Genomic DNA, 57671 nt, shown 5'->3' with positions numbered 1-57671 from the left:
GTGGAGCGCCGGGTGGTCGAGAGACCGAGGGCCTTCAGGTCCGGCATGGTGCCCTCCTGCGCCGCCCGGACCGCTCCGATGATGGAGCCCTGGCCTCCGCTCGCCCGGGCCAGTCCGTCCTTCATGAGCTTGCCGGTCGCCGTCATCCGGGGCCCCCAGATCCAGCCCGGACGGATCTTGTGGGCCTCCTGCTCGAAGAGGCTGTAGATGTCCTGGCCGCCGTAGTAGGCGCGGTCGAACGCCTGGCGGCCCACCTCGACGAGTCCGGGGGCAGCGGGGTACTGGCTGCTGGCCCCGCTGGAGAGCCGGGCGCGGAGGGCGTCGGGGTGCGAGACCTGCCATTCGATGAACTCCATCGCGGCCTCGGGGTGGGCGCTGTCCTTGGTGACGGCGAACGTCGAGCCGCCGTGCGTCCCCACGCCGGGGTCGCCCGGGTCCCACTGGGGGATCGGCGCGAGGGCCCACCTGCCCTTCTGGCCGGGGCGGGCCTTCATCTGGGCACCCGCGTCCCACGCGCCGCTGAGCCTGCTGAGCACCAGGCCGTTGCCGATCTGGACGTCGCTGTGCCGGCTCTCCACCGCGTTCATGAAGACCAGGTCCTGATCGGTGAGCCGTTGCCAGAACGCGGAGACCCGGCGGGTCGGCGCGTCGGCCAGCGAGACGTTCCAGGCCCCGCCGGCCGTGTCGAACCACTGCGCGCCGGCCTGCCACGCGAACGCCGCGAGATGGGTGTCGCCGTCCGTGGGGAAGAGGGCCATCCGGCGCTCACCGCTCCTGCGGCGTACGGTCCTTGCCGCGTCCTCGAAGTCCTCCCAGGTGCCCGGGACGGTCAGTCCGTACCGCTCGAAGAGGTCGGTGCGGTAGTGCAGCACCATCGGTTCTATGTCGAGCGGGACGCTGAACACACGCTTCTCGAAGGTCGTCAGCTCCAGCGCCTGCGGCAGCAGTCTCGCGCGCAGCCGGTCGCTGACGAGGCCGGTGACGTCGCGGCAGACCCCGTCGATGGCGAAGCCGGGCACCTGGGGGTATTCGATGGTGGCGACGTCCGGGGCGTTGCCGGCCCGGGCCGCGTTGCTGAGCTTGGCGTAGCCGCCCTGCGCCCCCGAGGGGATCTGCTGGAAGTCGACCTGGATGCCGGCGTGTCCGCGGTTGAACGCGTCGACGACCTCCTGACTGCCCCGCAGCGCGGACCAGAAGGTGATCCGTGTCTTCCCGCCGTTCCTGCCGTTCCTGCTGTTCACGGTCCTGCCGGTACTGCTCGTACCGCCCGATCGTGTGTCCCCGCCACCGCTCCCGCAGGCGCTGAGCGCGCCCGCGAGAGGGAGTGCGGCGATCGTGGCGAGCACGGATCGACGGCTCTGTCGACCGGGCATGTGCGCCTCCCGCGGCTCTGGTTCGAGACACGGGGAATACTGATCGGCTGATCGATAGTGGTCAATAGATCGATCAAAAGAAGATTGAAGTGTTCAAACGATCAGTTCTCCGGAGCCGTCAACCTCCTGGTCGATCCCCGCACTTCGAGGCGGGGCAGCAGTTCGATCCTGCGCACCGGACCCGTCGTGCCGGCCGGATGCCCCAGCCGGTGCAGCATCAGCTCCGCGGCCGCCCGCCCGATGTCCGCCCGGGGCGGGGCGACAGCGCTCAACGAGGTGGTGCCCAGGGCCGCGACCACGTCGTCGTACGCCACCACGGAGCAGTCCCTCGGCACCCGTATCCCGCTCTCCGCCAGCCGCTGGACCAGCATGAGGGCGTCCTCGTCGCCGTGCAGGACGGCGCCGGTGATCCCGCGCTCCCGCACGAGCGCCGCGAGGTCGGGTGCGGCCTCCTGGGGGCCGTCCCCCGGGCCCGCCGTCGGGGAACTGAGGACCACCGACCAGTCCTCCACCTCGGGACGGGCCGCCGCGATGTCGGCGAAGGCCGTCCGAATCGCACGCGCCGTGGGGCTGTCGTTCCGGGCGGCGAGCACCAGGCGCCGGTGGCCGAGCGACACCAGGTGGTCCACGGCCAGATGGATTCCGTACCAGTGGTCGGAACACACCGAGTCCAGGGCGTGGAGTGCGCTGCCGGGCCGGGCGCGCCGCTCCATCAGGACGGTCGGCACCCCGATCGCCGAGAGCCAGCCGTAATCCGCCTCCTCGACGGCCGCGCTGCGCCACCGCGGAGCGATCAGCAGTCCGCGCACCCCCGCAACCAGGGCCCTTTCCACCTGAGGCCGTTCGGCTCCGGCCGCCTGCGGGGCGATACGCAGGGTGATCCGGATCCCGGCCTCCTCCAGGGCGGTCCTGGCGCCGTGCAGGGTCTCGTAGAGGTACGAATGCCGCTCCGGGACGACCAGGGCCACGGCGCCGCCGTCCCCGCCGGACCCCTCACCCCGGGCGGCGGGCACCGTCTCCGTCCGCTCCGCGTCCTCCATGGGGCGCACCACCCCGTGCCCGCGCCTCAGCATCCCCGCCAGGGCGAGTTCCTCGACGTCCCGCCGCAGCGTGACCGCCGAGACGGCGAGCTCGGTGGCGAGCGAACTCACCTTGACCGAGCCCCGCGCGTGCACCACCGCGAGTATGCGTTTGCGCCTCAGCTCGACCGGCTCCCGCATGCTGGCCCCCTTGCCTACCGCTGTGCCGTGTTCGTTTGAACGTTTCCGTGAGCGGTCGCAGCATAGCGAGGGGGCGGGTCGCGGTGAGCTCGGAAGACGGAACGATGATCCGTACAGAGGAATATGTGTCTACCATCTGACCCGCAATGGACACCATCACACTCTGGCAACTGGCCGCGCTCGCGGCGGCATCCACGCTCGTCGGCTTCTCCAAGACCGCCGTCAGCGGTGCCAACACGATCAGCCTCGCCGTCTTCGCCGCCGTGCTCCCGGCACGCGAATCGACCGGTGTGCTGCTCCCGATCCTGATCGCGGGCGACACGCTCGCCGTGCTCGTCTACCGCCGTCACGCCCATTGGCCGACCCTGCTGCGGCTCTTTCCCGCCGTCGCCGTGGGCGTCGTGGCGGGCACCGTCTTCATGATGTGGGCCGACGACGCCGCAGTACGCACCTCGATCGGTGCGATCCTGCTCTTCATGGCCGGGGTCACCGTGTGGCGACGGCGGGCGCGCCCCGAGGTGGCCACCAAGGAGGACGCTTCCGGCCCCACGCGCGTCGGGCGCCTCAAAGCCCGCTCGTACGGGGTGCTCGGGGGGTTCACCACCATGGTCGCCAACGCGGGCGGCCCCGTGATGTCCCTCTACCTGCTGTCCGCCGGCTTCCGGAAGCTGGGCTTCCTCGGGACGTCCGCGTGGTTCTTCCTCATCGTCAACACGTCCAAGGTCCCCTTCAGTGTCGGACTCGGCCTCATCGACGCGCAGTCGCTCCTGCTCGACGCCGCCCTCGTGCTGTTCGTCATCCCGGGCGCGTACCTCGGCCGGGCCTGCGTCGGCCGGATCGATCAGCAGCTCTTCGACCGGATCGTGATCGGAGCCACCGTCCTGGGCGGCCTCCAGCTGCTGCTCGTCTGAAGGCCGCCCAGGGGTGTGATCAGACGATGCCCTCGGCGATCTCGGCCTGCTCACGGGCGTTCCCGTAGGCGACCGGGGTGCTGTAGGTACGGCGTGCGACGAACCACCAGACCGTGGCCAGTACCAGGACCGCGACCAGTGCGACGGACGCGTAGTTCATCGAGTCGATGGTCACCGGCGAGGACTGCGGCAGCAGGAACAGCACGGTCACGACCGCCACCCATGCCACGGCGATCCAGCCGATCGGCTTCGACCAGCGGCCGGCCGGCGTCTACACCACCGGCGAACTCCAGCAGGCGGTCCATCTCTACGGGCAGCGCATCGGCACCCGCGCCGTCGTCGTCGGCGACGACCCGGTCGGGTACGCGGCGGCCGGCACGCTGCGCGTCGCCGGCGTCCAGGTCGTCGCCGTCGTCACCGACCGGCGGGAGCCGCGGCTCCGCCCGCGCGGGCGCGTCCCGCTGCTCACCGGCGCGACCGTCACCGGTCTGCGCGGCAGGAGCCGGCTGTCCGGGGTGGAACTGCGCCACCAGGACGGCCGTACCACCACCCTGAGCTGCGACACCGTGGTCCTGACCGGCGACTTCGTCCCCGACCACGAACTGGCCCGCCGGGGCGGCCTGGTACTGGACCCCGGCACCCGCGGACCCGCCTACGACGCCGCGTTCCGCACCTCGCGGCCGGGTGTCTTCGCGGCCGGGAACCTGCTCCACGCCGTCGAGCGCGCCGGGTTCGCCGCCGAGGAGGGCCGGGCCGTCGCCGTTCCCGTGCTCCACCGTCTGCTCGGCACCGAGGAACCCGGCGGACAGGGGCCGTCGCTCGTCGTGGACGCACCGCTGCGGTGGATCGCGCCGAACATGGCCGGGACGGTGGGGGTACGCCCGCCCCGGGAGCGGTTCCTGCTCCGTGCCGCCCGGCCGTTGGCCCGGCCGGTGCTCGTCGTGACCCAGGACGGACGCGAACTCCACCGGCAGCGGAAGCTGTCGGCCACCGGGCCCGGCCGGTCCCTGCACCTGGCGGCGGGCTGGCTCGACCGGGTCGATCCGCACGGTTCGGCTGTGCGGATCACGGCGCTGTGAGGAGGCGGGCCGTCCTGGCGAGGCTTCGGCCGGGGCCGCCCGTCCGCTCGTCAGGGAATGACCAGCCAGTCCGCGCCGACCGCGGCCACCAGCCCGATCGCGAGGAGCCAGCTGCCGAGACGGGTACGGCCGTTCCTGCTGAGCTCGATGACCACACCGCAGAGGATGAGGGCGAGGCCGTACACCCCCACGACCAGGACGGAGGAACGGCTGGCGATGCGCAGTGCGAGGACGGCGGCCATCACCGCCATGCCCACCGAGGAGAGGACGATCCGCAGCCGCCGTGCCTGACGCGGCGTGAGTCTGTGCTCCCGCTCGGCGGGCTCGGGTATCACCGCGGTGGTCACGTCCGGGGCCTGGTCCTGCTCCGGGGCGGCCTGGTCCTGTTCCTGGTCAGAAGTGCTCATGAGGCCGGATCGTAATGGCTGCGCACCGGGTTGTTCGCCGGACGGCCGGATCGCCGGGCACGATCAGGCGATCGACGCCGACACGATGGCGGACACCGCCAGGTTGCAGGCCGCGGTGACCCACACCGCAGGGTGCGGTTCCCGCTCCACCAGCGTGGCACCCAGTTTCCCGGGCGTCACGAGGTCGACGACGAGGAAGGCGACGGCCATCATGACGAGCCCGAGCAACCCGAAGGCGGCGGTCGAGACGAGCCCCTTGCCGAAGTCCTCGTAGGTCGTCCAGATCGACGTGAACACGATGCCGCCGATTCCCACGAGCGCCGAACTCAGGAGTACCGCGGCGTTGCGGTTGCGCTCCTCCCATATCTGGCGCCCGAGCTTGCCCGGGGTGAGGGCGTCGATCAGAAAGATTCCGAGAACGAGCAGTACGACGCCGAGGGCCCCGTATGCGGTGGCACGGCCGAGGCCGTTGATGATGTCAGTCATCGGGGCGTCCGTCTCCTGAGCGAGTGGTCGAAGAATGGAACCTAAGAGTGACAGGCGTGATCAACATGCCGTCAGGAAAGCCCAAAACCTATCGCACTCCGATGCTCACTTCCCGGGCCGGTCTCCCCGTCGCAACCAGGGAGCTTCCGCCGCCGCGTCCACGACCTGTACGCCCCCGTCCCCCGGCACCCCGGACCCACCCGTCCCCGGGTCCACCCGTCCCGCCAGTTCCAGTGCCCAGCGGATCAGCCCGCCCACCCCGATCCCGTGCGGTTCGGCCTCCCGGAACGCCTCGACAGCCCCCGCCCCGCGCCTCAACAGCCGCGCCCCGCCTGCCGCGTTGCCCCGAGCGGAATGTGTGAGGCCCACCGCCATCTGCGCGAGGCCCCGCCACAGCTCGCGCTCGGCGTCCGGCCCCGACTTCCAGGCGTCCTCGAAGACCTCGTGGGCGTGGAAGGGCATCCCCGAGTCCAGCAGCCGCTGCGCCTCCCGCACCGTCTCGGCGGGGGAGCGGACCACGCCTTCGGGCTGCCGCTCCACACCCTCGGTGCCGTAGGGGAGGGGGCGCCCCAGTCCGTCCCGGGGGCGCGCGTTGCGCGCCCGTCCTTCCTCGTCACGGTCCCTGCGCGATTCTTCCACCGTCCGATTGTGCCCCGTACCTGCGGGGAACCGGCTGAACCCTGTCCGTAGGCACCCGCGCGCGACTAGGCTCGGAGACCTCCGCAATCACCCTGGGAAGGGGAGGCATGAAGCCGTCCCGGCCGTTGTACGAGCGCGAACCGGAACTCGCCGCAGCCGCACAGGCGGTGGACGCCCTCTGCGGGGGCCAAGCGGCAGGCGGGCTACTGGTGTTCAGTGGCGAAGCCGGCATCGGCAAGACCGCGCTGCTCACCGAGATCCAGACCATGGCCGGCGACCGCTGCACCATCTGGTCGGCGCGCGGCGGCGAGACGGTGACATCCGTGCCGTTCCACGTCGTGCGCCAGCTCCTGCAGCCCGCCCTGGACCGCTTTCCCGCCGACGAGACCCGCGCCCTCTTCGGCGACTGGTTCGAGATCACCGCACCGGCACTCGGCCTGACCGAGCCGAGTGGCCCGCAGCCCGACCCGCAGGGCGTCAGGGACGGCCTCGACTACGTGGTGTCCAGGCTCGCGTCCCGCCTCAGCCACCGGCCGTTACTCCTCATAGTGGACGACGCGCACTGGGCGGACGGCGAATCCCTCGCCTGGCTCGCCGGCTTCACCGCGCGGCTCTCCGAACTGCCCGTACTGGTCATCCAGGCGCACCGGCCCCAGGAGCTCGCGGACCGCAACGCCGACTGGGCCATCGACCGGACCCCGGAGAACGGCGGGGTCTCCGGCCACCCCACGATGATCAGGGTGGCCCTCCGCGCCCTCACCCCCGACGCCACCGCCGAACTGGTGCGGGCCGGACTGGGTGACCACGCCGACGACCCCTTCTGCCGCGAGGTCTGGGCCGTCACCGGGGGCAACCCCTACGAAGCGGTCGAACTCGTCGCCAAGGCGCAGGACCGTGAGCTCCCGCCGGTCGAGGAATCCGCCGGCATGCTGCGCGAACTCGGCGCGTCCGCACGGGGCAGCGGCCTCGTCGCCCGGCTCGAACGCCTGGGCACCAACGCCAACCGCTTCGCCTGGGCGGCGGCCGTGCTAGGCACCGAGATCTCCCAGGAACTCGCCGCAACCCTGGCCGGGATGAGCTCGGCGGAGGCCGCCGACTGCACGGCCCGGCTGCGCGACGCCCGCATCGTCAGCGGATTCGACCCGCTGGAATTCGTCCACCCGCTCATCGCCAGCGCCGTGTACCGCTCCATCCCGCCCGCGACGCGCACCGCCATGCACGGACGTGCCGCCTGGGCGATCACCCAGGCGGGACTCGGTGCCGCGGCGGCCTCCCGCCATCTGCTCGAAGTCCACCCGGACGACGACCAGGAACTCGTCTCCCAACTCCGCGAGGCGGCGCGCCAGCACCTCGCGGTGGGTGCCCCCGAAGCGGCCAGGCGCTGCCTCGAGCGGGCGCTGGAGGAACCACCGCGCCCCCACGACCGGGCGGCGCTGCTCTACGAACTGGGCTGTGCCACGCTGCTGTCCTCGCCCGCCACCACGGTCCAGTACCTGCGTGCCGCACTCGACACGCCGGGACTCGACGGGACGCTCCGGATCGACGCCACGTTCCGGCTCGCCTCGGCGCTCTCCCACAACAACCAGCTCAAGGAAGCGGCTCTGTCACTGGCCGCGGAAGCCTCCCGCACGGCTCCCGGCCCCGGCCTGATGCGTCTGCAGGCCGCGCACTTCCTCTGGGAGGGCATGCAGGCCACCGAGGACGACGGCCCCGCGCGCTCGGCCCGGCTGGCCCGCAACGCCGACCACCTCAAGGGTCGCGACAACGCCGAACGGGCCCTGCTCACCCTGCGGGCCTTCGACTCCATGCTCCGCGGCGAGAACGCGCAAGTCGTCGTCGACTTCTGCGAACGCGCACTGGTCGACGGCCGCCCCGCCCGCGGGCTCGGCTGGACCGACTCCGAATGGGGCTTCGAACTCCCCGCGATGGTCGGCATCACCTACGCGTTCACCGACCAGCTCGACCGCGCCGAGGAACTCTTCGCCGAGGCGGTCCGCGCCTTCGAGATCTCCGGCTGGAGCGGCGCCCATCTCGCCTTCGCCCACACCCTCCTCGGCCTCGTGCACCGCCGCCGCGGACGGCTCGCGGAGGCGGAGGGCTTCCTGCGCGAGGGCCTGCGGCTCGCCGACCGTGCGGGCAGCGGACTGCCCGTCCACTGGGACGCCGCCTGCCTGCTCGTCGACACCCTGGTCGCCCGCGGCCGGACGGCGGAGGCGCGGCTGGTGGCCGACCGCTACGACTTCGGCCCGCCCTACCCCAGCGCCATGGTCCTGCCGGACGCACCCTGCGTACGAGGCCGCCTGCTGCTCGCCGAGGGCCGGACCAAGGAGGCCGTGGCGGAGCTGGAGGCGGCGGGAGCGGCACTGGAACCCCGGGGCCGGTTCAACGGTGTGTGGGCCCCCTGGGCCGGTGACCTCGCCCGTGCGCTCGCCGACACGGACCCGGTCCGCGCGGCCCAGCTGGCGACCCGCGCCCGCGTACACGCGGAGCGCTTCGGCACGGACACGGCGATGGGCGAGGCCCTGCGCTGTGTGGCCCTGTTCGCGCCGCCGGAGGAGGCCACCGCGCTGCTGGCCGATTCGGTGCGCCACCTCGAGGCGTCCTCATCGGCGTACGAGCACGCCATGGCCCGTTTCGAGTACGGCGTCGCCATCCGTTCCCAGCGGGAGGTCGCCCGTGCCCAGAAGCTCGCGGTGGCGTGCGGCGCGGAGGGGCTGGCGACCCGTGCCCAGCAGGTGCGGACGTCGATGCGGTCCTCGGAGTGAGGTAGTCTTTGTCCTGCGCGGCCACCCGGGAAAAACGGGCGGAATCGCATCGGGACGTGGCGCAGCTTGGTAGCGCACTTGACTGGGGGTCAAGGGGTCGCAGGTTCAAATCCTGTCGTCCCGACTGGTGACAGTCGTAGATCAGGGCCGGTTTCGGAGAGATCCGAAACCGGCCCTTGGTCATTCCCTGAGAACCGGGCGGGGACCCGTGTTCGCCGCACACCTCGCGTGCTGCGCCGCGCCAGGGCCGTCACAGCCGGCGGCTGTCAGGCGGATCAGGCCGCATTCTGGCAGCACCGCGCGGGTCGCTCAGGCCCCACCCTGCCGCGGGCTCTGGCTCGATTGGCCCCGTGCCGGCGCTCTCGCCGGGCGGTGCCGCCCGGCCGAAGTCTTGTTGTCGCGGGCCGTTGAGCCGGTGCATGAGCCCGGCGTCCTATCGCGCAGCCGCGCATCCCACGAGATGCGCGGCAGGAGCGAGTAGGCAAGGCTCCAAGAGCCGTCCCGTGACCCCTGGCGGGCGCACGACGACAGTCACGGCGCCTCGCCGCGTTGTTGGAACGCCCGCATTCATCCAGTACGCGTGCGACCTTCCGCCTTGCGATGCACCGCATCTGACGCCCCGCGCCGATCCACCAGGCACTACGGGACAGCCCTTGGTCCGGGTAATCGAGAAGGGGAACCGAGATGATCGTCAAGAAGCTGCACGAGGCCGGCCTGAAGAGCGAGCACGCATACGTGGCTGCTTTCGGCTCGATCGGGCTGTCGTTGGTTTCGTGGCTCGCGTCCAACAAGCAGGAGAACATCGAGCGTGCGGACCGCTGGGGCATCTTCGTAGGTGAATGGGCTCCCACGTTCTTCGCACTCGGACTCGCACTTGCCAACTACGAGAAGGAGGCCCTCCCGTTCGTGGCGGGCCACAAACACGGATAGCCCTCGCCCTGCATCGCTGACGGCTCGGCCGGCGGTTCGGTCGATGCAGGTCCAGAAGGACGGCGTGGAGTCAGGCGTCGCAGTCCGGCACATGACGGTCCGCGACGCCCGCCCGGCCATGCGGAAGCGTAGGAGAGCGGCCGTGAAGTCCACTCTGCCGACCGGGTGACGCGACCCTTACTCTCCACCGCTTCGGTGCTGCTTCGCCCCTGCTCTCAACGCCAGAATTCTGCGCCAGAACGGGGACGGACGCAGAACAACACCCACGCACGACAGGGCCCTCTCCCCTCGCTTGGGAAGACGATGGCATGAGCAGCCTTACTTCACTGCTCAACCTTGCCGGCGCCGTTGCATCGGCCTGCCTTCTCGGCCGCCCGACAAGGCTCCTTGAGCGGCTATGGAAGATCTGTGTGACGCTGGAGGACGTGTGCGCGGGATCGCGTATCGGCAGCGACGCCGGACGGGCTCGCGCGCCGGCCGAATTCCGGCTCCGTCGAGGCACAGACCTCCCGGACGAGGAGACATCCCATGAACGTCACCCGGATCCACCGCTCCGTCTTCGCCGCGTCAGCGGCAGTGGTCTTCTCCGCAGTGATGGGAATCGCTGCGCCCCCGGCATCTGCCGACAACGGCACGCAGCCCTTCGGCTCCGGCTGTTCGTCCCTACCCGCAGACGGCCAGGGCAGCCTTGCCGGCATGGCCAACGACCCGGTGGCCACCGCAGCATCCAACAACCCCGAACTGTCGACGCTGGCCGCGGCGGTGAAAGCGGCCGACCTGGGCGACACCCTGAACAACTCGAAGGACATCACGGTCTTCGCTCCGACCAACGCGGCGTTCGAGAAGATCCCGAAGGCGGACCTCGACGCTCTGCTGGCCGACAAGAGCCAGCTGACCAAGGTCCTCAAGTATCACGTCGTGGGCGAGAAGATCACCAAGAGTGACCTCGCGAAGGGCGACTTCAAGACCCTCGAGGGCAGCAACCTCACCACCTCAGGGTCGGGTGACTCCTTCACGGTGAACGACTCCGCGAAGATCGTCTGCGGTGGCATTCCCACCGCCAATGCCACGGTGGAGCTCATCGACACGGTCCTGATGCCCGAGTAGTGGACAGGTAGCAGGAACACCAGCACCCTGCCTTCGCACGGAGACGGCAGGGTGCTGCCGGCCTTCGGAGTGGTTGGTGTCGGTGCGTATCGGACCGCGCCCCCGACCATCCTGACCCAGGCCGAGCACCGCACTCGTACGGGCACGGCCCAGGGATGCCCAACACCCTGACCGACGCCGGCCACGCAGCCGCGGCGCTCAGCCGGCGTCCGGCAGGGCCTTCAGGAACCTCGCGGCCACCGGGCCCGCGTCGGCGCCGCCCGAACCGCCGTCCTCCAGCATCACGCACCAGGCCAGGTCGCTGCCGCCCTGGTAGCCGATCATCCAGGCGTGGGTGCGCGGCGGCTTCTCCTCGCCGAACTCGGCCGTGCCCGTCTTGGCGTGCGGCTCGCCGGGGATGCCTGTCAGCGCACTGCCCGCCCCGTACGTCACCGTCGCCCGCATCATGTCGCGCAGGGCGTCCGTCACCGACGGGTCCAGCCTTGCCGCCGCCTCGTGCTTCTTCCTGACCGCGTCGGGCACCAGCACCGGCTGCTTGAAGGTCCCCTCCTTGACCGTCGCAGCGATCGAGGCCATGACCAGCGGCGAGGCCTGCACCCGGGCCTGGCCGATGGTCGACGCCGCGAGGTCGTTGTCCGACGTACTCACCGGCACCGAGCCGTCGTACGTCGTGTCACCGACGTCCCAGACGCCGCCGATCCCGAAGGCCGCAGCCGCGTCGTGCAGCGCGGAGCCGCCCACCTTCGCACGGTGCCCGACGAACATGGTGTTGCAGGACTTCGCGAACGAGTCCTTGAAGGTCGAGCCGGCGGGCAGGGTGAACTGGTTCTGGTTCTCGAACCTCTGTCCGTCGACGTGGGCGAACTTGGGGCACTCCACCACGTCCGACGGCTTCATCCCCGCCTTCAGCATCGCCGCCGCCGTGACCACCTTGAACGTCGACCCGGGAGGGTACTGCCCGGCCAGCGCGCGGTTCAGCCCGCCCGCAGGGCGATTCGAGACGGCGAGGATGTTCCCCGTCGAGGGCTCCACGGCGATCAGCGCCGCGTTCACCTTCAGCCCCTCCATGGCGGCGGCCGCCGCTCCCTGGACCTTCGGATCGATCGTCGTCCTCACCGGCTTGCCCGGCTCGGCCGAGCTCTTGGTCAGGGAGGCCTCCGCCCGGCCCGACTGCCGGTCGGCGATCACGACCTCACTGGTGGCCGCGCCCCCGCCGCCACGCAGCTGCTTGTCGTAGCGCGCCTCGAGCCCGAACACACCCTTCCCCTGCTCGTCCACCGAGCCGCGTAAGGAGGCCGCCTGCAGGTCGTCGCCGTTGGTGTCGAGCACAGCGGCCCGTTCGGCCACCGTCTTCAGGGCGAGCGTCTGGCCGGGCTTCAGCCGCGGGTGGATCATCGGGGAGGTGAACTCCACGGTCCACTGCCCGGCTTTCTCGACGACCGACGCCTCGGATTCGTAGGCGAACCTGCCGACGGCCGGAATGCTGAACCGCGCGGTGAACGGGACCGTCACCTCGCCCTTGTCGTTCTTGTCGCCGTCCCCCGCCGCCAGCTCCGACTTCGTCGGTTTCAGGTTGTTCATCACCGAGGTCAGCAGGGACTCCGCGTTCTCCGGGGAGTCGGACAGCGCCCCTGCCTTCGCCGCCTCCCCGGCCCCCCACGCGTCCAGGAACGACTGCAGCCGTTCGGTGGCGGCGGTCACCTCGGGGTCCTGACCCGCCCCGTTCCCGGACCACGCCCGGTACCCCCACCAGCCCGCGCCCGCCGCCAGGACGACGGCCACCGCGACGCCCAGTACCGGTGCTCTGCGTGGCCGGCGTCGACTCGCGCGGTCGTGACGTGCCATCTGCTGCAAGGTGGGGTCCGACACTTGGCGTTCTCTCCTCGTCTGCTGCGGATACCTCTCCCGCGACCGGACCGCTCCCGATCACCTGTCCGACACGCTAACCGCTGCCCCCGGGCGCCGGGCCACCCCGGAGAGCGGCGGGAGAGTGAGCCGAGAGCGGCCCGGGAGCGGGCAGCACGACGGGCGGGCCGGCGGCGCTCCGCACGGTCGCGGAGTGCCGCCGGCCCGCCGGGCCGTGCATGTCCGGTCAGGCGCGAGGGGTGAAGGCGACGACGTCGCCCGCGTGCTCACCCCCGGAGAGCTGCCCGAAGCGGTCGGTGCGGATGTAGACGCGGTGCAGCCACCGGTCCGCCCCGTCCCAGCGTGGTGTGAACGGTGTACGGGCGTGCGTCGTACGGAAGTTGTCGACGATCAGGACGTCACCGGGGACCAGGTGGACGGCTTCGGTGACCTCGTCCAGCGCCTTCGAGAGTGACTCGACGGCCTCGACGTCCCGGGGGTCCTCGGGGGCCAGCAGCTCCCGGTCGTAACCCAGCAGCGGGTCGGAAGCGTCGCCGTACAGCGCCTTCACCTGGGCTATCGCGCCCGGGTCCTCGACGCCGCCGCGGAACGCGACGTCCACGCGGCAGGGCACTCTGCGGTCGAAGAGGTGGTTGCGGAAGCCCTCCGGCACCAGAGGCAGTGCCTTGCGGACCGAACCCACCAGGGTCGCGGCCCTGCGCTCGTGGTCGGCGCGGGAGCAGGCCAGCATCACGTAGTTGGGCTGGAGCTGGTGGTACGCCATCTCCGTGTGGAACTCCAGCAGGGTCTCGGAGGTCTCCGAGGACAGGTGGTGAGCGCCGGGGGAGGGATACACGTCGTGGTAGACGGTGCCGCTGCGCAGTTCCTGGTAACCCGTGTGCAGGCCGAGCCGGCGGCCGACGATGCCGAGCATCGCCTCCATCGTGAGGAGAGGGCGCTCCGCCGGCGCGGGGGTGGACTCGGGGGTGCGGGGCAGCTGGTCCTCGGGCTCCACGGGGAGACCGCGCAGCAGGAGGTAGCCGTCCTCGTTGCCGGAGACGTTGAAGGCGTCGAGGGCTTCGGCGAGGCGGGCCGGGAGGTCGGTGGACGCCGCCTTGGCGGCCTCCAGGAAGGCGGGGAGGTCCGCGCGCGGCACCGTCGGCAGGCGCGAGGCCAGTTCCAGGAGTTCGTCGCGGAGTTCGGAGCAGTCGATGACGGTCACGCGTCGTTCCTTTCTTTGATGTGAGCACGGGCGTACTGGTAGAGCAGCTCCGCGCCTATCTCGGTCGCCAGGACGGAGGTGATCCCGGCGTGGTCGTAGAGCGGCGAGACCTCCATGACGTCGAAGCCGACCGGCCGCAGCTCGCCCACGCACCGCAGCAGGGCCAGGACCTCGCGGGAGGAGAGCCCACCGGGTGCCGGGGTACCGGTACCGGGGGCGAAGGCCGGGTCGGCGACGTCGACGTCGACGGACACGTAGACGGGGCGGTCGCCGATGAGCTCCTTGATGAGCGCATGGGTACCGGCGACACCGGTCTCCACGAACTCGTCGGTGGTGACCACCCGCACCCCCTTGCCGCGGGCGTAGTCCAGCGAGTCGGGGCGGGGGTTGTGGCCCCGGATGCCGATCTGCACCGTGCGCGCGGGGTCGATGACGCCCTCGTCGATGCCGTGCCGGAACGGGGTCCCGTGGTGGAACTCGCCCCCGTAGAAAGCGGGGTTGGTGTCCGAGTGCGCGTCCAGGTGGACCACGGCGACGGGACCGTGCTGCTCGGCCACGGCGCGCAGGGCCGCGAGCGTGAGCGAGTGGTCGCCGCCGAGCATCAGGAAGGCGGCGTTGTCCTGGAGGAGGCCGCGCAGATGGCGGTGGGCCGTCTCCATCGCGATGTGCATGTTGAACGGGGTCAGGTCGATGTCCCCGCCGTCCACACAGTCGATGAGCTCGAAGGTGCCGGGCCCCCGGTCGATCCCGACGCCGTGGATCAGGCCCGACTCGTTGCGGATGGCACGCGGGCCGAAGCGGGCCCCCGGCCGGTAGCTGGTGCCCCCGTCGTAGGGCGCCCCGATCACGACGACGTCGCGGCCGGTGGGCTGGGGGTCGTGCGGCAGGCGCATGAAGGTGGGGATCTGCGCGTAGCGGGGCGAGATCGCGGTGTCGACACGTTCCACGACGTCATCCCTCCTGTCGGATGGGCCGCGGGCGGCCGGTACGGAGTAGGGGGCGGGTCACTCGGTCTCCTTCAGCCGTGCGGCCACCTGGTGCACGGCGTCGGCGGTGCTCACCTCGGCGGGCGGCAGCCCCTCGACCACCACCCGGTCGAAGATCTCCCGCACCACCAGTGACTTGGCCCGGTGGACGTCCGCGTCGGGCACCCCGGCGTCCAGCAGCAGGAGGCTGAAGGAGGACGTCGTCCCTGAGCCCTCGTGCACGCCGAGCTTCGGCCGGGTGACCGTCTCGTGCGGGAGCAGGGGGCTCATCGCCTCGCGCAGGACCCATTTGTCGCGGCCGTGGCGTCGTTTGAGCCCGGCCTCCAGCGACACGAGCAGGTCCAGGACGTCGCGGTCCCAGTAGGGGTGGGTCGACCAGTGGCCCTGGATGCCGGAGAGCACCGGCGTCATCTCGTTGAGGCCGTCGAAGGTGGCCATGTCGAACGCCACCGCCGTGTCCAGTTGCGGCAGCCTGTCCTCGCGGTGCATGCCGGCGAGCGGGATGTCCGCGCCGTATCCGGTGAGGATGCGGCGGGCGGGCCCGTCGAGCGCCCGGTACAGGGCGGTGAGCGGCAGCAGGTATTCGATGATGTCGGGGTCGACGGACTCGGACGCCCATATCGCGTGGGGGAGCTGGCCGAGCAGGTCGGCCGTGGGCACGGTGATCTCCCGGTGCGCGGAGCCGAGGTGGGTGGCGACCACGCGTGCCTCGGCGAACTCGTCCGAGGTGTCGGTGCCCATGGAGAGGGTGTCCAGGGGGCCCTCGGTGTGGGCGGCGGCCAGTGCGGCCACGCCCGAAGAATCGATTCCGCCGGAGAGCACCACCAGCGGAGTGGTGCCGCCGGTGCGGGCCCGGACGGCTCGCCCCAGGGTCTCGCGCACGGCAGCGGTCGCGTCGGCCTCGGGGAGGATCCGCCGGGACACCGGCGGGGTCCAGGTCCGCGAGGGCGCTGCGGTGCCGGTGCGGACGTCGAGGTCCAGGACCGTCCCGGCCGGGATCTGGTGAACCCCGGGTACGCGGCGGATCCGGCGCGCGTCGGCGACGGGCCGGCCGGACAGCGGGGCCTGGGCCGCCGCCGGGACGAGTGCCTTGATCTCGGTGGCGGCCAGGACACGGCCGGGCGCCGGGAGGGCGTAGAGCGGGACGGAGCCCGCATGGTCGGTGGCCAGGAGCAACCGGTCGCCCAGGGCCGCGGCCGCCGCGAACCGGCCGTTGAGCAGCCGGAAGGCGTGCAGGTCGTAGATGCCCAGCAGGGCGAGCACCAGGGCCGCGTCCGTTCGGGCGTCGGCGCCGGACGGGAGGAGGGTGAGCAGTTCCTCCCGGTTGTAGAGCTCGCCGGCCAGGACGAGGGCCGTGTCGCCGGAGCGGGCCACGGCGTCCCCGGCCGAACCCGAGTGCACGAGTACGGCGTTCAGGGTCTGGGCGCGGAGGGCCTCGGCCACGGTCTCGTGGGCGCCCCGGGTGGCGAAGACGGGCCGGGGGGCCCGGTCCCCGCCCTGATGGGCGGAGACCAGGAACCCCGTGGCGGCGGGGAATGTGTGCGCCATGATCAGATGCTCAGGGCACCGAAGCCGCCGGAGGTGAAGTCGTAGTTCACCGGGACCTCGATCAGGAACGGGCGGCCGAGCCCCGCCCCCTTGCGCAGAGCGGCGAGCAGGTCCTCGCGGGAGTTTGCCCTGACGGCCTCCACGCCGTTGGCGCGGGCGAGTTCGGTGAAGTCGACGCCGGTGAACTTCACGGCCGGGTCGTGGGAGCGCTGGTGGCCGAGGTTCTGGTAGAGCTCGATCAGCCCGTTGGTGTCGTTGTTGACGACGACCGTCACGATGGGCAGGTTGAGCCGGGCGATCGTCTCCAGGTCGGCGCTGTTGGAGTGGAAGCCGCCGTCGCCCGCGATGAGGAAGGTCGGCTGGCCGGGCCGGGCCATCTGGGCGCCGATGGCCGCGGGGATGCCGTAGCCGAAGCTGGAGCAGCCGGCCGAGGTGAGGAAGCCGAAGGGCTGGTCGGCGCGGGCGAAGAGCACCCCGTAGTGCCGGAAGAAGCCGATGTCGGACACGATCGTGCCCTCACCGGCGGCGGCGGTCTCCTCCATCACCGTGTTCATGGAGTCCATCACCTGGTGGACCCGCATGCCGTCCTCGTACTCGGTGGGGTCGGCCAGGAACTCCGCGATGCGCTCGCGCAGCGGGGTGATGTCGTGCGGGGTCTTCTTCGCGAGGTCGGCGGTCGCGGCGTCCAGGTGCTCGACGAAGGCCAGCACGTCGGTGACGACGTCGACGTCCGGACGGTAGACGCGGGGGATCGGGTTGACGGTCGGGGAGACGCGCACGGTCTTCTTCTCGCCGCCGCGTGCCCACATCGAGGGGCGCAGGTCCTCGGCGTAGTCGTAACCGAGGGTCACGACGACGTCCGCCGGGCCGAAGAGGGTCTCCAGGGCGGGGAAGGACAGGATGCCGTCCATGTAGCCGGTGACAGCCCCGTAGTTGAGGTGGTGACCGTGCGGAAGGACGCCCTTGGCGATGTACGTCGTGATGACCGGGACGTCCAGACGCTCGGCCAGGGCGCGGATCGCGGGCACCGCGCCGGAGCGGATGGCAGCCGCGCCGACGACGAAGACCGGGTGCTCCGCGCCGGAGAGCAGCGCGGCCGCCTCGTCGGCTGTGGCCTCCCAGCCGGCCTGCACGGCGCCGGTGGGCTTGGCCGGGGTGTGGGCGGCGGGGTGGACGACGGAGGCGTCGATGTCGGCGCCGAGCAGGTCGACGGGCACCGAGATGAAGCTGGGTCCCACGGGCTCCGTCATCGCCGCGGCGACGGCCGAGTCCACCAGGTCGGTGATCTCGTCGGGGCGCTGGAGCTCGACGGCGTACTTCGTCATGGGGCGCATGACGGAGACCGAGTCGAGGCACTGGTGCGTGTCGTTCGGGAAGATGTCGTGCGACTCGGACTGGGCGGCCAGCGCGATGACGGGCGAGCGGTCGAGGATCGAGGTGGCCACGCCGGTGGCGAGGTTCGTCATGCCGGGGCCGAGCGTGGCCCAGCAGGCCTGCGGCCGGCCGGTGATGCGGGCCAGGACGTCGGCGGCGACGCCGGCGGTGAACTCGTGCCGGGTGAGGACGAAGTCGATACCCGGCGCCTCGTCGAAGAGGATGGAGGCGGCCTCACGGCCGACGACACCGAACACCGTCTCCACACCGTGCTCGTGGAGACGCTTGAGCAGCGCGTGTGCGGCCGTCGGGTTGTTGCTGGGCTTGGTCGATACACGGGACATGCGGCGTCGTCTCCAGGATGTCGACGGGATGCGGAATGCCGTCACCGTGCCGGTGGCCTCTCTCCACCGCCTCTCCAGCGCCTATCCGACCGTGCTGTAGTGCGCTTCGAGGCGGCCCGCGGCCGGTTCCGGCCCGGTGCACCCGTCTCCTGTGATAGATGAATAGACATACAGTCGAGCGCATAATGCAGGCACTGAGGGAAGAAGGCGATCATGACCGGTACGACGACCCGGGACCCCGCGGGGTTCGTGGTGCACACCGCTCCGGTGGGGCTCACGGGTGACGGGCGGGACGACTTCACCGTGCTGGCGTCGACCGTTCCGGCGCAGGTCAGCGCGGTTTTCACCAAGTCACGCTTCTCCGGCCCGAGCGTGGTGCTCAGCCGCGCCGCAGCGGCCGACGGACAGGCGCGCGGAGTGGTCGTCATCGCCCGCAACGCCAACGTCGCCACCGGACCGCAGGGGGACAGCAACGCCCGCGAGGTGCGCGACTCCGTGGCCGCCGCCGCCGGGCTCCCGGAGGACGAACTGCTGATCGCCTCCACCGGCGTCATCGGCCTCCAGTACCCGATGGAGCAGATCCGCGATCACATCAAGACGCTCTCCTGGCCCTTTCCGGAGGGCGGGTTCGACCGGGCGGCCCGGGCGATCATGACGACCGACACCCGGCCCAAGGAGGTCAGGGTGCGGTGCGGCGACGCGACGCTGGTCGGCATCGCCAAGGGCGTGGGGATGCTGGAGCCGGACATGGCGACCCTCCTGACCTTCTTCGCCACCGACGCCCGGCTGCCCCGGGACGTCCAGGACCGGGTCTTCCGCAGCGTCATGGACCGCACGTTCAACGCCGTCTCGATCGACACCGACACCTCGACCAGTGACACAGCGGTGCTGTTCGCCAACGGGCTGGCCGGTGACGTGGATCCGGTGGAATTCGAGGAGGCCCTGCACGAGGTGGCGCTCGCCCTGGTGAAGAACATCGCCTCGGACGGCGAGGGGGCCAGCAAGCTCATCGAGGTGCGGGTCACCGGGGCGCGGGACACCGCGCAGGCCAAGCGGGTCGGCAAGACCGTCGTCAACTCACCGCTGGTCAAGACCGCGGTGCACGGCAGCGACCCCAACTGGGGCCGGGTGACGATGGCGATCGGCAAGTGCACCGACGACACCGACATCCTCCAGGAGAAGGTCACCGTGGAGTTCGGCGGGACCCGGGTCTACCCGCAGAGCGTCGACGGCCCCGGCGACGCCGAACTGCGCGCGGCCGTCGCCGAGCACATGAGCGGCGCCGAGGTGGTGATCGGCATCGGACTGGGCATCGGGGACGGGGAGTTCACCGTCTACGGCTGCGACCTGACGGAGGGATACGTGCGCCTGAACTCCGAGTACACGACCTGACCCACGGGCCGGGACCCGGACGCGGCACCCGATCCGCCACGCCCGGAAGCCGCTGACTCAAATGTGCCGCCTCGTCCGCATCGCTCCGTAGTGTGACGTGTGATCAGCACAACGTGAACGAGGTGGCGCATGGGTCAGTCGCGAAGGTCGGTTCTGCAGGGCGCGTTCGGCGCCGGGGCGGCGGGGCTGCTGGTCGGCGGCGCCGCCCCCCTGCCGGCCGCGCAGCGGCGCCCGATGCCCAAGGGGGTGGATCTCGGGCTGCGCTGGCTGGGCGTCGCCGGGTGGGAGCTGTCCTTCGCGGGCCGCAGCGTGCTCTTCGACCCGTACCTGAGCCGGATGCCCTACGCCGGGGAGGGGGGCGCTCTCGATCCGGCGCTGCCCCTGCGTCTGGACCCCGACGCGGTGGAGCACGTGGCGGAGAAGGAACTGACCGGGGCGCCGGAGCTGATCCTGGTCAGCCACGGCCACTTCGACCATCTCGCCGACGTCCCGCACCTGCTGTCCCGGCCCGGCTGGGCAGGCCGGCGTGTCCGGACGCTCTGTGACGCCACGTCGCGTCACCTGCTGGCCGCGATGGGCACACCCGCGCACCGCATGGCGGACGTGGTGGCGGTGGAGGGGGGCGACCACCTCCAGTTCGACGGCTACAGCGTGGAGGTGTTCCGCAGTCTGCACAGCAGGCAGGACGACTACACGTCCTTCGCCCCCGGGGAGCGCGACGCCGTCCCCCCGCGGCCCCGGACCCTCGGCGACATGGTGGAGGGGCGGACGCTGGCCTTCCAGGTGTCGGTGGAGGGCGGACCTTCCGTGCTGCTGACGGGCACCAGCAACGTCGCGGAGCGTGAAGTGGCGGGCGCGCGGCCGGACATCGCGGTGATCGGGATGAGCGGTCACGCGGCCCTTCACGGCTACCCGGACCGGCTGCTGGCCGCGCTGGGGTCGCCGCCGGTCCTCCTGCCCTGCCATCACGACGACATGGTGACCCCGCTCGGCGATGCGGGGATCTCACGCACGTCGTCCCCCGACGCGGTGACGGCGCTCGCACGCGCGGCCGAGCGGAAGGCGCCGGGCGGCGGCACCCGGGTGCTGACGCCTCGTCACCTGGAGTTGCTCGACGTCACCGGGGCCGCGTGACCCGGCCGCACGGCGGCCGGTTGTGCGGGATTGCGACGCCTCCGGGGGGCCCGTTTCGGCCGCAAGGGCGCCCGATCCCGCTCATCGGACACCGGGCGCCGCATTCCGGTGCGGAGGTCCGTTCGCACCGTCGAAGCGACGTACGGTTTTTGCCATCACTGGTCTAGACCGGTGGGGCGATCGCTCCGCGTCCGGATCGGTGCGCTGAGTAATCACACCCTCCATGCCCGGCCCCCATATCCTTCACACCGGACGCACATCTTCCGCAGAGGCGTGACGTTCCGGGGGTTGCCCGCGGCCGCGTCCGCGCTGCCGTGCGGGCCGACGACTACTCCGTGCCATGCGCGATCATGAGCCCCCGGCCACCCGGCCCGGCAGGCGTTATCCGGGTTTTTCCCACGTCCTCATTTTCTCTCGCATCGGGACGACAGTTTTCAGCCGTGCCCATCCGGGCCTCGTTGACGCCGTCCGGATGGCTTATTACTGTCCCGACTCGATGAGGTAGGAGGGCCGCTACGCGCGTAGTGGCCGCAGTCACGACCACTGCATTCGCTCCATCGATCAGCGCGACCAAAGACATTGCGTGTGAAATCCAGCAGTTCATGGCAGGGGAATTGAGTCATGGACAGGCAGAACGGGAGACCCCCTATGGCCGGCGTGCAGATTCGCATACTGGGTCCGATCTCCATGCTTTCCCGGAACATGCCGGTCCCGCTCGCCGGACAGCGGCAGCTCCGGGTGCTCACCGCCCTCGCACTTGTGTCGGGCAGGGCGGTGAGCACGCCCGAACTCATCACCCACCTCTGGGGTGAGCGCCCGCCGCGGACCGCCCCTGGTCAGCTCCAGACGAGCGTGTGGATGATCCGCCGCTCACTGGCCGCGGTCGGCGCGCCGCAGGACACCGTCCTGTCGACGGCTTCCGGATACCAGCTGGATTCGGCTCTCTGTGAGATCGACAGCGATATCTTCCGGCGCAACGTCGCCACGGCGAAGAAAATGGTACGCGCCGACCTCAAGGAGGAGGCGCTCGACCTGCTCAGGGAGGCACTCGCCCTGTGGCGGGGACCTGCCCTGGCCACGATTTCGAGCAGTGCGTTGCAGACCCGCGCGGCCAGGCTGGAAGAGGAGCGTGTTGCCGCACTTCAACAGCGTATTTGCCTGGAAATAACTCTGGGCCAATACGAGGAGGCCATCGGGGAACTCACCGACCTCATCGCCCTCCACCCTTTGCGCGAAGAGCCCTACGCGCATTTGATGCAGGCCCTCTATCTCTCCGGGCGGCAGGCCGACGCGCTCGCCGTGTTCCGCAGGGCCCGCAACACCCTGACCGACGAGCTGGGCATCTACCCCGGCCCCAGGCTGACCACCCTGGAGCGGGCGATCCTCCGTCAGGACGCCGACATGCTCTCGGCGGTACCGGGCATGGCCAGCCGCTGACCCGCGTCATCAACACGCACGGCTGTGTCCCCCGGCCCATGGGCCGGGGGACACAGCCGTGCGTCATGCGCCCGAAGCGGTCCGGGCGGGAACCCCCGGACCGGTGTGCCCTCCCCGCACCTCGCGGGAAGGGCACACCGGGATGCCGTGGGTCAGAGACCCATGCCCTGCATCGTCCGTTCCAGGGAGTCCGCGTACAGCCGGGCCCCTCCGACCTTCGGGTGGAACGACTGGGCGGACGCCCCGAGTTGCAGGATCGGCCAGTCGATGGCGGGCTCGTCGCTCTCCACCAGGTCCAGCACGATCCCGTGGACCTGCTCGGGGTCACCGCATACGGCCTTGCCCGCGAAGTTCTGCGCGGGGTTGGAGTACCAGGCCTTGGTGCCGGCGGCCTTCGCGTCGTCCACGGCGCCCTGCATCTCGGTGGCGAGTGTGCCCGCCATGCCGTTCAGCCAGGGAGCCTCCTCGGTCCCGATGCCCGGGATGCACGACCCCGACCGCTCCAGAAGGGGCGGGTACCCCATCAGCACGATCTTGGCGTTGGGCGCCTTCGCCTGGATCTTCTTCAGCGCGTCGGTGATGGCCGGCCGCACCCGCTCCTTGGCGAGGCGTTCTGCCGCCACACCGATGTCCAGCCCCTGGTAGGCGGCGTCGTCGACCCGCGAGTCGTCGTCGTCGAACTTCTGGTCCTGGCACAGCGTCGGCCAGCCCACACCGCCGAAGATGCACTTCTGGATGATGTAGGCGAACCGGGCGTCGTTACCACCGATCGAGATGGTCACCAGCGTGGTGTTCTGGTCGAGGTAGCCCTTGGACAGCTGAGGCAGCTCGCCGTTCTCGCCGACGCTCGCGATGTTGTACGTCCGGGCCCCGGAACAGGCGATCAGATGGTAGTCCATCGCCGCCGACCTGCTGTCGTCCATCGATCCCACGGACGCCGAGCGTCCCGGGATCGTGGCCTGGCGCGACCACGCCTTGGTCGAACGGTGGCAGGCGTCCCGCGTCGAGGGGTTGCTCGCGTCCCGGTAGTTCGTCTCCTTGTAGTAGTCGACCCCGCCGGCGGCCGAGGCGCCCTCACCCGAGGAGTAGGAGTCGCCCATCGCGACGACCATGTCCTTGGGCTTGGCCGACAGCGGCTGGAAGCCCGCCGCGTCCCACGCGACGTCCTCCGACCCGCTGCCGTCGGCCGCGTGCGTGGAGAGCGAGACCTTCGGGGTCGAGGTGAACTGGAACACCCCGAGGGAGACCCACTTGTTCTCCCCGACGCGCTGCGGGTGCACGCGTACCGGACTCGTGCTGTTCGTCCCGGAGACGGTGTACGAGGCCTGCCGGGTGTGGGCGCCGTGGTCGGGCAGGTGCACCCAGACCCTGGCCCAGCCGGTCATGCCGTTGGTCAGCGTCCAGGTGCCGGTGGTGCGCATCCGCGCGCCCTCGGTGGTCGCCTGGTTCCTGGTGTGCGAGAACCAGAAGTGGTTGCCGTAACCGGCCCCGATCTGATGGGTGTCGATCTTGCCCGGGTAATTGGCGCCGTCAGCCGTGAAGGTGAAGCCGAAGGTGCCCGGTGACGTCGTCGCCCCGCAACTTCGTCCCGATGAGCCCGCCGGTGTGACACCCGAGGCCACGTCGTCGATCACGTACGTCCCCGAGGGCAGACCGCTGGAGCACCGCGGCGGGTACGCGCTGCCGTCCGGCTGCTCCGGATAGGTCGCGTCGAAGCGGTGCAGGGCGTATCCACAGGCACCGCCCGCACAGCTCTTCCAGCTGGACTTCTTGTTCCACCAGCAGTGCAGGAAGAACTCGTCGGCCGGGTTGTTGAGCTGGCACGCGCCGTTGGTGTCGGTGTCGCCGTCCTTGATCTTGCTCGGGTCGCAGTTGTTGGAGCTGTCGCAGAACTGTCCGACCGGCGGCTTGGCCCGCGTCCGCTGGTCCGTGGCGGTCCACCACGCGGCCCGGTAGCCGGGCTGGAAGTCGCCGGGCGCGAACATCGCGGAGATCGGGCGGGCGGCCCAGCCGATCACCTTCTCCTGGTACGGCCAGTCCTGGGGGTGGGCGGCGTGGGAGTAGTCGTCCCCGCCGGCCGAGTTCTCCAGGAACGGGGTGCGGTTGGCCTTCCACAGCGCGTTGGCCGGGTTGTTGGTGTAGCCGACGCCCCAGTGGCCACCGTGCGAACCGGCGCTGGACTGCGGGTAGAAGCCGGAGTTGTAGGCCCAGAGCGCGAAGAACCAGTTCTCGATGTACGAGGGGCCGCCGTCGTTGACGGTCATCCCGGCGCTGTACGTCTGGTTCCACTTGTCCACGAGGATGTTGACCCCCGCCGCGATGTTGGCGGTGTAGTCGAGGGCGACGGCCTCCTGCTTCTGCACGGACAGCGCGGTCTCGCCGGGCTTCTCGTGACCCGCCTTGCGCATGCCGTCGGTCACCTGGACGATGCCGTAACCGCAGTCCGCGTTGGCCCAGTTGATCGCCCACGGGTCCGGGGTCTCACCGTCGGATCCGTGGCTGATGCCGTAGAAGTTGCCGATCAGGGTGTTCGCCGTGACACCCGGCACCGCGAAGCGGGTGGCCTGCCACATGTTGGATTCCTGGGCGGTGACGCCCAGCATCACCTGCGCGGGGATGTGGTACTCGTCGGCGGCGTCGGGCGTGCCGTTGGGGTCGCCCGCCATGGTCTTGAGCGGGAAGAGGGACTGCGGCTGGTAGGCCGACATCCCGGTGTTCTTCCAGTTGGCGGCGCGCGAGACGTGCGAGTTCAGCTTGCCGACCACGGCCTGGTCCACCGCCCACTCGACCTGCCGCGGGGTCGGCTGGAAGGCCTGCTTGCGGACGTCCCCGCGCGGCACCGAGCAGTAGCGCTCGTCCTCGACGGGGTTGGTGGGCGACGCGGCGGCGAGCTTCGGGGAAGCCGTTGCCGTCCCGGTCCCGCGGGTGAGTGCCGGTGAGGTCGCGAGGCCCGCCGCCGTCCTGGCGGTGGAGCCGACGGTCGTGCCGGGCCTGGCGTCCAGGGTGACGCTGCGGCCGGTCTCCAGCAGCTTCATCGAGGTCCGCGCGGTGCGTGCGGAGGCGGCCTCCTGGGGTGAGATCCGGGAGTCCTTGCCGTCGGCCCAGGCGGTGGTGACGGCGGCCTCTCCCCGGGTGGACAGCGCGGCGCCCTTGGCCACTCCCGCGGGCATGCGCACGGACGCGGGCAGGGTGCCCGCGGCCTTGGCCTCGCCCGTGACGTACACCGTGCCGGTGCGGGCCGAGCGGGCCAGGTCGAAGTCGGTGAGCGCGCCGGTCGCGAGGCGCCGGGTGCTTTCGCCGGACTTGCCGGCGGCGCCGAAGAGTGACGCCGGGGCGCGCCGGACCTCGGCCCGCTCGGAGGCGGCTCCGGCGGTGCGGTCGATGTAGACGACCGAGCCGTCGGCGGCTGCCGTGAGCTGGAAGGGGGCGGTGCCGGCGCGCGAGGCGACGCGCACGTCGCCGGTGGGCGCGACCCGGACCAGGCGGGAGCCCTGCGCGGCGGCGTAGCCGTCGGCGAGGGGGACGGCGGACGTGACCTGGCCGGGCAGGTCCAGCGGCTTCGCGGCCTTTCCGCTTGCCGTGTCCACTCCGACGAGACGGGTCTCGTTGCGCTTCGACGCGTCGTCGGAGAACTGCGAGAAGACGGCCTTCTCCGTCGTGCCGCAGCCGGGTGAGAAGTAGCTCAGGCTGGACTGGACGGGGAGCTTGGTGACCGCGCCGGTCGTCAGGTCCACCACCGCGGTGAAGGCTCCGCGGGTCATCAGTGCCGGTCTGTTGGTGAAGGTGCGGGGCGCGTAGGTGACGGCGGCGCGCTCTCCCGACGCGGTGATGCAGGCGTTGCCGATCCAGGTGTCGGTGTCGAAGCCCGGCTCGGACAGGGTCGCGGCGGTCCGCCACCGGTAGCCGTCCTCGGCGGCGGCGACCATGACGTGGAAGCCGGTGGCGTCACCCGACGTGGTCCATGCCAGGTCGTCGGAGGCGCGGTATCCGGAGCCGAGGAGTGCCGTGCGGTCGTCGGCGGGGACGGCCTCGGGGAGCTCGGCCGGACCGGGCTTCGCGGCGTCCGCCCGGTCCTTCTGGTTCCAGCCCTGGGCGGCGCCCGGGGGAGGGGTGGGGGATTTCGCCATCGACACCGACGGGTAGCCCGCCAGCAGTGCTGTCGCGGCGATAGTTATGACGGGTACATGCCATTTTCTTCTTCGGGACACGTTCGGCTCGCCTTTCCTGCGTACACCCGCGTCGCGCGTGGGGGGAAGCGGGCGTCCGCTTCGCGCGTGGGGGGACGCGAGCACATCAGCCGGACCTCTTCACCTCCTCTCACCCGTCTCTTCCGCTATACCGACCCGCGGTCGGCTATGCGCCCGTACCTCGTCGCGGCGCACCGGAGCCCCGCACCACCGCAGAATGGCGCGGAAATCACCGCGAGAAGGGCTGGGACATGGAGACCGAACAGTCGGGCAGCACCGGCTTCGACGCCGCCGTAGACGGCGTGTTCGCCCCCACCGACAAGCTGGGCGGGACCCTCCGCCTGGTGCGCACCGACGACTTCGACTCGCTCGATCCCGGCAACACGTACTACGCCTACACCTGGAACTTCCTGCGCCTGATCGGCCGGACCCTGGTCACCTTCGACACCGCGCCCGGCAAGGACGGCCAGCGGCTGGTCCCCGACCTGGCGGAGTCGCTCGGAGAGAGCTCGGACGGCGGCCGGACCTGGACCTACCGGCTGCGCCCCGGTCTGCTCTACGAGGACGGCACGCCCGTCGTCGCGGCCGACGTCAAGTACGCGATCGCCAGGAGCAACTACGGTACGGACGTGCTGGGCGTCGGCCCCACCTACTTCCGCCACCTGCTGGGCACCGACTACGGCGGCCCCTGGCGCGAACCCGAGGTGGACGGCCCGGTCACCGTGGAGACGCCCGACGACCGCACCCTGGTCCTGAAGCTGACCGAGCCCTTCGCCGGCATGGACCTGCTCGCCACCATGCCGAGCACCACACCCGTCCCGAAGGACCGCGACACCGGCATCGGCTACCGGCTCGGCCCCGTCGCGACCGGCCCGTACCGTGTGGAGTCCTACGAGCGCGGCAAGCTCGTGGTCCTGGAGCGCAACCCGCGCTGGGACCCGGAGACCGACCCCGTACGCCGGCAGCGGGCCGAGCGGATCGAGGTGCACCTGGGCAAGGACCCGCACGAGGTGGACCTCATGCTGCTCTCCGGTGAGGCGCACGTCGACCTCGCGGGCTTCGGGGTGCAGCCCGCGGCCCAGGAGCGCATCCTGGCCGACCCCGAGCTCCGGGCCAACGCGGACAACCCGCTGACCGGCTTCACCTGGATCTACTGCCTGTCCAGCCGGATCACCCCGTTCGACAATGTGCACTGCCGCCGCGCGGTGCAGTTCGCCACGGACAAGGCGGCCATGCAGGCCGCCTACGGGGGGTCCGTGGGCGGGGACATCGCCACCACGATCCTGCCGCCGACCATCGACGGCTACCGGCCCTTCGACCGCTACCCGGTCGGCGACGACGGCACCGGGGACCTCGATGCGGCCCGCGCCGAACTGGTCCTCGCCGGCATGCCGGACGGGTTCCGCACGAAGATCGCCGCCCGCAAGGACCGCCTGAAGGAGTACCGGGCGGCCGAGGCGCTGTCGGCCGGACTGGCCCGCGTCGGCATCGAGGCCGAGGTGCTGGACTTCCCGTCCGGCGACTACTTCGACCGGTACGGCGGCAGCCCCGAGTACCTGCGCGAGCACGGCATCGGGATCATCATGTTCGGCTGGGGGGCGGACTTCCCCGACGGCTACGGCTTCTTCCAGCAGATCGTCGACGGACGCGCCATCAAGGAGCGCGGCAACCAGAACATGGGCGAACTGGACGACCCGGAGATCAACAGCCTCCTCGACCAGGGGGCCGTCAGCGCCGACCCGGAGGAACGCGCGGAGATCTGGCACCGTATCGACCGGCTGACCATGGACCACGCCGTCATCGTGCCCTACCTCTACCCGCGCTCCCTGCTCTACCGCCACCCGGACGTCCGCAACGCGTTCGTCACGGGCTCCTTCGGGATGTACGACTACGTGGCACTGGGCGCGCGCTGACCACGGCGCGGTGCGGCCGGCGGCGGACGCGCCGGCCGCACCGCCGCCTCAGCTCCGGCCGGCGACCGCGGGCCGCACCGCCGTGCGGTCGGGCGCGGCCCGTCCCGGGCGCACCGCGCCACCCCGGGGGGCCCGGTGCGCCCGGCGCTGCGCACCGGCGGACGGTTCGGCGGCCGGCGGGGCATCCCCCGGTACCGCGCCCACCGCCCGGAGTTCGGCCTCGAAGCCGGCCAGCCCGGCCAGGAACTGCCGGGTCGGCGCAGTCAGGTCGGTGCCGCGCGAGCTACGCAGCAACAGCCGCGCCCCGAGCCTGAGTTCGAGACGGTGGATGCGCCGGGTGAGGGCCGACTGGCTGATCGAGAGGACCGCCGCGGCGCGGTTGATGCTGCCGTGGTCGGCCACCGCGCGCAGCAGATGGAGGTCCTCCACGTCGACCTGGACCGACTCGTCGGGCAGGGCCGGCGGTGCCTGGAGCCCGCGGGCGGCGGCATCGGTGCGCCGCTCCAGCCCCGCACGCTGCCCGCGCAGCCAGTCCGCCCACCACGGATCGCGGAGCATGTCCCCGTGCTGTGCGGTGAACCTGCTGAGACAGCGGGCCGTGAGCAGCGCCGCCAGCTGCTGGGCCAGCGAGCCGGGCACGACGGCGGGATCGACCAGCAGACCCGCGGCCCGCCGGGGCCGCTCCACCAGCGAGCGGCGCACCAGCGAGGGGGTGAAGACGGCGGGGCAGGCCGGCGAGCCCAGGCCGACCGCGTCGCCGCGCCGCAGCATCCCCCGCGCGACCGAGGCGCCGGTCACCTGGATGCGGGCGGGCGGGGTGAGACCGGCCGACCGGTAGACCCCGCTCACCAGGACCTCCGCCTCCGGTCCGGCCTCCGACACCCAGTTCTCGTCGCGCAGATCGGCGAGGGAGAGCGCGTCGCGGCCGGCCAGCGGATGCCCCAGGGGCAGCGTCACCCACAGCGGGTCGTCCAGGACCTCGTACGTGCGCACGGTGCGCTCGACCCCGTGCGAGAGGGTGTTCAGCCCCCATGTGTGCGCGGCGTCCACCCGGTACCCGTCGAGCTGCCTGAGTACCTGGCCGGGTGCGTCATGGCTGACCGACAGGAGGATGCCGAGGGAGTCGGCCGCGTCCTCGACCAGATCCTCCATCAGCGGTTCGGCGGTGGCGATGTTCAGGATGCGGGGTGCGTTCAGGGCCTCGGCGCCCCGCCCGTAGATGTCCGTCTGCACGGCCTGGTCGACCTGGCGGAAGAAGCGCCGCCCGGCGACGAGCACCCGCGCACCGTCAGGACTCAGCCGGGCCGTACGCGCGTCCCGCAGTGTCAGCGTCAGCCCGGTGGCATGGTCCAGCCGGTCCAGCCGGCGCTGGGCGGCCGGAGGTCTCAGCCCCGCTCTGCGAGCGGCTTCGGCCAGGTCACCGCACTGTCCGATCGCGTCCAGCAGCCGCAGGTCCGGACGCGACAGGGGCAGGCGTGTGAGCCGGTCGGGAACGGAGGGCACGTGTATCGCAGAAGGCACGGACGGCTTCCTTACGGTTATGGATGACGCCTCTTCTTCACCTGTGACGGCCTGATGCGGCTCACGTTAGGCAGGCGTTCTCTTCGCTCGCTCCTCTCGCCCGGAGCGGCCCGGGCGGTCCCGGACAGCACGAAGGCGGGCACCGCGCAGTGCGGTGCCCGCCGTGGGGGTGTGTCTCAGGCCTGATCGGTGGGGCGGATGAAGATCTCGTTGACCGTGGCGTGCGGGGGAGCGGTGACGGCGTACAGCACCGCCTCGGCGATGTCCTCGCTCTGCAACTGCCGTATCTTCGCGACACGTTCGGTGATCGCCGCCTTGGAGGGCGCGTGCGTGATGTGTTCGCGCAGCTCGGTCTCCACCGTTCCCGGCTCGATGACCACCACCCGCACCCCGCGTTCGGTCACCTCCTGCCGCAGCCCTTCGCTGAAGCCGTTCACGGCGAACTTGGTGGCGTTGTAGACGGCGGATCCCCGTCCGACGACCCGGGCGGCGATCGACGAGATCTGGACGATCGTGCCCTGGTTCCTGATCAGTTCCGGGAGGGCGGCGTGGGTCGTGTACATCAGGCCCATCACGTTGGTGTCCATCATCCGGGTCCAGTCGGTGGTGTCGGCGTCCTCCACCGGCCCCAGCAGCATCAGCCCCGCGTTGTTCACCAGGATGTCGAGCCGGCCGAGTGTCCCGACGGCGGAACGCACGGCCGCGGCCACGGCCTGTTCGTCCGTGACGTCCAGCTCGAGGACCAGGACGGTCGCGCCCTTCGCCTCCAGTTCGGTGCGCAGTTCCTCAAGGCGGTCGAGGCGCCGTCCGGCGACGGCGACCGAGGCCCCGGCCCCGGCAAGGGCGCGTGCGGTGGCACGGCCGATTCCTGATCCCGCTCCTGTGACGAGCGCGACGTGTCCCTGTAGCGATGAACTCATGTGGTCCTCGTTCTCGGGGTGTTGGGCCGGACCGGGAATCCGGCCGAAAAGCGTCCGACGGTACGGCGCGCCGACCGTACCAGCCCGGCGTACGCACGGTGAACGGCCTTCGGCGGCCGTTGTTATGTGCGTTCGTGGCTTGTTATGCGGGTCGGGTCCCCCCGAAGGGGAGGCCGGGCGGCGGGCGGTGAGGATGGGGGCGCTACTTCACGTCGGCATGCCCGTGCAGCGATAGGTGGGACCCATGACGCAGGACGCAGCATCCCCGAAGGTGACGGCCGCACCGTCCTACCCGATGGAGCGCGTCTCCCCGATCGATCCACCGCCACCGCTCGCCCTGCTGAGGTCCGGCCCGGCGGCGAGCCGCATCACGATGTGGGACGGCAGCCAGGTGTGGCTCGTGACGGCGCACCCCCACGTCCGCGCGGTGCTCGCCGACCGCAGGTTCACCGCGGTGACCAGTGCGCCCGGCTTCCCCATGATGACGACCACGTCCGTCCTCGTACGGGACAAGCCGCACACCGCCTCCTTCATCCGCATGGACGACCCCGGCCACTCGCGGCTGCGGTCCATGCTCACCCGCGACTTCCTGCACGGCCGGGCGGAGGCGATGCGGCCCGTCCTGCGGGAGCACCTGGACGAGATGCTCGGCGCCCTGGTCGGGGGCGAACGCCCGGTCGACCTCGTGCGCGGGCTGACCATCCCCGTCCCGTCCCGGGTGATCGCCCTGCTCTTCGGGGTCTCCGACGAGCAGCGCGAACTGATCGAGAGCCGCGCCGGCATCCTCATCGACCGTGGCTACCGGCCCGAGCAGGTCGCCGCCGCGCGCGACGAACTGGACGGCCTGCTGCGCGAGGTGGTCGAGGAGCGCATGCGGACGCCCGAGCCCGGTGACGACCTGCTGAGCCGCCTGGTCGTCGACCAGGTGCGCAAGGGAGCGCTCACCGTCGAGGAGATGGTCCCGATGTGCCGGCTGCTGCTCGTCGCCGGCCACGGCACCACGACCAGCCAGGCCAGTCTCAGCCTGCTGAGCCTGGTCACCGACCAGGGCCTGGCCGACGCGCTCGCCAAGGACCCCGAACTCCTGCCGAAGGCCGTCGAGGAACTGCTGCGCTACCACTCCATCGTGCAGAACGGGCTCGCCCGCGCGGCACTGGAGGACGTGGAGCTCGGCGACGTGACGATCCGGGCGGGCGAGGGCGTGGTCGTGTCGCTCTCGGCGGGCAACCGTGACGAGTCGGTCTTCCCCGTCCCCGACGCGCTGGACCCCGGCCGGGACGCCCGCCGCCACCTGGCCTTCGGCCACGGCATCCACCAGTGCCTCGGCCAGTGGCTGGCCAAGGTGGAACTGGAGGAGATGCTCGCGGGTGTCCTGCGCTGGATGCCCGGCGCCCGGCTGGCCGTGCCGTTCGGCGAACTGGACTTCCGGCACGAGGTGTCCAGCTACGGGCTCGCCGCACTGCCGGTGACCTGGTGAGCGCCGGCCGGCTGACCGTGGCCGTGGACACGGACGCCTGCTGCGCGATGGGCCGGTGCGCGGCGACCGAGCCGCTGGTCTTCGACCAGGACCCGGACACCGGCACCGTGGTCCTGCTCACAGCCGAACCGCCGCCCGAACTGCACGACACGGTCCGGCTGTGCGCCGAGCTCTGCCCCTGCACGGCCATCACAGTCACCGAGGACTGACACCAGCGGCCGGCAACGGCCGTCGAGGAGCGATGATGATCGATCTGCCCGGTTCCGACGCCTCCGTCCACCCGGACGCGCAGGCCGTGCTCGACGGGGACGACACCCCGCTCGGGCGCCGCACCCGCTGGGCGGTGGAGCTGCTCACCGGCCCAGCGGCACCCCGGGAGGAGGACCTGTCCGGGACTTTCGTCCCCGTCTTCCTCGCCCGGCATCCGCAGGGCTTCGCCGCGACGGTCGAACGGTGGCGGGGTCTCGGCCCGTTCACCGTCACCGACTACCAGCCGGTGGCACACAAGTCGTGGGTCACCCTGGAGGGTCCGGCGGGAGTCCGCTCGACCCTGTCGCTGACCCTCGACTCCACCGGGCTGATACGCGTCCTGCACCTCGGACCGGAGATCGTCACACCCCCGGTACGCGCATGGGACGACCTGGCGCGGGCGCTGGAGCAGCCGGGTGTGACCTGGTCGGCGCTGGTGACCCGTGAGGAGGACGGGGTCACCGGGACGCTCTACGCCAAGGACGCGGACCGGCCGATGCCCAACGGCTCGTCGTACAAGCTGTATCTCATGCGGGCGCTGGCACAGGCGGTCACCGCGGGCGCCGTGCGGTGGGACGACGAGGTGACGGTCACCCCGGCCCTGCGGAGTCTGCCCACCGGGGACATGCAGGAACTCCCGGACGGCACCCGGGTCGCAGTCCGTGAGACCGCGTACAAGATGATCGCGATGAGCGACAACACGGCCGCCGACCTGATCCAGGACCTGCTGGGACGGGACGCGGTGGAGCGGGCCGTGGTGGAGGGCGGGCACAGTGATCCTTCGCTGCTGCGGCCGTTCCTGACGAGCCATGAGGTCTTCGAGATCGGCTGGGGCGACCCCGGGCTGCGGGCCGAGTGGGCCACCGCGGACGAGGACGGCCGCCGGCGACTGCTGGAGCGGATCGACGGCCCGATGACCGTAAGCGGGTCGGACCTCGGCCCCACCGTGCACCAGCAGGGCCTGGACTGGCACATGAGCGCCTGGGACGTGACACGGGTGCTGGGCGCCCTGGCCGACGACGCGGCACGGGACACGAGCGGTGTCGTCGACGACATCCTGACGGCCTATCCCGGGGTCCCCGTCGACTCCGCACGCTGGCCGCGGGTGGTGTTCAAGGGCGGTTCGTGCCCCGGCGTCATGATGTTCTGCTGGCTGCTGGAGGACCCCGAGGGCGTACGCCACACGCTGGTGCTCCAGCAGTGCGCCGACGACCAGAAGCTCATCGGCGACGGACAGTTCCTGAGGGGCATGGGCGCCCGCGTCATCGGATCCGGCCTGCTCGGCGGTACCACCCGGTGACCGCCCGGGACCGCTCGCTGGCCGTCCTGGTGGCCGTGCTCTGGGGGCTGAACTTCCTCGCGGTACGGGTCGGCCTCGACCACTTCCCGCCGTTCTTCCTGGCAGCGCTGCGCTACCTGGTGCTCGCGGTCCCGGTGGTCCTCTTCGTGCCCCGCCCCGCGGTGCGCCTGCGCTGGCTCCTCGGATACGGACTCGGCTTCGGAGTCGCCCAGTTCGGGCTTCTGTTCCTCGCCATCGAGCAGGGCATGCCCTCGGGGCTGGCCTCCGTCGTGGTGCAGGCCTCGGCGCCGTTCACCGTGCTGCTAGGGGCGCTGCTGCTGCGCGAGCGCGTCACCGTACGGCAGCTGGCCGGCATCGGGCTGGCGGTGCTGGGCATGGCCGTGATCGCGGTGGACCGGGCGCGTACGGCGCCACTGCTGCCCCTGGTGCTGACCGTGCTCGCCGCGCTCGGCTGGGCGGTCGGCAACCTGGCCAGCCGGCAGGCGAGGCCGGAGTACCCCCTGCGTTTCGCTCTGTGGATGGCGGTGGTCCCGCCGCTCCCCCTGCTCGCGCTGTCCGCGGTGATGGAGGGGCCCGCGACGGGGTGGCGCGCCCTGGGGTCGGCCTTCGGTCCGGAGGGCTGGCCGGGCCTGGTCGCACTCGTCTACATCGCGGTGCTGGGCAGCGTCGTGGGCTCAGGGATCTGGACGGCCCTGCTCAAGCGCTACCCGGCGGGTGTGGTCGCGCCGTTCTCGATGCTGGTGCCCGTGGTCGGCATGGCCGGCGCGTGGCTGGCGCTGCACGAGCGGCCCACCGGATGGGCCGTGGCGGGCGGGACGGCCGTGGTCGCCGGGGTTCTGCTCGGCACGGGCTGGCTGCCGCGCTTCCTGCGGGCACGCGACGACACGGCGGCCGCCCCCCGCCTCCCGGAGGGCGGAGGGCGGCCGCCGGGCGGTCAGCCCGCCGGGGCGACCGGCGCCTCCCAGGAGACCAAGCGCTCCTGAGGGACGAAGCCCATCGCCCGGTTGAGGGCGATCATCGGGTGGTTGTCGTCGGCGTTGGCCGTCTCGATCAGCCGCACCCGGGGCTCGTACTCGCGCACATGGACGAGGTTCGCGAGCTTGAGCAGCAGTCCCAGGCCGTGACCGCGGTGCCCTCTGGCCACCACCGTCATGCCCTGGAGCAGGTGCCGGGGGTTGCCTGTCGTCTTGGAGGCGCTGGTGAAGCCGGCGAGTTCACCGGTCTCCTCGTGGACCGCGCCCACGTGGTAGGCGCGTCGTCCACGGCCCACCCGCATCCGCTCGTAGCGCCGCACATGGCTCGTGCGGACCGCATCGGGCCCCTCGCCCCAGGTCTCCGGCATGCTCTCGCCCAGCGACTGGCCGAGCTCGGACACGGCGATCGCGAACCCGTCGGGTGTGACGGTCCCCCACCGCTGGAGCCGGTAACCCGCCGGGACTTCGGGGATGCCGCCGGCCGACGGGTCGTGCCGGTCCAGGTCGAGCCACTGGTGGACGCCCTCGGGGCCCCCTGACCGGGTGGCGCCCAGCGAGGTGGCGAACGCGGCGGGGCCCGCGTGCCGTACGGGCCCTTCCGGCAGCGCCTCGACCACATCCCCCACCAGCAGGGTGCGGCCGTGCTGCCCGGCCAGCGCGCGTGCCCGCCGGAACAGGGCGGTCCCGATTCCCTGGCGGCGCTCCTTCGGCGCGGTCAGCAACTGGTCGACGACGGCGACCGGTGCCCCGTCGGGAAGCACGAGCCGGAGCGCGCCGACCGCCTGCCCGTCCAGGAAGGCGACCTCGCCGGCCAGAGAGGTGTCCGGCGGTGCGAAGCGCACCGAACCGGTCAGGTCCGCCGCGCAGGGCGGGGCGGCGGACAGCGGGACGTCCTCGGCGCTGTCCGTGGTCAGCCGGAGCCAGGCGTCCGAGGTGGCCGGGTCGCCGGCGTCCAGCGGGACGAAGCGGAGGTCCGCTGCTGCGTAGTTCATACGGTGTCGTTCTCCCGGTCGGTGCGGGTATCGGTCACGCCCATGGCCTGGATGTCGTACAGGCCGAAGGCGGGGTGGACATACACGTTGGTCGTGCGGGGGCCCCGGTAGTGCAGGGTCTTGTCGTGGACCAGCGGGAGGATGACCGCGTGGTCCATGACCCGGCGCTCCACCTCGCGCCACAGCTCGGCACGGGCGCCCGGGGCGGCGGTGTGCAGCCCGGTGTCGATCAGCTCGTTGACCTTCGGGTCGTCGAGCTCGGCGATGTTCCAGTTGCCGCCGCCGGGGCGGATCAGCCGGCCGTCCACCAGAGGGGCCAGGAAGCCGTACTCGGTGGGGAAATCGGCGCCCCAGTCGGTGACGATCAGGCCGAGCCCGTGCTTGCGGACCGTCTCCGGCGAGCCCGCGCCCTGGCTGAAGTAGGTCGCGACGTCGAGTTCCTTGACGGTCAGCCGGATACCGACCCGGGCGAGGGACTCGACGACCGCGTCGGCGACCAGCCGGAACTTGCCGCGCTGGGTGCCGATGACGGCGTCGAAGCCGTCGGGCAGCCCGGCGGCTCGCAGTTCGGCGCGTGCGGCGTCGAGGTCCCCACGCAGGTCGGGGCCGGTCGGATAGCGGTCCAGCGGCTGGTGGGCGGGGAGCTTCGGAGGGAACAGCGCGGTGGTCAGATCGCCCCCGGTGACCGGGCCGCCGCGGGCCTCCTGGAGCAGGATCTTGTCGGCCGCGTAGTGCACGGCGCGCCGCACGTGCACATTGTCGAACGGCGGGATGTGCGGCTGGAGCGAGACGAAGTGCAGGAAGCTGGTCTTCGGGTTGTCGGTGCGCGAGCGCAGCACCGGGTCGTCCGCCAGGCGGCCCTGGGCCGCGTGCTGAAGGCCGCGGCCCTCCAGGTTGATGTCGAACTCCCCGGCTGTCAGGCGCTCGTCCATGTCGTCGAGGCCGAGCCCGATGGTGACGTCCACCAGGTCCGGGAGTGCCGGCCGCACCGGGTCGGTCGCCCGGTCCCAGCACGGGTTGCGTTCCAGCAGGAGCCTGCTGCCCGGCACGTGTTCGGCGACCCGGTAGGGGCCGGTGCAGCGCGGGTCGTCGCCGTAGCGCGCACCGGTGTCCGCCTCCCGTGGCACGGGGGAGACGCACGGCTGCGCCATCAGGTGGTCGAAATCGGAGAACGGGGTGCGCAGCCGGAACACGATCGTGCGCGCGTCGGGGGTGAGCACGGCGGGCAGGCCGTCGTCACCACCGTCCCGGTAGGGCCCGGCGTACGGGCGGTCCGGGTCGTCCAGCAGCGGCACCAGATACGTCGGGCCGCCGGGGAGCACGTCCTGCGCGAATATCCGCTGCACGGCGTAGCGTACGTCCGCCGACGTCACCGGCGTGCCGTCGTCGAAGCGGACGCCCTCCCGGAGCCGGTAGGTCCAGGTCCGGTTGCCGTCGCTCGCCACGCCGGGTGCCTCGGCGAGGTCGGGTACGGGCACCAGGCCGGCGGGCCCCGGATCGGTGGGATAGGCCATCAAGGTGCGGTTCATCAGCCGTTGCAGCAGCCACACCCAGACGTAGTAGGTCCGCGCCGGGTCGAGGGAGTCGACGTCGGCGGAGGAGACCAGCCGCAGGGTGCCCCCGCGCCGGTCCGAGGGATTGACACGCGCTCCGACGGCGGCGTTCCAGCCGCCGCCCTCCATGGAGCCGGTGGCGGAACTCATCGTGTGGTCGTCTCCCGGTCCTCGGCGAGCGAGCCCGCGGTGTCTTCGGTACGGGGCAGCGGCAGCAGGTAGGAACGCTGCTCACTGACCCGGCAGCCCCGGGCCAGCTTGGCCTTGACGCTGCCGATCCCGGCGTGCAGGACGGTGGCGCCCTCCTTCGCGGCGGCGTCCAGCACCTCGTAGTACAGGACGTCGTAGTAGAGCGGCAGCTTGCCCTGGGCCTCGTAGTCGAACCCGGCGCGGTGGCCGTACCACTGCTCCTCCCCGCGGGCCCGCGAGCGCAGCACCATGCCGAAGCCGATGACGGTGTCCTGCTGCCGGGCCACCGACACCAGGACGTCGTCGCCCATGATCTCGGCGATCCGGCCGATCATCCGGGCCGAGCCCTCGTCACTCGCCGGGTTGCCGTACTTGCGCAGGAGGTTGGCGTCGAGCTGCCCGAGGCGGGGGCAGAGCTCCTGAGTCAGCGGCTCGACGGTCACCTCGACCCCCGCCTCGGCCAGTGCCCGGCGCTCCAGGCGCACCCGGCGGCGGCGGTGGGCGCTCATCTCCTCGACGAACTGCTCGAAGCCGCCCTGCGGGATGTCCAGCCAGGCGTAGTGGTCCGAGGGATGGTGGTGATAGCCGCGGCTCTCCAGCAGCGCTACCAGGGACGTGTCGCGCACGTCCACGTGCGGGAAGCAGACGGTGGCCGCTCCGCGGTCCGCCGCCATCGCCTCGGCCCTCTCCACCAGGGCGGCGACGTCCTCCTCGGTGGCTGCGGCCGAAGCGAGTGTCCGGGTGCGGCCCAGGTGCCGACCACCGCAGACCAGGGAGGGCAGCAGACTGTCCGGGTCGCCCCCGGCGACCTCACGCAGCACGGTGGCCGCCTCGGGAACGTCCTGCTCCAGGGCGCGCTTCAGCATCGCGTCCGGCCGGGCGAGCAGCCAGGCCACGGACGTGTCGGCCCAGGCGGTCACCAGCCCGGCGACGGGGACGCCGCCCCGTTCACGTACCAGGAAGTCCATCGCCGTACCGGAGTTGTGCTCCTGCACGGTGAGCCACCGGGGGGTCTGGAAGAAGTCCTCCGCCCCCAGCAGCGAGTCCCAGCCGGCCGCCTTCAGCCCCGCCGCGCCCGCGACCGCCCGCACACCGTCCCGGCCCTCGGTATACGGGCTCACCGGAGGTCTTCCTCGACGACGAAGTCGAGCAGGGCCGCGGCCTTGTCCGCGAGCTCCTGGGCGGCCACCCGGTCGGGTCCGTTGCAGTAGGTGAAGCCCACGCAGGAGGAGTTGTCCATGCGCTGGAGCAGGTGGTCGCCCTTCTCGACGTGCAGCAGCACCTGGACGTTCTCCACGGCCTCCGCGGCCTCCAGCCCGTCGATGCGGGCCAGCGTCCCGCGCCGGGACGGATAGATCATGCGGACGGCTGCGCCACCTCGGTGGACGACGGGCTCGATCGGAGGGGTGACCCCGATGGTGAGCAGCCAGGCGTCGAGGATGGGGCTGCGGCCGGTGACGTCGGTGACCAGCATCGTCATACAGCTCGACGGGGTACGGGGGTTTGCCTCGATGATCCGCCAGCCGGACTCGGTGCGCCGGACCTCGGTGTGGCAGGGACCGTGCCGGTAACCGATCATCTCCAGGGTCGTGCGGACCACGTGGTACAGCTCGTCGCGCTCGTCGTCGGACAGCGGCACCGGGAAGGTGTGCCCGCACTCGATGTAGGCGGGGTCGCCGAAGAGGTCCTTGGACGTCACGCCGAAGACATGGGTGTGCCCGTCCACGGTCATCGTCTCGACGCTGACCTCCACCCCCTCGACGTACTGCTCCAGCAGCACGTCACCGCTGCGGGGCTGGCCGCGCAGGCTGTGCCGGACGGTGGAGAGGTCCTCCCACGCCTCGACCAGACCAGCCATGTCGTCGACCCTGCGGACCCCGTAACTGATGGCCTCCGCAGGGGGTTTGGCGATCATCGGGAACCCGAGGCGGCGGGCCGCCTCGTCGAGCTGGCTCCGGTGGCCGACCAGCACGTGGGGGATGTTGAACGGCTGGTCACCGAGCGCGATCCGCAGCTGGTCCTTGATGTTGGCGGTGCGCACGGCGGCCGGGTCGGGACCGGGCAGGCCGAGGCGGCCGGCGGCCAGGGCCGCGAGTTCGGTGTGGTAGTCGGAGAACGACGTGATGCCGTCCACCAGAGGCGCCCCGTCCTCGCCGGTGACGACGGCGAGCACCGCGTCGAGATCCGTGGTGTCGACGTCGATCACCCGGTCCACGATGGCCAGCGGGTGGGTGTCCCAGTCGTGTCCGTGGGTGTACCAGGACCGGTCGCCCGTCAGCAGCCACACTTCGAGGCCGTGTTCCTGGGCCTGCTTCAGCCCCAGGACGAAGGGGTGGTTCTGCATGTGCTCGACGATCGCGATCCGCTTCCCGGCGAACCGCGCGTAGTCGGCCAGAGGTGTTGTCATCGGACGCCTCCCGTGTGGGTGATGTGCAATCGACCGGTTCCGGGTTCTCGGGGATCAGTTGAACCGCCTCCGGGCCGGCCGTGCCATGCCCCGGGCGGCAGGACGCATAGGCGGCGGGCGAGGCGCATAGGAGGCCGGGGCCCGGGCGGGGTGCCGAGGCCACCGGCCGTGGCGCGAGCGGCCCGCCACGCCGCGAAGCGCCGGCCGGGCCCCGGCCGCCCATGACGCCGTGAAGCGCCCGTACAGAAGAGAGGCGGTACCGGACAGGTCCGGTACCGCCTCCGACGTGCTCCGCGCCTCAGATCCCGCGGTCGTCGTCCTGGATGTGCACCGCCGCCTCCTCCGCGGAGGCGGCGCCACCGTCGATGCCGACGTCGCGGCCCATCACCCTGTTGTTGCGCAGCTGGTCCGCCTCGTCCGCGTCGGCGACGCGTCCCGCACGCTCGTCCCCCGCGTCGTCCTCCTCAGGCCCGTTGTCCTCGGGCCCGTCCTCCAGGACCGGGTCCGGCTCCGGTTCCTCCTGCGAGAGGCGCAGGTCGAGGGACTCGCCCTCCCGCTGCTCCTCGTCGGTCGTGCCGTACTTGGTCACGCCCAGGGGCTTCTCGGGCGGGGAGTAGCCCGAGTCCAGTACGTCGTCGAGGTCGGGCTCGTCGAGCACGTTCTCCGGATCGAGCTCGTCCGTCGGCCGGTTGTCCGCATCGGACCCGTCCGGCTGATAGACGTCGTCACCGCGTCCTTCGTCCGACATCCGGTCGCTCCTTCCCTTGAGGTATGCCGTGTCCGCCGTTGCCCGTAGCCGGGTCGTGCGGCGTCGCCGCTCTCCTGCCCACGTGGGGGCGAGTCATTGATCCGTCTTCCCACGGACGGGCTTCCGCCCTCCCGGGCGGCCCACGGCAGCCGGGGGAAAAGAACGCCTGGTCAGCCCCATCGAGGCCGCGACCCCTCGGCCCCGGCAGCTTATGGCCGATCCCAGGACGGTGCGACCGGGGGCCGGATCGCCGGCCCCCGGGGCACAGGTGCGGACCGCCGCGGAACGACAGGTCTCAAGAGGCCGGGAGCGGGCAGACGGCGAGACGCCGGGATACAGCCCCGCACCCACTCGCCCACGCGGCACCGAACGACGGGAACGACATGCCGACCGACATACCGGAGAGACCCGCAGCCCTCGCGGACGCCCACGTCGCCGCCGCGTCCTCGTATCCCGCCGACAGCGCCGTATCCCTGCCGTCCCGGACCGGCGGACGGGCCGGTGGCGTGAGCTCACGGCGGACTCCGGAGACCGCCGGGGGGAACGGCCGGGCCGTGGGCATCATCGCCTCGATGGCGGTCTGCCAGGCCGCTCTGATGGTGGGTCTCGGGCTGCTCATCACCGGGCCGGCCGCCGACGTCTGGCCGCTGACGGCCGAGGACGGGGTGACCGACGGGCTCGAGCGCGTCCGCACCGCGACGCTCGACACCGTGTCCCTCGTCGTGTCCGAGGCGGGGAACACGGCCACCGTGGTCATCGGCACCCTCATCAGCTGCCTGGTCCTCCTCCTCGTGCCCAGGCTGCCCCGGTGGCGCGACGCGATCTTCCTGGCCGTCGGAGTCTCGCTGCAGTCCCTGGTGTTCCTGGCCATCACCGAAGCGGTGGACCGCAACCGGCCGGACGTCGAACGCCTCGACGCCTCACCCCCGACGTCGAGCTACACCTCGGGACACACGGGGGCCGCGACGGCGCTCTACGCCGGTCTCGCCGTGCTCGTCCTGCACCGCGTGAAAGGCCCCTGGCGCAAGGTCCTCGCGGCCGTGCTGCTGCTCGTGCCCCTCCTCGTCGGCCTCGCCCGGATGTACCGGGGAATGCACCACCCCACGGACGTCGCGGGCGGCCTCGTCAACGGTGGCCTGTCCCTCCTGATCGTCGGCCGCGCCCTGCTGACCGGCCCGCACGTCCCCGCGCCGGCACCTGCCGGCGAAGCGGTGGCCGCGCCCCGCCCGGCCAAGCCCGAGCAGCCGGCCGGCCGTACCACCGTCGTCTTCAACCCCACGGTCACCGACGACGACGCCCGCAGCGCCCTGCGGCAGGTCCTCGAGGACCACGGACACCACGGCGCCGTGTTCGTGCCGACCACCGCCGACGACCCCGGCGAGGGGCAGACGGCCGAAGCGATCCGGGACGGCGCGACGCTCGTCGTGGTCTGTGGCGGCGACGGCACGATCCGTGCGGCGGCCGAGTCGCTCGCCGGCACGGACGTACCGCTCGTCGTGGTGCCGTGCGGGACGGGCAACCTCCTGGCCCGCAACCTGGGCCTGCCGGTCAAGCCGGCGGAGGCGCTGGCCGTCGCGCTCGGCGGCGCCCCGCGCCGGATCGACCTCGGTCTGATCGAGGGCGACGGGCTGGCCCCCACGCACTTCACCGTGATGTCCGGGGCGGGTCTCGACGCCGCGATGCTGGAGGGCACCAGCGACCGCGCCAAGGCCGTCATCGGATGGCCCGCCTACGTGATGGCGGGTCTGCGCGAGCTGCGCGCGCCCCGGATGCGTCTCACGGTCTCCGTCGACGGGGCCAAGCCCCTGCGGCGCAGCGCCCGGATGGTACTCATCGCCAACACCGGCAAGGTGCAGGGCGGGGCGGCCCTGGTGCCGGACGCCCGGCCCGACGACGGCCTGCTCGACCTGCTGATCCTCGACCCGCGCGGACCGGCGGGCTGGCTGAGTGCCGCCGGATCGCTCCTGCGTCCCCACCCGCACGCGAAGTCCGGCCCGGACGGCCCGCATGCCGCGGGGGAGCACCGGTCCGTCGAGTACTTCACCTTCCGCCGCGCCGAGATCCGCTTCGACGCACCGCAGCCCCGCGAGCTGGACGGCGACCCGGCCGGTTCCGGCCGGCACCTCACCGCCCAGGTCAGGCCCGGCGCGCTGTCCGTGCTCATGCCCGCCCGGGGGGAGTGACATGGGTACCGCCACCAGGGTCCCGCAGACCCGCGACATGATCGGCAGTGAACTATCCGGTGACGAGGCGCTGGCCACCCTCCGGCGCTACGGCCGCTGGCCGCTGCTGCGTGACTCCTTCGTCCGCTTCCGGTACGCGGACGGCTTCAGCCACTCCCGGGCGCTCGCCCTGCAGACCGTGCTGGCCGTGGTCCCGCTCGTCATCGCCTTCGTGGGGCTGTCCACCGCCCTGCACACGGAGGACCTGGGCAGGGTGGCCGAACTGACGATCCACCGCATCACGGCGGGGCCCAGCGCGGAGGTGGTGGACGACGCGCTCGACCGCAGCCGGCGCCACGCCGACGACGGGGCCCAGCTGGCCCTCTGGTTCGGACTGGTCTTCTCGCTCACCAACACGACGACCGCCATGTGCCAGATCGAGCGCGGCGCCAACCGGATATACGGGGTCGAGCGGGACCGGGTCTTCCACCGGAAGTACCTGCGGGGCCTGGTCATGTCCCTTACCGCCGGTATCCCCCTCGGTATCGGCTTCGTCGCCATGGTGGCCGGCGGTGACCTGGTGGCCGCCGTCGTCGACGTCTACGACCTCGAAGAGGGATCCCGGTCCGCCTGGGACCTGCTGCGCTGGCCCGCCGGGGTGCTGCTCGTCATCCTCTCCGCGAGCGCGATATTCCGTCGCTCACCGAGGCGCCGGCAGCCCGGCTACACCTGGCTCGCCTTCGGCGCGGCCGTCTACCTGGTCCTGTGGACCACGCTGACGTGGCTCCTGAGCCTCTACCTCTCGGTCAGCGGTTCCTTCGACACCGTGTACGGCCCGCTGACGGCGTTCATGTCGCTGCTGCTGTGGGCCTACCTCACCTCCATCGCCCTCTTCCTCGGCCTTTCCTTCGCCGCCCAGCTCGAGGCGGTGCGGGCCAAGCGCCCCGGCCCCGTAGAACCCGATCCAGGAGCCTGAATGTCTGTCCGCCCCGCCGCACCGGCCGCCCTACGACGTACCCGCCAGGACGCCGACCGGAGGTTCGGCATCCGGCTGTTCGGCTCCGTCGCCGTCGGAGCCGTCGCGGCGGTCCTCTTCGGCCTCCTGCTGGTCCTCGTGGAGAGCGGCTGGCATCCGCTGCGGCGCCTCGACGCGGGCGCGGCACGGTGGCTGAACCGGACCGCCCTGGACCATCCGGCCTGGACCGGCACCCTGCGCTTCTTCTCGGACGTGGTGTGGGATCCGGTGACCCTGCGCGCGGCGGTGGCGGTGCTCACCCTGTGGCTGGTGTACCGCCGCGCGTGGCGGCTCGCCGCGTGGTCGGCCGTCACGGCGATCGCCGGGGGACTGACGGGGCTGCTGGCGAAGACCGTGGTCGAACGGGCGAGGCCGGTCCTTCCGGATCCGGTGGCGCACGCCCCGGGCTTCTCCTTCCCCTCCGGCCACGCGATGACGGCCACGACCTCCTTCGCGATCCTGCTGCTCGTCCTGCTGCCCGTGGTGCGCAAGGGCCTGCGGCCCCTGTGCTGGGCCGTGGCAGCGGTCTCGGTGCTCGGGGTGGGGTTCACCCGGATCGCGCTGGGCGTCCACTGGTTCAGTGACGTGGCCGGCGGCTGGATGCTCGGGCTGGCGGTGGTCGCACTGACCGGCTGGTCCTTCGAGGCGTGGCGTTCGGACGCGGGTATGCGACGGACCGAGGTGGCCGAGGGTCTGGAGCCGGAGCTGAGCGGAGACGATCCCGAAGCGTCGGACCCCGAAGGACCCGGACCGGAAGCACCCGGTCCGAACCCGGACGGTCCGGAGTCGCCGGGGCCGGAGACGTCCGGCCGGGGCCCGGCGGGTCCCCGGTAGACGGGCGGCGGTGATACGCGTCCGGCGGGTCCATCCGGCTCTCGCGCGGCCGCCATCCACAATAAGGGAACGTGTGTTCTAATGCACCGCTAGGCTGGCTCCCATGTCCCTTCCTCTCCAGGGTTCGCTGTTCGACCAGGCCGACCGTCCGGGCCTCGGCCCGCTCACCGGGCTGCACCGCACGGTCCTGGGCGACGGGGCCTGGATCGACCTGTTGCCGGGCTGGCTGAGCGGCGCCGACGACCTCTTCGGCGAGCTCGTGGCCGACGTGCCCTGGCAGGCCGAGCGCTGGCAGATGTACGACCGGATGGTCGACGTGCCGCGCCTGCTCGCCCACTACCGCGAGGGTGACGCGCTGCCCGCCCCGCTCCTGGCCGACGCCCGGGAGGCGCTGTCCTCCCACTACGCCGACGAGCTCGGTGAGCCCTTCACCACGGCGGGGCTGTGCTACTACCGGGACGGCCGCGACAGCGTCGCCTGGCACGGCGACCTGAGCGGGCGCGGCAGGTACGAGGACACGATGGTGGCGATCCTCTCCCTCGGCGCCCCGCGCGATCTTCTCCTGCGCCCGGTCGGGGGTGGCGACGTCGTGCGCCGGCCGCTGGGCCACGGCGACCTGATCGTCATGGGCGGGTCCTGCCAGCGCACCTGGCAGCACGCCATTCCCAAGACCGCGCACGCCAAGGGCCCGCGGATCAGCGTCCAGTACCGCACCCGCGGGGTGCGCTGACGCGGTCCGACGAGGAGGGCCGGGCGGCACGCCGCCCGCGGCACCGGGGTGCGACGAAGGGTGCGTACGCATCGGTCGGCGGCCACGGGGCACGCGAGCCGCATGCCCCCCACCCGCACGTCCGTCGCCGCCTGCCCCGGAAAAGGTCGCCCCGCATAGGGGTCGTCCGACCGGGCAGGCGATCTGACGTGCCGGAGCATTTCCCCCCGAAAGGATACGAACGTGCCCCAGGAGCAGCCCAAGAACGTTTTCGTCATCGGCCTCGACGACGCGAACCTTCCGACGCTGGAGGCGGTTCCGGACGCCGGCTCGTACAGGTTTCACCGCCTGCTGGACATCGACGAGCTCCAGGAGGGCGAAGTCTCCGTACCCGTCCTGATGGACCGTGCCCGCGCCGTCCTCGACGCGCACGACGGCAGCATCGACGCGATAGTCGGTTACTGGGACTTCCCGGTGAGCACCCTCGTCCCGATGCTCGGCGACGAGTACGGCGTGCGCACGACGAGCCTCGAGTCAGTGGTCAAGTGCGAGCACAAGTACTGGAGCCGGCTCGAACAGCAGAAGGTCATCGACGAATATCCCAGCTTCGGACGGGTGGACCTCGCCACCGACGACCCGAAGCCGCCCGAGGGCGTGAACTTCCCCATGTGGCTCAAGCCCGCCCTCGCCTACTCGTCCGAGCTGGCCTACGGAGTGTCGGACATGGCGGAGTTCAGAACTGCCGTGGACAGGATCCGCGAGGGCATCGGCCGAGTCGGCAAGCCCTTCGACTCGGTTCTCGAACTGCTCGATCTCCCGCCGGAGATGGAGGGCGTCGGAGGTCAGGTCTGCCTGGCCGAGGAGACCATGACCGGCATCCAGGTCGCCGTCGAGGGCTACGTCCACGAGGGTGAGGTCACCGTCTACGGCGTGCTGGACTCGATCAACTACCCGGCCTCGCCGTGCTTCCTGCGCCACCAGTACCCGAGCGCCCTCCCGGCACCGGTCATCCGCAAGCTCCACGACGTCAGCGAGCGGACGATGCGTCAGATCGGCATGGAGTCGGCCACCTTCAGTATCGAGTACTTCTACGACCCGAAGACCGCCGACATCGCCCTGCTGGAGATCAACCCCCGGCACTCGCAGTCCCACGCCGAACTCTTCGACTACGTCGACGGGGCCCCGAACCACCACCGGATGCTCAGCCTCGCCCTCGGCAACGACCCCGCGCTGACCGGCGCCCGGGGCCCCTACGCGGTGGCCGCCAAGTGGTACTACCGCTGGTTCGGCGACGGGAAGGTCCACGAGGTGCCCACCCCGGAGCGCATCGCCGCCATCGAGGCGGAGATACCCGGAGTGCGCATCGACGTGGTGCCCGAGGAGGGGCAGAAGCTCTCCACCGTCTCCCAGCAGGACAGTTACAGCTACGAGGTCGCGCACATCTTCACCGGGGGCGACGACGAGGACGACATCCGCCGCAAGTTCGACCGGTGCGTGGCCGCCCTCGGCCTGACCTTCGACGAGACGGAGCCGGGGGAGCGCGGCACGAAGACCCGGTGAGGGGGCCGGACCAGCACGACGAAAGGAGGTCGCACAGGCATGCGCTACGTGGACCAACTGCCCTGCGCGGTCAAGGAAGAGAACAACGTCACCATCCCGATGCCGGACGGGGTCCAGCTCTCGGCGCGCATCTGGCGCCCGACCGCGTCGGACGCCGAACCCGTACCGGCCGTACTGGAGTACATCCCGTACCGGAAGAACGACCTCACCTCCACCCGTGACGCCATCCACCACCCCTACATCGCGGGGCACGGATACGCCTGTGTGCGGGTCGACGTGCGGGGGACAGGTGAGTCGGAGGGGGTGCTCCTGGACGAGTACCTGGAACAGGAGCAGTCCGACGCCGAGACGGTCCTGGCCTGGCTCGCCGAACAGCCGTGGTGCGACGGCAGCACCGGCATGATGGGCATCTCCTGGGGAGCCTTCGCCGCACTCCAGGTCGCCGCGCGCAGGCCGCCGAGCCTGCGGGCCATCTGTATCTCGTCGTTCACCGACGACCGGTACGCCGACGACATGCACTACCTCGGCGGCGCGATGCTCTCCGACAACCTGGCCGAGGCCGGGACCATGTTCGCCTACGCGACGTGCCCGCCCGATCCCGCCGTGGTCGGCGAACGCTGGCGCGAGATGTGGCGCGAGCGGATGGACGCCGCGCGCCCCTGGGTCCTGGAGTGGCTGCGCCACCAGCAGCGGGACGACTACTGGCGCCACGCCAGCCTGAGCGAGGACTACTCCGCCCTGCGCTGCCCGGTGCTCGCGTCGAGCGGCTGGGCCGACGGCTACTCCAACGCCGTGACCAGGCTGCTGAGCCACGTCGACGTACCGCGCAAGGGCCTGATCGGCCCGTGGTCGCACAAGCTTCCCCACCTCGGCGAGCCGGGGCCGGCCATCGGATACCTCCAGGAAGTGGTGCGCTGGTGGGACCACTGGCTCAAGGGTGCCGACAACGGCGTCATGGACGGGCCGATGCTCAAGGCGTGGATGCAGGAGAGCGTCCCGCCCTCCACTTCCTACGAGGAGCGGCCGGGCCGCTGGGTCGGCGAGCCGTCCTGGCCCTCGCCGAACATCGGCGAGTCGGTCTTCCCGCTGCTCGACGGCACCCTCGGCATGCCGGACGACGGCAGCGAGCAGGAGGACCGCGTCCACACGGTGCAGTCGCCGCTCTCGGTCGGCCAGTTCGCCGGCAAGTGGGCCTCGTACAACGCCCCGCCGGATCTGCCGTACGACCAGCGAGAGGAGGACGGCGGCTCGCTCGTCTTCCAGACGGCGCCGCTGGCGGGCCGCATGGAGATCCTCGGTGCCCCCTCCGTCGTCGTGGAGGTGTCGGCCGACGCGCCGCTCGCCCAGCTCAACGTGAGGCTGTCCGACGTGGCCCCGGACGGGCGCTCGACCCGTGTCACCTACGGCGTGCTCAACCTCGCGCACCGCGACGGCGAGGAAGCGCCGGAGGCCCTGGAGCCCGGGAGGCGCTACCGGGTGCGCGTACCGCTCCACAGCGTCGCGCAGGCATTCCCGGCGGGGCACCGCATCAGGCTGTCGCTGTCGACCTCGTACTGGCCGCTCGTCTGGCCCGCCCCCGAACCGGTGCTGCTCAGCGTCTACGAGCGGGGGAGCAGCCTCACGCTTCCGGTCCGCCCCGCGGACGTGCCCCAGGACGCGGCCCTGGCGCCGTTCGGCGAGCCCGAGGGCTGCGCGCCGCCCGCCGTCACCCGGCTGAGCGAACCCGAGCAGGCGTGGACCGTCTCCAGGGACCTGGTCCACTACCGCTCGGTCCTGGACATCGTGAAGGACCTGGGACTCCAGCGGTACGAGGCCAACGGGATCGAGACGGGACTCCGGGCCCGCGAACAGTACAGCTGGGTCGGTGAGGACTTCGGTTCGGTGCGCGGCGAGTCTGCGTGGGAGATGCGATTCCGCCGCTCCGACTGGGACGTCCGGGTCGATACGCGGACCGTGCTGACCTCGGACGAGGAGGCGTTCCACGTGGACGCGACCCTGGACGGCTACGAGGCCGGACGCAGGGTGTTCTCCCGGACCTGGAACGAACGGATCCCGCGGGAGAACGTCTGACCCCCGGTCCGTACGTGCGGGGGCGGCACCCGGATCTCCGGGTGCCGCCCTCCAGGGGTGTCAGACCAGAAGCTTCTGCTTGGCCTTGTCGTACTCCTCCTGGCTGAGATGGCCCTTGTCCTTGAGTTCCGCGAGCTTGGCCAGGTCGGACACATGGCCACCGCTGCCTCCAGGCTCGCCGTCGGAGCTCGCGGCCTGCTTCACGTACTGCCGGAACGACGCTTCGCGTGCCTCCGCCTCCTTGGCCTCGCGTCGTCCCATGCCCTTGCCGCGGACGATCAGGTAGACGAGCACGCCCACGTAGGGCAGCACGATCACGAAGATCACCCACACCGCCTTGGCCCAGCCGTGCAGCGAGTGGTCGCGGAAGATGTCCGTGACGACCTTGAACAGCAGGAAGAACCAGAGCACCCACAGGAACAGGTACATCATGGTCAGGAAGAGGTTCAGGAGCGGATAGTCGTCCATGGGCCTACTCCGATCGTGCGGACAGTCCCTTATTGGTACATCCGCTCACGCGTGGCCGCATTTCCTGCCTTTCAGGCGGCGAGCAGGTCCAGGAAGGCCGACAGCTTGTTCCGCGTCCGCTCGATCTGCTGCTCCACGGTCAGCGACTCCTCGAAGCGCCCTCCGGGTGCGGGCGACTTCCTGCCGCGCACGTACAGCGAACAGGCGAGGTCCGTGCAGACGTAGATCCCCACCGAGTTGCCGTCCCTGCCCGCCTGCCCGCGCTTGCGGGCGGTCATCAGGGAGACGCCGCTGCCCGGGTGTGTGGTCAGGCAGACCGAGCACATGCTGCGGTGCAGGAAGCCTCGCTGCTGGGACGGGAAGCGGAGAGTGATCCCCGTCAGTTCGCCGCGCAGTTCGGTGACGATGTAGCTCCGGTCCGGTGCGGAGAGGTCGCGCCACCCCAGGAAGTCCAGGTCCTCCCAGGGGCGCTCCTCCAGGTCGCGGGGCAACGGCAGACGCTTCGCCTCGCCCTTGGAACAATTGACGAACGACGCTCGAATGTCCTGCTCGCTGACTGCTCTCATGACAGCGAAACTAGCTCTGCCTACGAGGCCTAGGCAAATAGTTAATTACCTTAGGTCGTAGCCGGGCCCGCAGCGGGCAGGGGGGTGGGCCCGATCGGCAGACGGTGCGCAGCGGGGTGCCGGATGCCCAGCTCGGGGCGCCAGGCGGCCAGGATCTGGGCCGAAGGGTGGAACAGCGGACCGGGCAGCTCGTCGAGGGCGGTCCACCGCCACACGCTGATGAGGTGGGGTTCGGTGACCCGGGCGGTCTCCGCGCCCGCCCGCACCAGAGCCGCCATGCTGATCCTGTTGATGCCGCCCACCACGTCGTGGAGCATCGCAAAGACGGTCACCGCCTCCTCGGGCACCCGCAGACCCGTCTCCTCGCGCAGTTCGCGGACGGCGGCCGCGGCCACCGACTCGTGCGTCGGGTCGATCTTGCCGCCCGGCAGCTCCCATGTTCCGTCGCGGTGCCTGCCGAGGAGGATCCTGCCGTCCTCGTCCTCGACGACGACACCCACACCGAAGGCCGCCTGGGCCAGCGGTGGACGGGTGTTGCGGGTCTGGGCGTCCGTGGAATCACTGGCCATGCGCTGCACTGCTCCCGGTGGGTCGGATGCGGGTCGTCGGGCTCCGTCATCCTCACACGCGGAGCTACGCGACCAGGTTGAGCGAGGTGTCCGAGACCCCGAGGCGGACGGACTGGCCCCACGTCAGCTCCAGTGCATCCGATTCCATTCCGTCGCCGAACACCACCATCCGGTCCGACTCGACGGTGAGCCTGAGGCCGTCGCCGGGTCCCAGCTCACCCGCGACCACCGAGGTGCCGGTGACCGGCGAGGGCCATGCCTCGCGCACGAACCAGACCAGCCGGGGTTCGGAGGGGGCGGGCAGTCGTACCGGGCTGCCTCGTTCGAGCCAGAGGGAACGCAGCCAGCCGGTCGAACCCGTGCCCGTGCCGACCAGGACCCCCGACGAGGCCTGCGCCTCGGTGGCGTCGGGGCCCGCGTCCGGTCCGATGCGGTAGCGGGCGGTCTGGTGCCCGGGTGAGCCGAGGTAGATCTCGTTGAGTGCGAGGAGCCGCTGGGTGTCGTCGGCCACGGCTTCGGTCATCGTGAGTGCGTCCGTCCGGGCGCCGGGACCGAGGGCGGCGCGGCAGAGCGCCGCCGTGTCCTTCGACCGGTGGCGCACGAGGACTCCGGGATTGCGGCCCGGGTCGGTGTCGATGCCCACGACCGGCTGGCCGGACAGGTACTTCGCGACGTTCGCGACCAGACCGTCCTGCCCGACCACGACGACCACGTCCTCCGGGCCGAAGAGGAAGCGGTCCAGGCCGGCCCGCTCCACCCGGGTCCGGCGCCACCTCAGGGGCAGCGCCGCGGCGACATCGCCGAGTGCCCGGACGTTGCGCCGGTGGCGCTCCGCCACCTCGTCGAGGGACCGGCCGCGGCCGGCCAGCACGAAGGCGGCCTGGCCGTGCGTCCCGTGGCGCGCCAGCAATTCCTCGTACTCGGTCGTGCGGTGCACGAGCACCGCGCGCGGGGCCAGGGTCACTCCACCGCCTCCGTCCCCGCCTCCGGCCTTCCCAGCCTGGCGAGCAGTCCGGTCAGCACGTCGGGGGAGAGGGTGAGGCTGTCGATGCGCGGCAGGTTCTCGGCCAGCCGGGTGGCGGCCAACGCGTGCAGCGTGCGCGGGTCCACGTCCCCGTGTGCCCGCAGCCACGCGGCCTGCGCCTCGGCACGGGCCGCACCGGTGCTTCGCGCCGCCTCCGCCTCGGCGGCTGCCAGGCGGACGGTGCGGGACGCCTCCGCCTCCGTGCGCACCCCGTCGGCGGCCGACTTCTCCTCGGCCTCCCGGCGCGCGTTGGTGCCTCGCTGGTCCACCAGCTGTTCCTCGCGCCGCGCGAGCTCGATCCTGCTGGCCAGTTCGTTCTCGGCGATGGCGCGTTCGCGTTCGACCGCGACGGCCCGGCGCTCGTACACCGAGCGGTCGGCCTCCTGCTGGATCTGCTCCCTGGCCGGGGTGCGCAGGGCCCGCTCGACCTCGGCCTCGGGGCGGATGGCGACGACGCGCACGGCCACCAGGTCGATGCCGGTGGCGGGCAGCCGCGGCTCCGCCGCCAGGCCGGCGGCGACCCGTTCCCGTACGGCGGAGACGCCGTCCACGAGCGCCGCCGCGAGAGGGGTCCGGGCCAGGACGTCCAGGGTGTGCTGCTGCGCGGTCTCGGTCAGCAGGGTCGCGATCTGCTCCAGCGGTGCGCCGCGCCAGACCCCGGTGTCGGGGTGCACGGAGAAGTCGAGCCGGGCGGCGGCCTCCGCGGGATCGCTGATCCGATAGGTCACCGTGGCCTGCACGGTGACGTCCTGGAAGTCGGCGGTACGGGCGTGGAACGCCATCGCCAGTTCGCGGTCGTCCACCGGCACCTCGGAGAGTGCGGCGGTCAGGGGGCGGAACCAGAAGCTCGCGCCGGGACCGTCGTGGGCGAGCCGGCCACGCTTGTGGTGGCGGATGTGGGCGGTGGGCGCGGAGCGGACGTGCCGCCAGCCGAAGCGCCGGGTGATGTCGGCCATCTGGTACCCCCTCGTTTCTCGTCATGGAGACGATAATGACCGCTCCGCTATATCGTCAAGAGGACGAAAAGGGGGGGTGTGAAACGCGGCAGGCCGGCGGTTTCCGTAGAAACCGCCGGCCTGCCGTCCGTGCGCCGACCCCGTCCCCACGGTGCGGCGCGCAGGTGGACCGTCGTCATCCGCTGGAGCGACGGCCCACGTTCATCGGCTCCCGCTCTCCGGGGGGTCGGTCGGGCAGTTCGGGGGGCTGGTCGGGCAGTTCGGGAGCCCGAGGGAAGGGAGTACGGCGCATTCGATGAAGCGGGTCAGGAAACCCGCGTCCGGATAGCGCCCCTCCAGCAGGGGCCTGCTGCGCATCGCTCCGATCACCTGCGCGGCCACGAAGTCCGCGGCGGGGTTGTCGGCCGCGATCTCCCCGCGCCGCACGGCGCGCTCGACCATCGTGTCGATCGCGGCGATCGACGGCGCGATCAGTGTGGAGCGGAGTGCGATGAGGAGGTCGGGATTCTGGAGCGCGGCGTGACCGAGTGCGTGCATCAGGGCCGTGTCCTGGCCGGATGCCGCGTCCACAGTCCGGGCGGCCTCGTGCAGGTCGCCTGCCAGGCTGCCCGTGTCGATGTCCGAGAGCAGTGTCCTGCGGGCGCAGCGCAGGGCGGCGACGACCAGTTCCGGCTTGGACCCCCACTGCCGGTAGAGCGTGGACTTCCCGCACCGTGTGCGCGATGCCACGCCCTCCATCGTCAGCGAGTCGTACCCGCTCTCCCGGAGCAGGTCCAGCACCGCGGCGTACAGCTCTTGCTGGCGCTCCGGTGTGATCTTCGACCGGCGTGACGCGAGCGATGTCTCCTGTGCGGAACCGGGCGACGGCATCTGATTCCCTCTCTGCGGCTGCGGCGGGACCCTCGGTACGCCAGTGTACCGAAACACACGTGTACCGATACGCCGACGTATCGGTACACTGGCGTATCGATGCGGCACGGACTGGCCATGCCGACGCGATGACAGCGCACCGTCAGCAAAGGGGCACGGGTGATGTACACCCGCAGCGAGCCTGCGGACCGGGAGCCGGACACCTCAGCCCGACCGCCCCTCGTCCGCGAGCTCCTTCTGGTCGCAGGACTCTTCCTCGTCTACAAACTCGGCCGCCAGGCCGTGAACGGACACGTCGAGGAGGCCTTCCGCAACGCCGGACACGTATGGAACTTCGAGCGGGCCGCCGGCATCCCCGACGAGGGGAGCGTGCAGGGTCTGCTCATGCACGGCCGCCACCTCGTCGAGGCCGCGAACACCTACTACGCGACGGTGCACTTCCCGGCGACCCTGGCGTTCCTGGTCTGGCTGTACCTGCGCCGGCCGCGCCACTACGTCTGGTCACGTCGCATCCTGACCGCGCTCACCGGCGCGGCGCTCGTGCTGCACCTGACCTTCCCGCTCGCACCGCCGCGCATGCTGCACGCGGCCGGCCTCGTCGACACCGCTCAGGTCTACGGCCCCTCGGTGTACGGGGACAGCCCCGCGGGCGACTCCATGGCCAACCAGTACGCCGCTATGCCGTCCCTGCACTTCGGCTGGGCACTCGTCGTCGCCGTCGGACTGATCGTCGCGACCCGCTCCCGGTGGCGCGTGCTCTGGCTGCTGCACCCGCTGATCACCCTGATCGTCATAGTGGGCACCGCGAACCACTACTGGCTCGACTCGCTCGTGGTCGTGGCCCTGCTCTCCCTGGCCTACGCCGCCCTCCAGCTGCCGCGCACCAAGGGCCCCGCCCACCTGCCGTGGCCGGGCGCCGTCCCCGCCCAGACGTACGCCTCGCCCGCCCTCGCACGCCCGGGGGCGCGCCGATGAACGCCACACTGATCGCCGTCGCCCTCTCCCTGGTCTCCGCCGCCGCCTACGCTTCCGCCGCGGTGGCCCAGGCCCGCCTCGCCGCCAGGACCGACCCCTCCACGGGAACGCTGCGCCTGCTGGGCCGGGGCGCCTGGTGGTCCTCGGTCGGTCTGAACGCGGGTGGGGCACTGCTGCACGTCGCCGCCCTGAAGTACGGCCCCCTCACCCTCGTCCAGCCGCTCGGCGCGCTCACCCTCGTCGCCGCGGTGCCGCTCGGCGCCCGCTCGGCCGGACGCCGGGTCAGCCGCACGGAATGGCGCGGCACGCTCCTCACCCTCCTCGGCCTCGGCGCACTGCTGCTGGCCGCGGGCGGCGCCGCACCGCACGACACCCTCAGCCTCCCCGAGGCCCTGGGTGTCGGTGCGGTGACGACGGCGCTCGTGGCGACGCTGAGCCGCCCGGGTGCCCGGCCCGGCCTCCGGCACGCGGCGGCATCGGGCATCACCTCGGGAGTGGCCTCCGCCCTCACCCAGACCCTGACCGTCGCGGCCACCGACCACTCCGGTCCGCTGCTCAGCTGGCGGCTGGTGACTGTGGCGCTGCTCGTCTCCCTCTTCGCCGTGGGCGGTCTGCTGCTCGCACAGACCGCTTACCGCGGCGGTCTCGGTGCCCCGCTCGCGGTGGTGACGCTCGCCAACCCGGTGGCGGCCGCCGCGATCGGGCTCGTCCTCCTGGGCGAACGACTCCAGGGCGGGGTGGCCGGACTGGCCCCCGCGCTCATCGGCGGCCTCGCCGCCGTTCGGGGGGTGGTCCTGCTCAGCCGGGCACAGGCGGCGAGCCCGGCCGAGGCCGCCTCGGTGCTGCCCGCACCGCCCACACCGTCGAGGGTCGTCATCTCCAACCCCGTACCCGTCGCTCCGCGAGCCGCGGAGCAGGGTCCCCCGCGCGCCGCGGAACCGTTCGCCGCGCGTCCGAGGCCGAGGCCGGCACGGGTGCTCAGGAGGCGCCCGCTAGAGACCGTCGGGCACGGGGCGGGACGCGACCGGCGGGACTGAACCGTCCAGCTCGTCGATCGCCCGGCTCAGCCAGCCCGTCCAGAACGTCTCCAGGTCGATCCCTCCCCGCAGCACCAGATGGCGCAGCCGGTCCTCGTCCGAGGTCCGCCCGGGAGGGAAGTCCCTCTCCTCGATCTCCAGATACTCGCCCAGCTGCTCCCGGTGCAGCACGAGGTGCCTCCGCAACTCCCCGGCCAGCCCCTGGGCCCCGACCACCGCCGCCGCCCGCATCCGCAGAAGCAGCGGATCGCGGACCGGCCGCGGGTCCTCGGTGAGCCGGACCCAGGCCGACAGCTCGTCGCGGCCCGCGGGCAGCACCTCGTACTCCTTCTTCCGCCCGCGGGCCGGCTGCGCCGCCGGCAGGACCCTGATGTGCCCGGCCTGTTCCAGCCTTCCCAGCTCGCGGTAGATCTGCTGGTGCGTGGACGGCCAGAAGTAGCCGATCGACCGGTCGAACCTCCGCGTCAGCTCCAGCCCCGACGAGGGCTTCTCGAGCAGAGCGGTGAGGATCGCGTGCGGGAGTGACATGGCTGCATCCTAGAGACGGCTGCCAGGGCCCCGTCACAGCTCCGCGGCGACCTCCGTGCCCTGGCGGATCGCACGCTTGGCGTCCAGCTCGGCGGCCACGTCCGCGCCCCCGATCAGATGCACCGGCCGGCCGGCGGCGCGCAGCTCCTCGTACAGGTCGCGACGCGGTTCCTGCCCGGCGCACAGCACCACCGTGTCGACCGGCAGGACGTGCTGCTCGCCGTCCACGGTGAGGTGCAGGCCCTCGTCGTCGATCAGGTCGTACGAAGCGCCCGCGATCATCGTCACCCCGCGGTGTCGCAGCTCGGTGCGGTGGATCCACCCGGTCGTCCTGCCGAGCCCCGCCCCGACCTTCGTGGCCTTGCGCTGGATCAGGTGCACCGTGCGTCCCGGCTTCGGACGCTCCGGTGCCCGCAGCCCGCCCCGGTCCGCGTAGTCGGTGTCCACGCCCCACTGCCGGAAGAAGACCTCCGGGTCCAGGCTCGCCTCGTGGCCCCCGTCGGTCAGGAACTCCGCGACGTCGAATCCGATGCCGCCGGCCCCGACGATCGCCACCCGGTCACCGACCTGCGCGCCGTCGCGCAGGACATCCAGGTAGCTGACGACGCTGGGGTGTCCGACGCCCGGGATCGCGGGGGAGCGCGGCTCTACGCCGGTGGCCAGGACGACCTCGTCGAAATCCTCGAGCGCGGCGGACGTGGCCCGGGTGTCGAGCCGGAGTTCGACGCCCTCCTCGGCGAGCCGGGTGCGGAAGTAGCGCAGGGTCTCGTTGAACTCCTCCTTACCGGGGACCCGCCGCGCGACGTTCAGCTGGCCGCCGATCTCACCGGCGGCGTCGAACAGCGTCACGGCGTGTCCGCGCTCCGCGGCGGTGACCGCACAGGCCAGCCCCGCGGGGCCGGCGCCCACCACCGCGACGCGCTTGCGGACACGGGTCGCCGAGAGCACGAGTTCCGTCTCGTGGCAGGCCCTCGGGTTCACCAGGCACGAGGTGATCTGCAGGTTGAAGATGTGGTCCAGGCACGCCTGGTTGCAGCCGATGCAGGTGTTGATCGCGTCGGCACGGCCCTCGGACGCCTTGCTCACGAAGTCCGGGTCGGCGAGGAAGGGCCGCGCCATCGACACCATGTCCGCGCGGCCGGAGGCCAGGACCTCCTCCGCGAGTTCGGGGGTGTTGATGCGGTTGCTGGTCACCAGCGGCACGGAGACCGCGCCGCGGACCTTCTCGGTCACCCAGGTGAAGGCACCGCGGGGGACGGATGTGGCGATGGTGGGGATGCGCGCCTCGTGCCAGCCGATGCCCGTGTTGATGATGGTCGCGCCGGCCGCCTCGATCTCGCGGGCGAGGTGGACGACCTCCTCCAGCGTGGAACCGCCGGGCACGAGGTCGAGCATGGACAGCCGGTAGATCAGGATGAAGTCCGGTCCGACGCGCTCGCGGACCCGTCGCACGATCTCGACGGGGAAACGGATGCGGTTCTCGTACGAGCCGCCCCAGCGGTCCTCGCGGTGGTTGGTCGCGGCGACGATGAACTCGTTGATCAGATAGCCCTCGGAACCCATGATCTCGACACCGTCGTAACCCGCGCCCCGCGCGAGTTCCGCGGCGCGGACGAAGTCCTCGATGGTCTCCTCGACCTCGTCGTCCGTCAGCGCGTGCGGGGTGAACCCGCTGATCGGAGCCTTGAGGGCGCTCGGC

At 71.6% G+C, this 57671-nt stretch carries 47 protein-coding genes, 1 tRNA gene and 1 pseudogene (2 of these 49 only partly in view); 22 read left to right on the top strand and 27 right to left on the bottom strand.

What is annotated here, in order from left to right; all coding sequences use genetic code 11:
* A protein-coding gene (locus OG206_RS04040; protein ID WP_327112233.1) for an ABC transporter substrate-binding protein crosses the window boundary here: on the bottom strand, positions 1-1373 show its 5' portion. Its footprint begins 4 nt before the window's first position; 1373 of the gene's 1377 nt are visible here — the first part of the coding sequence; it begins with the start codon at positions 1371-1373; its stop codon lies off the left edge, out of view.
* Between the two features lie 101 nt (positions 1374-1474).
* The gene (locus OG206_RS04035; RefSeq protein ID WP_327112231.1) at positions 1475-2593 is read right to left on the bottom strand and encodes a substrate-binding domain-containing protein; all 1119 of its coding nucleotides are present in this window, start codon (positions 2591-2593) and stop codon (positions 1475-1477) included.
* Positions 2594-2739: 146 nt separating this feature from the next.
* Between OG206_RS04035 and OG206_RS04030 the strand changes: the two genes are divergently transcribed.
* Positions 2740-3504, top strand: coding sequence for a sulfite exporter TauE/SafE family protein (locus OG206_RS04030; protein WP_327112229.1), 765 nt, complete (start codon positions 2740-2742; stop codon positions 3502-3504).
* A gap of 19 nt (positions 3505-3523) precedes the next feature.
* On the opposite strand, the pseudogene OG206_RS04025 reads toward OG206_RS04030, so the two are convergent.
* Positions 3524-3766: pseudogene (locus OG206_RS04025) on the bottom strand (amino acid permease); the annotation flags it as partial.
* On the opposite strand from OG206_RS04025, the gene OG206_RS04020 reads away from it, so the two are divergent.
* On the top strand, positions 3672-4583 hold the full coding sequence (locus tag OG206_RS04020; RefSeq protein ID WP_442805796.1) for an FAD-dependent oxidoreductase: 912 nt from the start codon (positions 3672-3674) through the stop codon (positions 4581-4583). The pseudogene OG206_RS04025 and the gene OG206_RS04020 sit on opposite strands and share 95 nt — an antisense overlap.
* A 50-nt stretch (positions 4584-4633) precedes the next feature.
* On the opposite strand, the gene OG206_RS04015 is transcribed toward OG206_RS04020, so the two are convergent.
* From OG206_RS04015 to OG206_RS04005, 3 genes are all read right to left on the bottom strand, one after another.
* Entirely contained in the window at positions 4634-4990 is a 357-nt protein-coding gene (locus OG206_RS04015; RefSeq protein ID WP_327112227.1) for a hypothetical protein, read from the bottom strand.
* Positions 4991-5053: 63 nt separating this feature from the next.
* Positions 5054-5476, bottom strand: a complete 423-nt coding sequence (locus OG206_RS04010; protein ID WP_327112225.1) for a DUF350 domain-containing protein — start codon at positions 5474-5476, stop codon at positions 5054-5056.
* 105 nt (positions 5477-5581) lie between these two features.
* A complete protein-coding gene (locus tag OG206_RS04005; RefSeq protein ID WP_327112223.1) occupies positions 5582-6115 on the bottom strand; it encodes a DUF309 domain-containing protein in 534 nt (177 codons plus the stop codon).
* 107 nt (positions 6116-6222) lie between these two features.
* Here OG206_RS04005 and OG206_RS04000 point away from each other — a divergent pair, with 107 nt between their 5' ends.
* The 4 genes from OG206_RS04000 (at position 6223) to OG206_RS03985 (ending at position 10917) form a co-directional block, all read left to right on the top strand.
* Positions 6223-8880: an ATP-binding protein gene (locus tag OG206_RS04000; protein ID WP_327112221.1), complete on the top strand. Its 2658-nt coding sequence runs from the start codon at positions 6223-6225 to the stop codon at positions 8878-8880.
* A gap of 50 nt (positions 8881-8930) precedes the next feature.
* Positions 8931-9004 (top strand) — tRNA-Pro (locus OG206_RS03995).
* A 560-nt stretch (positions 9005-9564) separates the two neighbouring features.
* A complete protein-coding gene (locus OG206_RS03990; protein ID WP_327112219.1) occupies positions 9565-9810 on the top strand; it encodes a hypothetical protein in 246 nt (81 codons plus the stop codon).
* 528 nt (positions 9811-10338) lie between these two features.
* A complete protein-coding gene (locus OG206_RS03985; protein ID WP_327112217.1) occupies positions 10339-10917 on the top strand; it encodes a fasciclin domain-containing protein in 579 nt (192 codons plus the stop codon).
* A 198-nt stretch (positions 10918-11115) separates the two neighbouring features.
* Here the strand turns inward: OG206_RS03985 and OG206_RS03980 are convergent, their stop codons facing one another.
* From OG206_RS03980 to OG206_RS03960, 5 genes are all read right to left on the bottom strand, one after another.
* Positions 11116-12786: a penicillin-binding transpeptidase domain-containing protein gene (locus tag OG206_RS03980; RefSeq protein WP_327112215.1), complete on the bottom strand. Its 1671-nt coding sequence runs from the start codon at positions 12784-12786 to the stop codon at positions 11116-11118.
* A gap of 223 nt (positions 12787-13009) precedes the next feature.
* Positions 13010-13984 (bottom strand): clavaminate synthase Cs1, encoded by a 975-nt coding sequence (cs1, locus tag OG206_RS03975; protein WP_327112213.1) that lies wholly within the window; start codon positions 13982-13984, stop codon positions 13010-13012.
* Entirely contained in the window at positions 13981-14931 is a 951-nt protein-coding gene (gene speB / locus OG206_RS03970; RefSeq protein ID WP_327112211.1) for an agmatinase, read from the bottom strand. The genes cs1 and speB overlap by 4 nt, the downstream gene beginning before the upstream one ends.
* Before the next feature lie 57 nt (positions 14932-14988).
* Positions 14989-16521, bottom strand: coding sequence for an asparagine synthase-related protein (locus OG206_RS03965; protein WP_442805937.1), 1533 nt, complete (start codon positions 16519-16521; stop codon positions 14989-14991).
* Positions 16521-18236, bottom strand: a complete 1716-nt coding sequence (locus OG206_RS03960; RefSeq protein WP_327112207.1) for a thiamine pyrophosphate-binding protein — start codon at positions 18234-18236, stop codon at positions 16521-16523. Before OG206_RS03960 ends, OG206_RS03965 begins: the two co-directional genes overlap by 1 nt.
* A gap of 213 nt (positions 18237-18449) precedes the next feature.
* Here OG206_RS03960 and argJ point away from each other — a divergent pair, with 213 nt between their 5' ends.
* The 3 genes from argJ to OG206_RS03945 all read left to right on the top strand — a co-directional run bounded on the left by argJ (position 18450) and on the right by OG206_RS03945 (position 22199).
* The gene (gene argJ / locus OG206_RS03955) at positions 18450-19628 is read left to right on the top strand and encodes a bifunctional glutamate N-acetyltransferase/amino-acid acetyltransferase ArgJ (protein ID WP_327112205.1); all 1179 of its coding nucleotides are present in this window, start codon (positions 18450-18452) and stop codon (positions 19626-19628) included.
* 129 nt (positions 19629-19757) lie between these two features.
* Entirely contained in the window at positions 19758-20762 is a 1005-nt protein-coding gene (locus tag OG206_RS03950; protein ID WP_327112203.1) for an MBL fold metallo-hydrolase, read from the top strand.
* A gap of 648 nt (positions 20763-21410) precedes the next feature.
* Complete coding sequence (locus OG206_RS03945) at positions 21411-22199, top strand: AfsR/SARP family transcriptional regulator (protein ID WP_327112201.1); 789 nt, start codon at positions 21411-21413, stop codon at positions 22197-22199.
* A gap of 152 nt (positions 22200-22351) precedes the next feature.
* Here the strand turns inward: OG206_RS03945 and OG206_RS03940 are convergent, their stop codons facing one another.
* A complete protein-coding gene (locus tag OG206_RS03940) occupies positions 22352-26326 on the bottom strand; it encodes a golvesin C-terminal-like domain-containing protein (protein WP_327112199.1) in 3975 nt (1324 codons plus the stop codon).
* Positions 26327-26637: 311 nt separating this feature from the next.
* Here OG206_RS03940 and OG206_RS03935 point away from each other — a divergent pair, with 311 nt between their 5' ends.
* Positions 26638-28299, top strand: coding sequence for an ABC transporter substrate-binding protein (locus OG206_RS03935; protein ID WP_327112197.1), 1662 nt, complete (start codon positions 26638-26640; stop codon positions 28297-28299).
* 48 nt (positions 28300-28347) lie between these two features.
* Here OG206_RS03935 and OG206_RS03930 read toward each other — a convergent pair whose 3' ends face one another.
* Entirely contained in the window at positions 28348-29820 is a 1473-nt protein-coding gene (locus OG206_RS03930) for a LysR family transcriptional regulator (protein ID WP_327112195.1), read from the bottom strand.
* Positions 29821-29996: 176 nt separating this feature from the next.
* A complete protein-coding gene (locus tag OG206_RS03925) occupies positions 29997-30740 on the bottom strand; it encodes an SDR family oxidoreductase (protein WP_327112193.1) in 744 nt (247 codons plus the stop codon).
* A gap of 244 nt (positions 30741-30984) precedes the next feature.
* On the opposite strand from OG206_RS03925, the gene OG206_RS03920 reads away from it, so the two are divergent.
* The 4 genes from OG206_RS03920 to OG206_RS03905 are packed head-to-tail and all read left to right on the top strand — an operon-like array spanning position 30985 to position 34749.
* Positions 30985-32217 (top strand): cytochrome P450, encoded by a 1233-nt coding sequence (locus OG206_RS03920; RefSeq protein ID WP_327112191.1) that lies wholly within the window; start codon positions 30985-30987, stop codon positions 32215-32217.
* Positions 32214-32426 (top strand): ferredoxin, encoded by a 213-nt coding sequence (locus OG206_RS03915; protein ID WP_442805795.1) that lies wholly within the window; start codon positions 32214-32216, stop codon positions 32424-32426. Before OG206_RS03920 ends, OG206_RS03915 begins: the two co-directional genes overlap by 4 nt.
* Positions 32427-32461: 35 nt before the next feature.
* A complete protein-coding gene (locus tag OG206_RS03910) occupies positions 32462-33766 on the top strand; it encodes a Cpe/LpqF family protein (protein WP_327112189.1) in 1305 nt (434 codons plus the stop codon).
* Positions 33763-34749 (top strand): EamA family transporter, encoded by a 987-nt coding sequence (locus OG206_RS03905; RefSeq protein ID WP_327112187.1) that lies wholly within the window; start codon positions 33763-33765, stop codon positions 34747-34749. Before OG206_RS03910 ends, OG206_RS03905 begins: the two co-directional genes overlap by 4 nt.
* Here OG206_RS03905 and OG206_RS03900 read toward each other — a convergent pair.
* The 5 genes from OG206_RS03900 to OG206_RS03880 form a co-directional block, all read right to left on the bottom strand.
* Entirely contained in the window at positions 34701-35732 is a 1032-nt protein-coding gene (locus tag OG206_RS03900) for a GNAT family N-acetyltransferase (RefSeq protein WP_327112184.1), read from the bottom strand. The genes OG206_RS03905 and OG206_RS03900 overlap by 49 nt on opposite strands.
* The gene (locus tag OG206_RS03895; protein ID WP_327112181.1) at positions 35729-37435 is read right to left on the bottom strand and encodes an ABC transporter substrate-binding protein; all 1707 of its coding nucleotides are present in this window, start codon (positions 37433-37435) and stop codon (positions 35729-35731) included. The genes OG206_RS03900 and OG206_RS03895 overlap by 4 nt, the downstream gene beginning before the upstream one ends.
* Positions 37432-38595: a GNAT family N-acetyltransferase gene (locus OG206_RS03890; RefSeq protein ID WP_327112179.1), complete on the bottom strand. Its 1164-nt coding sequence runs from the start codon at positions 38593-38595 to the stop codon at positions 37432-37434. Before OG206_RS03890 ends, OG206_RS03895 begins: the two co-directional genes overlap by 4 nt.
* Positions 38592-39881 carry an ATP-grasp domain-containing protein gene (locus tag OG206_RS03885; RefSeq protein WP_327112177.1) on the bottom strand — a complete coding sequence of 430 codons (1290 nt, stop codon included), beginning with the start codon at positions 39879-39881 and terminating at the stop codon, positions 38592-38594. Before OG206_RS03885 ends, OG206_RS03890 begins: the two co-directional genes overlap by 4 nt.
* Before the next feature lie 298 nt (positions 39882-40179).
* The gene (locus OG206_RS03880; RefSeq protein WP_327112174.1) at positions 40180-40629 is read right to left on the bottom strand and encodes a DUF5709 domain-containing protein; all 450 of its coding nucleotides are present in this window, start codon (positions 40627-40629) and stop codon (positions 40180-40182) included.
* A gap of 383 nt (positions 40630-41012) precedes the next feature.
* Between OG206_RS03880 and OG206_RS03875 the strand changes: the two genes are divergently transcribed.
* The 6 genes from OG206_RS03875 (at position 41013) to OG206_RS03850 (ending at position 48979) form a co-directional block, all read left to right on the top strand.
* On the top strand, positions 41013-42812 hold the full coding sequence (locus OG206_RS03875; protein WP_442805794.1) for a diacylglycerol kinase family protein: 1800 nt from the start codon (positions 41013-41015) through the stop codon (positions 42810-42812).
* A gap of 1 nt (position 42813) precedes the next feature.
* Positions 42814-43767 (top strand): YihY/virulence factor BrkB family protein, encoded by a 954-nt coding sequence (locus OG206_RS03870; RefSeq protein ID WP_327112172.1) that lies wholly within the window; start codon positions 42814-42816, stop codon positions 43765-43767.
* Positions 43768-44640, top strand: a complete 873-nt coding sequence (locus tag OG206_RS03865; protein ID WP_327112170.1) for a phosphatase PAP2 family protein — start codon at positions 43768-43770, stop codon at positions 44638-44640. It begins immediately after the preceding gene.
* A gap of 103 nt (positions 44641-44743) precedes the next feature.
* Entirely contained in the window at positions 44744-45370 is a 627-nt protein-coding gene (locus OG206_RS03860; RefSeq protein ID WP_327112168.1) for an alpha-ketoglutarate-dependent dioxygenase AlkB, read from the top strand.
* 222 nt (positions 45371-45592) lie between these two features.
* Positions 45593-46909 (top strand): ATP-grasp domain-containing protein, encoded by a 1317-nt coding sequence (locus tag OG206_RS03855; protein WP_327112166.1) that lies wholly within the window; start codon positions 45593-45595, stop codon positions 46907-46909.
* A gap of 39 nt (positions 46910-46948) precedes the next feature.
* On the top strand, positions 46949-48979 hold the full coding sequence (locus tag OG206_RS03850) for a CocE/NonD family hydrolase (RefSeq protein WP_327112164.1): 2031 nt from the start codon (positions 46949-46951) through the stop codon (positions 48977-48979).
* A gap of 60 nt (positions 48980-49039) precedes the next feature.
* Here the strand turns inward: OG206_RS03850 and OG206_RS03845 are convergent, their stop codons facing one another.
* The 6 genes from OG206_RS03845 to OG206_RS03820 form a co-directional block, all read right to left on the bottom strand.
* Positions 49040-49447 carry an SHOCT domain-containing protein gene (locus tag OG206_RS03845; protein ID WP_327112162.1) on the bottom strand — a complete coding sequence of 136 codons (408 nt, stop codon included), beginning with the start codon at positions 49445-49447 and terminating at the stop codon, positions 49040-49042.
* Between the two features lie 71 nt (positions 49448-49518).
* Positions 49519-50013 (bottom strand): FBP domain-containing protein, encoded by a 495-nt coding sequence (locus OG206_RS03840; RefSeq protein WP_327112160.1) that lies wholly within the window; start codon positions 50011-50013, stop codon positions 49519-49521.
* A 50-nt stretch (positions 50014-50063) separates the two neighbouring features.
* Positions 50064-50582: a nucleotide triphosphate diphosphatase NUDT15 gene (locus OG206_RS03835; protein ID WP_327112157.1), complete on the bottom strand. Its 519-nt coding sequence runs from the start codon at positions 50580-50582 to the stop codon at positions 50064-50066.
* Positions 50583-50646: 64 nt separating this feature from the next.
* Positions 50647-51546, bottom strand: coding sequence for a hypothetical protein (locus tag OG206_RS03830; RefSeq protein WP_327112155.1), 900 nt, complete (start codon positions 51544-51546; stop codon positions 50647-50649).
* Positions 51543-52562: an SPFH domain-containing protein gene (locus tag OG206_RS03825; RefSeq protein WP_327112153.1), complete on the bottom strand. Its 1020-nt coding sequence runs from the start codon at positions 52560-52562 to the stop codon at positions 51543-51545. The genes OG206_RS03830 and OG206_RS03825 overlap by 4 nt, the downstream gene beginning before the upstream one ends.
* Before the next feature lie 201 nt (positions 52563-52763).
* Positions 52764-53432: a TetR/AcrR family transcriptional regulator gene (locus OG206_RS03820; RefSeq protein WP_327112151.1), complete on the bottom strand. Its 669-nt coding sequence runs from the start codon at positions 53430-53432 to the stop codon at positions 52764-52766.
* A gap of 159 nt (positions 53433-53591) precedes the next feature.
* Here OG206_RS03820 and OG206_RS03815 point away from each other — a divergent pair, with 159 nt between their 5' ends.
* Both OG206_RS03815 and OG206_RS03810 read left to right on the top strand, forming a co-directional pair.
* Positions 53592-54407, top strand: a complete 816-nt coding sequence (locus OG206_RS03815; RefSeq protein WP_442805793.1) for a phosphatase PAP2 family protein — start codon at positions 53592-53594, stop codon at positions 54405-54407.
* The gene (locus OG206_RS03810; protein ID WP_327112147.1) at positions 54404-55444 is read left to right on the top strand and encodes a hypothetical protein; all 1041 of its coding nucleotides are present in this window, start codon (positions 54404-54406) and stop codon (positions 55442-55444) included. The genes OG206_RS03815 and OG206_RS03810 overlap by 4 nt, the downstream gene beginning before the upstream one ends.
* Here OG206_RS03810 and OG206_RS03805 read toward each other — a convergent pair.
* Together OG206_RS03805 and OG206_RS03800 are read right to left on the bottom strand one after the other, a co-directional pair.
* Entirely contained in the window at positions 55400-55972 is a 573-nt protein-coding gene (locus OG206_RS03805) for a PadR family transcriptional regulator (RefSeq protein WP_327112145.1), read from the bottom strand. The two genes, OG206_RS03810 and OG206_RS03805, sit on opposite strands and share 45 nt — an antisense overlap.
* Before the next feature lie 33 nt (positions 55973-56005).
* Positions 56006-57671 carry the 3' portion of an NADPH-dependent 2,4-dienoyl-CoA reductase gene (locus OG206_RS03800; RefSeq protein WP_327122175.1) on the bottom strand. The gene runs 350 nt beyond the window's last position, so only the last 1666 of its 2016 coding nucleotides appear in the window; its start codon lies off the right edge, out of view; the stop codon is at positions 56006-56008.

The sequence above is a fragment of the Streptomyces sp. NBC_01341 genome (genome assembly GCF_035946055.1).
In the GTDB taxonomy this organism is placed as follows: Bacteria; Actinomycetota; Actinomycetes; order Streptomycetales; family Streptomycetaceae; genus Streptomyces.
Note: the sequence above shows the minus strand (reverse complement) of the source record. Positions and strands in the feature narration are given on the sequence as shown.

What these genes read in the sequence shown, in the direction of transcription:
- OG206_RS04035 (WP_327112231.1), bottom strand. Translation starts at nt 2,593, where the DNA reads ATGCGGGAGCCGGTCGAGCTGAGGCGCAAACGCATACTCGCGGTGGTG.
- OG206_RS04030 (WP_327112229.1), top strand. Translation starts at nt 2,740, where the DNA reads ATGGACACCATCACACTCTGGCAACTGGCCGCGCTCGCGGCGGCATCC.
- OG206_RS04020 (WP_442805796.1), top strand. Translation starts at nt 3,672, where the DNA reads ATGGTCACCGGCGAGGACTGCGGCAGCAGGAACAGCACGGTCACGACC.
- OG206_RS04015 (WP_327112227.1), bottom strand. Translation starts at nt 4,990, where the DNA reads ATGAGCACTTCTGACCAGGAACAGGACCAGGCCGCCCCGGAGCAGGAC.
- OG206_RS04010 (WP_327112225.1), bottom strand. Translation starts at nt 5,476, where the DNA reads ATGACTGACATCATCAACGGCCTCGGCCGTGCCACCGCATACGGGGCC.
- OG206_RS04000 (WP_327112221.1), top strand. Translation starts at nt 6,223, where the DNA reads ATGAAGCCGTCCCGGCCGTTGTACGAGCGCGAACCGGAACTCGCCGCA.
- OG206_RS03990 (WP_327112219.1), top strand. Translation starts at nt 9,565, where the DNA reads ATGATCGTCAAGAAGCTGCACGAGGCCGGCCTGAAGAGCGAGCACGCA.
- OG206_RS03985 (WP_327112217.1), top strand. Translation starts at nt 10,339, where the DNA reads ATGAACGTCACCCGGATCCACCGCTCCGTCTTCGCCGCGTCAGCGGCA.
- OG206_RS03960 (WP_327112207.1), bottom strand. Translation starts at nt 18,236, where the DNA reads ATGTCCCGTGTATCGACCAAGCCCAGCAACAACCCGACGGCCGCACAC.
- argJ (WP_327112205.1), top strand. Translation starts at nt 18,450, where the DNA reads ATGACCGGTACGACGACCCGGGACCCCGCGGGGTTCGTGGTGCACACC.
- OG206_RS03950 (WP_327112203.1), top strand. Translation starts at nt 19,758, where the DNA reads ATGGGTCAGTCGCGAAGGTCGGTTCTGCAGGGCGCGTTCGGCGCCGGG.
- OG206_RS03945 (WP_327112201.1), top strand. Translation starts at nt 21,411, where the DNA reads ATGGCCGGCGTGCAGATTCGCATACTGGGTCCGATCTCCATGCTTTCC.
- OG206_RS03940 (WP_327112199.1), bottom strand. Translation starts at nt 26,326, where the DNA reads ATGGCGAAATCCCCCACCCCTCCCCCGGGCGCCGCCCAGGGCTGGAAC.
- OG206_RS03935 (WP_327112197.1), top strand. Translation starts at nt 26,638, where the DNA reads ATGGAGACCGAACAGTCGGGCAGCACCGGCTTCGACGCCGCCGTAGAC.
- OG206_RS03925 (WP_327112193.1), bottom strand. Translation starts at nt 30,740, where the DNA reads ATGAGTTCATCGCTACAGGGACACGTCGCGCTCGTCACAGGAGCGGGA.
- OG206_RS03920 (WP_327112191.1), top strand. Translation starts at nt 30,985, where the DNA reads ATGACGCAGGACGCAGCATCCCCGAAGGTGACGGCCGCACCGTCCTAC.
- OG206_RS03910 (WP_327112189.1), top strand. Translation starts at nt 32,462, where the DNA reads ATGATCGATCTGCCCGGTTCCGACGCCTCCGTCCACCCGGACGCGCAG.
- OG206_RS03900 (WP_327112184.1), bottom strand. Translation starts at nt 35,732, where the DNA reads ATGAACTACGCAGCAGCGGACCTCCGCTTCGTCCCGCTGGACGCCGGC.
- OG206_RS03895 (WP_327112181.1), bottom strand. Translation starts at nt 37,435, where the DNA reads ATGAGTTCCGCCACCGGCTCCATGGAGGGCGGCGGCTGGAACGCCGCC.
- OG206_RS03885 (WP_327112177.1), bottom strand. Translation starts at nt 39,881, where the DNA reads ATGACAACACCTCTGGCCGACTACGCGCGGTTCGCCGGGAAGCGGATC.
- OG206_RS03880 (WP_327112174.1), bottom strand. Translation starts at nt 40,629, where the DNA reads ATGTCGGACGAAGGACGCGGTGACGACGTCTATCAGCCGGACGGGTCC.
- OG206_RS03875 (WP_442805794.1), top strand. Translation starts at nt 41,013, where the DNA reads ATGCCGACCGACATACCGGAGAGACCCGCAGCCCTCGCGGACGCCCAC.
- OG206_RS03870 (WP_327112172.1), top strand. Translation starts at nt 42,814, where the DNA reads ATGGGTACCGCCACCAGGGTCCCGCAGACCCGCGACATGATCGGCAGT.
- OG206_RS03865 (WP_327112170.1), top strand. Translation starts at nt 43,768, where the DNA reads ATGTCTGTCCGCCCCGCCGCACCGGCCGCCCTACGACGTACCCGCCAG.
- OG206_RS03860 (WP_327112168.1), top strand. Translation starts at nt 44,744, where the DNA reads ATGTCCCTTCCTCTCCAGGGTTCGCTGTTCGACCAGGCCGACCGTCCG.
- OG206_RS03850 (WP_327112164.1), top strand. Translation starts at nt 46,949, where the DNA reads ATGCGCTACGTGGACCAACTGCCCTGCGCGGTCAAGGAAGAGAACAAC.
- OG206_RS03845 (WP_327112162.1), bottom strand. Translation starts at nt 49,447, where the DNA reads ATGGACGACTATCCGCTCCTGAACCTCTTCCTGACCATGATGTACCTG.
- OG206_RS03840 (WP_327112160.1), bottom strand. Translation starts at nt 50,013, where the DNA reads ATGAGAGCAGTCAGCGAGCAGGACATTCGAGCGTCGTTCGTCAATTGT.
- OG206_RS03835 (WP_327112157.1), bottom strand. Translation starts at nt 50,582, where the DNA reads ATGGCCAGTGATTCCACGGACGCCCAGACCCGCAACACCCGTCCACCG.
- OG206_RS03825 (WP_327112153.1), bottom strand. Translation starts at nt 52,562, where the DNA reads ATGGCCGACATCACCCGGCGCTTCGGCTGGCGGCACGTCCGCTCCGCG.
- OG206_RS03820 (WP_327112151.1), bottom strand. Translation starts at nt 53,432, where the DNA reads ATGCCGTCGCCCGGTTCCGCACAGGAGACATCGCTCGCGTCACGCCGG.
- OG206_RS03810 (WP_327112147.1), top strand. Translation starts at nt 54,404, where the DNA reads ATGAACGCCACACTGATCGCCGTCGCCCTCTCCCTGGTCTCCGCCGCC.
- OG206_RS03805 (WP_327112145.1), bottom strand. Translation starts at nt 55,972, where the DNA reads ATGTCACTCCCGCACGCGATCCTCACCGCTCTGCTCGAGAAGCCCTCG.